This is a genomic window from Ascidiaceihabitans sp. (assembly GCF_039986515.1).
Taxonomy (GTDB): domain Bacteria; phylum Pseudomonadota; class Alphaproteobacteria; order Rhodobacterales; family Rhodobacteraceae; genus Ascidiaceihabitans.
Genome location: NZ_JBDWQO010000019.1, coordinates 56,292 through 111,045 on the forward strand (window position 1 = coordinate 56,292; position 54,754 = coordinate 111,045).

General features: G+C 55.6%; 59 protein-coding genes (1 of these 59 running past the window's edge). 26 read left to right on the plus strand and 33 right to left on the minus strand.

The window, feature by feature from the left end:
* A protein-coding gene (locus ABJL60_RS19125; protein ID WP_348374004.1) for a mannitol dehydrogenase family protein crosses the window boundary here: on the minus strand, positions 1 to 179 show its 5' end (the start). Its footprint begins 1,018 nt before the window's first position; the window shows 179 of its 1,197 coding nt (coding positions 1-179); the start codon lies at positions 177 to 179; the stop codon falls past the left edge of the window.
* On the minus strand, positions 180 to 1,532 hold the full coding sequence (gene uxaC, locus ABJL60_RS19130) for a glucuronate isomerase (protein ID WP_348374005.1): 1,353 nt from the start codon (positions 1,530 to 1,532) through the stop codon (positions 180 to 182).
* 151 nt (positions 1,533 to 1,683) lie between these two features.
* On the opposite strand from uxaC, the gene uxuA reads away from it, so the two are divergent.
* The 4 genes from uxuA to ABJL60_RS19150 all read left to right on the plus strand — a co-directional run bounded on the left by uxuA (position 1,684) and on the right by ABJL60_RS19150 (position 5,071).
* Complete coding sequence (gene uxuA / locus ABJL60_RS19135; protein ID WP_348374006.1) at positions 1,684 to 2,871, plus strand: mannonate dehydratase; 1,188 nt, start codon at positions 1,684 to 1,686, stop codon at positions 2,869 to 2,871.
* Positions 2,872 to 3,020: 149 nt separating this feature from the next.
* Complete coding sequence (locus ABJL60_RS19140) at positions 3,021 to 3,884, plus strand: MBL fold metallo-hydrolase (RefSeq protein WP_348374142.1); 864 nt, start codon at positions 3,021 to 3,023, stop codon at positions 3,882 to 3,884.
* A 149-nt stretch (positions 3,885 to 4,033) separates the two neighbouring features.
* Positions 4,034 to 4,468 (plus strand): homoprotocatechuate degradation operon regulator HpaR, encoded by a 435-nt coding sequence (gene hpaR, locus ABJL60_RS19145; protein WP_348374007.1) that lies wholly within the window; start codon positions 4,034 to 4,036, stop codon positions 4,466 to 4,468.
* 390 nt (positions 4,469 to 4,858) lie between these two features.
* Complete coding sequence (locus ABJL60_RS19150) at positions 4,859 to 5,071, plus strand: hypothetical protein (RefSeq protein WP_348287662.1); 213 nt, start codon at positions 4,859 to 4,861, stop codon at positions 5,069 to 5,071.
* 102 nt (positions 5,072 to 5,173) lie between these two features.
* Here the strand turns inward: ABJL60_RS19150 and ychF are convergent, their stop codons facing one another.
* Positions 5,174 to 6,271, minus strand: a complete 1,098-nt coding sequence (ychF, locus tag ABJL60_RS19155) for a redox-regulated ATPase YchF (RefSeq protein WP_348287664.1) — start codon at positions 6,269 to 6,271, stop codon at positions 5,174 to 5,176.
* 137 nt (positions 6,272 to 6,408) lie between these two features.
* Here ychF and trpA point away from each other — a divergent pair, with 137 nt between their 5' ends.
* Positions 6,409 to 7,200 carry a tryptophan synthase subunit alpha gene (gene trpA, locus ABJL60_RS19160; RefSeq protein ID WP_348287666.1) on the plus strand — a complete coding sequence of 264 codons (792 nt, stop codon included), beginning with the start codon at positions 6,409 to 6,411 and terminating at the stop codon, positions 7,198 to 7,200.
* Positions 7,201 to 7,253: 53 nt separating this feature from the next.
* On the opposite strand, the gene ABJL60_RS19165 is transcribed toward trpA, so the two are convergent.
* Together ABJL60_RS19165 and ABJL60_RS19170 are read right to left on the minus strand one after the other, a co-directional pair.
* Positions 7,254 to 7,718 (minus strand): MarR family transcriptional regulator, encoded by a 465-nt coding sequence (locus ABJL60_RS19165; protein ID WP_348374008.1) that lies wholly within the window; start codon positions 7,716 to 7,718, stop codon positions 7,254 to 7,256.
* Complete coding sequence (locus ABJL60_RS19170; protein WP_348374009.1) at positions 7,711 to 8,817, minus strand: twin-arginine translocation pathway signal protein; 1,107 nt, start codon at positions 8,815 to 8,817, stop codon at positions 7,711 to 7,713. Before ABJL60_RS19170 ends, ABJL60_RS19165 begins: the two co-directional genes overlap by 8 nt.
* A 142-nt stretch (positions 8,818 to 8,959) precedes the next feature.
* On the opposite strand from ABJL60_RS19170, the gene ABJL60_RS19175 reads away from it, so the two are divergent.
* Both ABJL60_RS19175 and ABJL60_RS19180 read left to right on the plus strand, forming a co-directional pair.
* Complete coding sequence (locus tag ABJL60_RS19175; RefSeq protein WP_348374010.1) at positions 8,960 to 10,126, plus strand: alpha-hydroxy acid oxidase; 1,167 nt, start codon at positions 8,960 to 8,962, stop codon at positions 10,124 to 10,126.
* Positions 10,127 to 10,218: 92 nt separating this feature from the next.
* Positions 10,219 to 10,767: a hypothetical protein gene (locus ABJL60_RS19180; protein WP_348374011.1), complete on the plus strand. Its 549-nt coding sequence runs from the start codon at positions 10,219 to 10,221 to the stop codon at positions 10,765 to 10,767.
* Here ABJL60_RS19180 and ABJL60_RS19185 read toward each other — a convergent pair.
* A complete protein-coding gene (locus ABJL60_RS19185; protein WP_348374012.1) occupies positions 10,754 to 11,926 on the minus strand; it encodes an MFS transporter in 1,173 nt (390 codons plus the stop codon). The genes ABJL60_RS19180 and ABJL60_RS19185 overlap by 14 nt on opposite strands.
* A 182-nt stretch (positions 11,927 to 12,108) precedes the next feature.
* Between ABJL60_RS19185 and ABJL60_RS19190 the strand changes: the two genes are divergently transcribed.
* From ABJL60_RS19190 to ABJL60_RS19205, 4 genes are all read left to right on the plus strand, one after another.
* Complete coding sequence (locus tag ABJL60_RS19190) at positions 12,109 to 12,747, plus strand: 50S ribosomal protein L25/general stress protein Ctc (RefSeq protein ID WP_348287676.1); 639 nt, start codon at positions 12,109 to 12,111, stop codon at positions 12,745 to 12,747.
* Between the two features lie 131 nt (positions 12,748 to 12,878).
* The gene (gene pth / locus ABJL60_RS19195; protein ID WP_348374013.1) at positions 12,879 to 13,604 is read left to right on the plus strand and encodes an aminoacyl-tRNA hydrolase; all 726 of its coding nucleotides are present in this window, start codon (positions 12,879 to 12,881) and stop codon (positions 13,602 to 13,604) included.
* On the plus strand, positions 13,601 to 14,773 hold the full coding sequence (locus tag ABJL60_RS19200) for a serine hydrolase (protein ID WP_348374014.1): 1,173 nt from the start codon (positions 13,601 to 13,603) through the stop codon (positions 14,771 to 14,773). Before pth ends, ABJL60_RS19200 begins: the two co-directional genes overlap by 4 nt.
* Entirely contained in the window at positions 14,763 to 15,134 is a 372-nt protein-coding gene (locus ABJL60_RS19205) for a DUF2237 domain-containing protein (protein ID WP_348287680.1), read from the plus strand. Before ABJL60_RS19200 ends, ABJL60_RS19205 begins: the two co-directional genes overlap by 11 nt.
* A gap of 4 nt (positions 15,135 to 15,138) precedes the next feature.
* Here ABJL60_RS19205 and ABJL60_RS19210 read toward each other — a convergent pair whose 3' ends face one another.
* From ABJL60_RS19210 to rpoH, 12 genes are all read right to left on the minus strand, one after another.
* A complete protein-coding gene (locus ABJL60_RS19210; protein WP_348374015.1) occupies positions 15,139 to 15,621 on the minus strand; it encodes a hypothetical protein in 483 nt (160 codons plus the stop codon).
* A 143-nt stretch (positions 15,622 to 15,764) separates the two neighbouring features.
* Positions 15,765 to 16,910, minus strand: coding sequence for a slipin family protein (locus ABJL60_RS19215; RefSeq protein WP_348374016.1), 1,146 nt, complete (start codon positions 16,908 to 16,910; stop codon positions 15,765 to 15,767).
* A 757-nt stretch (positions 16,911 to 17,667) separates the two neighbouring features.
* Entirely contained in the window at positions 17,668 to 18,900 is a 1,233-nt protein-coding gene (gene trpB / locus ABJL60_RS19220) for a tryptophan synthase subunit beta (RefSeq protein WP_348374017.1), read from the minus strand.
* A 97-nt stretch (positions 18,901 to 18,997) separates the two neighbouring features.
* Entirely contained in the window at positions 18,998 to 19,327 is a 330-nt protein-coding gene (locus ABJL60_RS19225; RefSeq protein WP_348374018.1) for a hypothetical protein, read from the minus strand.
* Positions 19,324 to 19,974 (minus strand): phosphoribosylanthranilate isomerase, encoded by a 651-nt coding sequence (locus ABJL60_RS19230; protein WP_348374019.1) that lies wholly within the window; start codon positions 19,972 to 19,974, stop codon positions 19,324 to 19,326. Before ABJL60_RS19230 ends, ABJL60_RS19225 begins: the two co-directional genes overlap by 4 nt.
* Before the next feature lie 7 nt (positions 19,975 to 19,981).
* Positions 19,982 to 20,332, minus strand: coding sequence for a LapA family protein (locus ABJL60_RS19235; protein ID WP_348374143.1), 351 nt, complete (start codon positions 20,330 to 20,332; stop codon positions 19,982 to 19,984).
* A complete protein-coding gene (ihfB, locus tag ABJL60_RS19240; protein WP_108829042.1) occupies positions 20,332 to 20,616 on the minus strand; it encodes an integration host factor subunit beta in 285 nt (94 codons plus the stop codon). The genes ABJL60_RS19235 and ihfB overlap by 1 nt, the downstream gene beginning before the upstream one ends.
* A gap of 350 nt (positions 20,617 to 20,966) precedes the next feature.
* Entirely contained in the window at positions 20,967 to 22,643 is a 1,677-nt protein-coding gene (gene rpsA / locus ABJL60_RS19245; RefSeq protein ID WP_108829043.1) for a 30S ribosomal protein S1, read from the minus strand.
* Between the two features lie 428 nt (positions 22,644 to 23,071).
* Positions 23,072 to 23,611: a hypothetical protein gene (locus ABJL60_RS19250; RefSeq protein ID WP_348374020.1), complete on the minus strand. Its 540-nt coding sequence runs from the start codon at positions 23,609 to 23,611 to the stop codon at positions 23,072 to 23,074.
* Positions 23,612 to 23,725: 114 nt separating this feature from the next.
* Positions 23,726 to 24,340 (minus strand): (d)CMP kinase, encoded by a 615-nt coding sequence (locus ABJL60_RS19255; RefSeq protein ID WP_348374021.1) that lies wholly within the window; start codon positions 24,338 to 24,340, stop codon positions 23,726 to 23,728.
* Positions 24,337 to 25,683 (minus strand): 3-phosphoshikimate 1-carboxyvinyltransferase, encoded by a 1,347-nt coding sequence (gene aroA, locus ABJL60_RS19260; protein ID WP_348287697.1) that lies wholly within the window; start codon positions 25,681 to 25,683, stop codon positions 24,337 to 24,339. The genes ABJL60_RS19255 and aroA overlap by 4 nt, the downstream gene beginning before the upstream one ends.
* Before the next feature lie 243 nt (positions 25,684 to 25,926).
* Entirely contained in the window at positions 25,927 to 26,823 is an 897-nt protein-coding gene (gene rpoH / locus ABJL60_RS19265) for an RNA polymerase sigma factor RpoH (protein WP_348374022.1), read from the minus strand.
* Positions 26,824 to 27,068: 245 nt separating this feature from the next.
* On the opposite strand from rpoH, the gene ABJL60_RS19270 reads away from it, so the two are divergent.
* Positions 27,069 to 27,881, plus strand: a complete 813-nt coding sequence (locus tag ABJL60_RS19270; RefSeq protein WP_348374023.1) for a M90 family metallopeptidase — start codon at positions 27,069 to 27,071, stop codon at positions 27,879 to 27,881.
* On the opposite strand, the gene ABJL60_RS19275 is transcribed toward ABJL60_RS19270, so the two are convergent.
* Complete coding sequence (locus ABJL60_RS19275; protein WP_348287703.1) at positions 27,878 to 28,900, minus strand: RluA family pseudouridine synthase; 1,023 nt, start codon at positions 28,898 to 28,900, stop codon at positions 27,878 to 27,880. The two genes, ABJL60_RS19270 and ABJL60_RS19275, sit on opposite strands and share 4 nt — an antisense overlap.
* Here ABJL60_RS19275 and ABJL60_RS19280 point away from each other — a divergent pair.
* Complete coding sequence (locus ABJL60_RS19280; RefSeq protein WP_348374024.1) at positions 28,899 to 29,198, plus strand: DUF6476 family protein; 300 nt, start codon at positions 28,899 to 28,901, stop codon at positions 29,196 to 29,198. The genes ABJL60_RS19275 and ABJL60_RS19280 overlap by 2 nt on opposite strands.
* 8 nt (positions 29,199 to 29,206) lie before the next feature.
* Here the strand turns inward: ABJL60_RS19280 and ABJL60_RS19285 are convergent, their stop codons facing one another.
* The 3 genes from ABJL60_RS19285 to ABJL60_RS19295 form a co-directional block, all read right to left on the minus strand.
* Positions 29,207 to 31,471, minus strand: a complete 2,265-nt coding sequence (locus ABJL60_RS19285) for an ATP-binding protein (protein ID WP_348374025.1) — start codon at positions 31,469 to 31,471, stop codon at positions 29,207 to 29,209.
* Positions 31,472 to 31,516: 45 nt separating this feature from the next.
* A complete protein-coding gene (locus tag ABJL60_RS19290; RefSeq protein ID WP_348374026.1) occupies positions 31,517 to 32,263 on the minus strand; it encodes a transporter substrate-binding domain-containing protein in 747 nt (248 codons plus the stop codon).
* 69 nt (positions 32,264 to 32,332) lie between these two features.
* Positions 32,333 to 32,743, minus strand: a complete 411-nt coding sequence (locus ABJL60_RS19295) for a response regulator (RefSeq protein ID WP_348287710.1) — start codon at positions 32,741 to 32,743, stop codon at positions 32,333 to 32,335.
* A gap of 194 nt (positions 32,744 to 32,937) precedes the next feature.
* On the opposite strand from ABJL60_RS19295, the gene ABJL60_RS19300 reads away from it, so the two are divergent.
* The 4 genes from ABJL60_RS19300 to ABJL60_RS19315 all read left to right on the plus strand — a co-directional run bounded on the left by ABJL60_RS19300 (position 32,938) and on the right by ABJL60_RS19315 (position 36,649).
* A complete protein-coding gene (locus ABJL60_RS19300) occupies positions 32,938 to 34,053 on the plus strand; it encodes a DNA polymerase III subunit delta' (protein ID WP_348374027.1) in 1,116 nt (371 codons plus the stop codon).
* An 11-nt stretch (positions 34,054 to 34,064) separates the two neighbouring features.
* Complete coding sequence (locus ABJL60_RS19305; RefSeq protein ID WP_348374028.1) at positions 34,065 to 34,853, plus strand: TatD family hydrolase; 789 nt, start codon at positions 34,065 to 34,067, stop codon at positions 34,851 to 34,853.
* Entirely contained in the window at positions 34,853 to 35,653 is an 801-nt protein-coding gene (locus ABJL60_RS19310) for an MBL fold metallo-hydrolase (RefSeq protein WP_348374029.1), read from the plus strand. The genes ABJL60_RS19305 and ABJL60_RS19310 overlap by 1 nt, the downstream gene beginning before the upstream one ends.
* 66 nt (positions 35,654 to 35,719) lie before the next feature.
* Positions 35,720 to 36,649, plus strand: a complete 930-nt coding sequence (locus tag ABJL60_RS19315; protein ID WP_348374030.1) for an AEC family transporter — start codon at positions 35,720 to 35,722, stop codon at positions 36,647 to 36,649.
* Here ABJL60_RS19315 and ABJL60_RS19320 read toward each other — a convergent pair.
* The 6 genes from ABJL60_RS19320 to ABJL60_RS19345 form a co-directional block, all read right to left on the minus strand.
* On the minus strand, positions 36,614 to 37,474 hold the full coding sequence (locus ABJL60_RS19320) for a YihY/virulence factor BrkB family protein (protein ID WP_348374031.1): 861 nt from the start codon (positions 37,472 to 37,474) through the stop codon (positions 36,614 to 36,616). The two genes, ABJL60_RS19315 and ABJL60_RS19320, sit on opposite strands and share 36 nt — an antisense overlap.
* Positions 37,475 to 37,508: 34 nt before the next feature.
* Positions 37,509 to 39,746: a phosphoenolpyruvate--protein phosphotransferase gene (gene ptsP, locus ABJL60_RS19325; protein ID WP_348287721.1), complete on the minus strand. Its 2,238-nt coding sequence runs from the start codon at positions 39,744 to 39,746 to the stop codon at positions 37,509 to 37,511.
* An 83-nt stretch (positions 39,747 to 39,829) separates the two neighbouring features.
* Positions 39,830 to 41,068 carry an aspartate kinase gene (locus ABJL60_RS19330; protein WP_348287723.1) on the minus strand — a complete coding sequence of 413 codons (1,239 nt, stop codon included), beginning with the start codon at positions 41,066 to 41,068 and terminating at the stop codon, positions 39,830 to 39,832.
* 202 nt (positions 41,069 to 41,270) lie between these two features.
* Entirely contained in the window at positions 41,271 to 41,915 is a 645-nt protein-coding gene (locus tag ABJL60_RS19335; RefSeq protein WP_348287725.1) for an SDR family NAD(P)-dependent oxidoreductase, read from the minus strand.
* Positions 41,916 to 41,953: 38 nt separating this feature from the next.
* The gene (locus ABJL60_RS19340; protein WP_348287727.1) at positions 41,954 to 42,415 is read right to left on the minus strand and encodes a DUF1178 family protein; all 462 of its coding nucleotides are present in this window, start codon (positions 42,413 to 42,415) and stop codon (positions 41,954 to 41,956) included.
* A gap of 91 nt (positions 42,416 to 42,506) precedes the next feature.
* Positions 42,507 to 42,974 (minus strand): NUDIX hydrolase, encoded by a 468-nt coding sequence (locus tag ABJL60_RS19345; protein WP_348374032.1) that lies wholly within the window; start codon positions 42,972 to 42,974, stop codon positions 42,507 to 42,509.
* Positions 42,975 to 43,179: 205 nt separating this feature from the next.
* Here ABJL60_RS19345 and modA point away from each other — a divergent pair, with 205 nt between their 5' ends.
* The 3 genes from modA to modC are packed head-to-tail and all read left to right on the plus strand — an operon-like array spanning position 43,180 to position 45,732.
* Positions 43,180 to 43,941 (plus strand): molybdate ABC transporter substrate-binding protein, encoded by a 762-nt coding sequence (gene modA / locus ABJL60_RS19350; RefSeq protein ID WP_348374033.1) that lies wholly within the window; start codon positions 43,180 to 43,182, stop codon positions 43,939 to 43,941.
* Positions 43,941 to 44,642, plus strand: coding sequence for a molybdate ABC transporter permease subunit (gene modB / locus ABJL60_RS19355; protein ID WP_348374144.1), 702 nt, complete (start codon positions 43,941 to 43,943; stop codon positions 44,640 to 44,642). Before modA ends, modB begins: the two co-directional genes overlap by 1 nt.
* A 7-nt stretch (positions 44,643 to 44,649) precedes the next feature.
* Complete coding sequence (modC, locus tag ABJL60_RS19360; RefSeq protein ID WP_348374034.1) at positions 44,650 to 45,732, plus strand: molybdenum ABC transporter ATP-binding protein; 1,083 nt, start codon at positions 44,650 to 44,652, stop codon at positions 45,730 to 45,732.
* Between the two features lie 24 nt (positions 45,733 to 45,756).
* Here the strand turns inward: modC and ABJL60_RS19365 are convergent, their stop codons facing one another.
* Positions 45,757 to 46,536 carry an EcsC family protein gene (locus ABJL60_RS19365; protein WP_348374035.1) on the minus strand — a complete coding sequence of 260 codons (780 nt, stop codon included), beginning with the start codon at positions 46,534 to 46,536 and terminating at the stop codon, positions 45,757 to 45,759.
* A 46-nt stretch (positions 46,537 to 46,582) separates the two neighbouring features.
* Positions 46,583 to 47,071: an N-acetyltransferase gene (locus tag ABJL60_RS19370; RefSeq protein WP_348288147.1), complete on the minus strand. Its 489-nt coding sequence runs from the start codon at positions 47,069 to 47,071 to the stop codon at positions 46,583 to 46,585.
* A gap of 100 nt (positions 47,072 to 47,171) precedes the next feature.
* Between ABJL60_RS19370 and ABJL60_RS19375 the strand changes: the two genes are divergently transcribed.
* Positions 47,172 to 47,777, plus strand: coding sequence for a flavin reductase family protein (locus tag ABJL60_RS19375; protein ID WP_348374036.1), 606 nt, complete (start codon positions 47,172 to 47,174; stop codon positions 47,775 to 47,777).
* A gap of 128 nt (positions 47,778 to 47,905) precedes the next feature.
* The gene (locus tag ABJL60_RS19380; protein WP_348374037.1) at positions 47,906 to 48,358 is read left to right on the plus strand and encodes a GFA family protein; all 453 of its coding nucleotides are present in this window, start codon (positions 47,906 to 47,908) and stop codon (positions 48,356 to 48,358) included.
* Between the two features lie 60 nt (positions 48,359 to 48,418).
* Here the strand turns inward: ABJL60_RS19380 and ABJL60_RS19385 are convergent, their stop codons facing one another.
* The gene (locus tag ABJL60_RS19385) at positions 48,419 to 48,820 is read right to left on the minus strand and encodes a DM13 domain-containing protein (RefSeq protein WP_348288070.1); all 402 of its coding nucleotides are present in this window, start codon (positions 48,818 to 48,820) and stop codon (positions 48,419 to 48,421) included.
* A 178-nt stretch (positions 48,821 to 48,998) separates the two neighbouring features.
* On the opposite strand from ABJL60_RS19385, the gene ABJL60_RS19390 reads away from it, so the two are divergent.
* Positions 48,999 to 49,562: a TetR/AcrR family transcriptional regulator gene (locus ABJL60_RS19390; RefSeq protein ID WP_348374038.1), complete on the plus strand. Its 564-nt coding sequence runs from the start codon at positions 48,999 to 49,001 to the stop codon at positions 49,560 to 49,562.
* A 3-nt stretch (positions 49,563 to 49,565) separates the two neighbouring features.
* Here the strand turns inward: ABJL60_RS19390 and ABJL60_RS19395 are convergent, their stop codons facing one another.
* Entirely contained in the window at positions 49,566 to 50,156 is a 591-nt protein-coding gene (locus ABJL60_RS19395; RefSeq protein ID WP_348374039.1) for a class I SAM-dependent methyltransferase, read from the minus strand.
* A gap of 183 nt (positions 50,157 to 50,339) precedes the next feature.
* Between ABJL60_RS19395 and ABJL60_RS19400 the strand changes: the two genes are divergently transcribed.
* The 3 genes from ABJL60_RS19400 to ABJL60_RS19410 all read left to right on the plus strand — a co-directional run bounded on the left by ABJL60_RS19400 (position 50,340) and on the right by ABJL60_RS19410 (position 53,731).
* Positions 50,340 to 50,756: a hypothetical protein gene (locus ABJL60_RS19400; RefSeq protein ID WP_348374040.1), complete on the plus strand. Its 417-nt coding sequence runs from the start codon at positions 50,340 to 50,342 to the stop codon at positions 50,754 to 50,756.
* Between the two features lie 66 nt (positions 50,757 to 50,822).
* Positions 50,823 to 52,784, plus strand: coding sequence for a DNA topoisomerase IV subunit B (locus ABJL60_RS19405; RefSeq protein WP_348288077.1), 1,962 nt, complete (start codon positions 50,823 to 50,825; stop codon positions 52,782 to 52,784).
* Between the two features lie 20 nt (positions 52,785 to 52,804).
* Positions 52,805 to 53,731: a restriction endonuclease gene (locus tag ABJL60_RS19410; protein WP_348374041.1), complete on the plus strand. Its 927-nt coding sequence runs from the start codon at positions 52,805 to 52,807 to the stop codon at positions 53,729 to 53,731.
* A 237-nt stretch (positions 53,732 to 53,968) separates the two neighbouring features.
* Here the strand turns inward: ABJL60_RS19410 and ABJL60_RS19415 are convergent, their stop codons facing one another.
* Complete coding sequence (locus tag ABJL60_RS19415; protein WP_348374042.1) at positions 53,969 to 54,502, minus strand: hypothetical protein; 534 nt, start codon at positions 54,500 to 54,502, stop codon at positions 53,969 to 53,971.
* Positions 54,503 to 54,754: the final 252 nt, after the last annotated feature.

Sequence of the window (54,754 nt, forward strand, 5' to 3'; positions counted from 1 at the left end):
TTTGTCCCCTGCCCTTGTACCGCCAGATCGTAACAGTAGTTTTGCGCGGCCATCCCGTCGCGGATCGCCGCCGACCTTAAGCTGACGCCAGTGATTGCCCATCCGCCTGCGTCTTGTGTGTAATCAGCCAAATGGGCACGTGCGAAACTGCCCAATCCAAAATGCAAAATACGTCCCATTCAGCGCCCCAACCGATAGGCATCCTGCGCCAGCCCCACAGCCAATTCCTGTGCCAGATGCATGGCATCGCTGACATCAAACGCCCCCTCGGACACCTGTTGGGCCAAATGCAAAGCGACCGCGCGGCGCCATAAATCGTGACGCGCCGGAATAGAGAGAAACGCACGCGTATCGTCGTTAAAACCCGCCAGATTGTAATACCCCGCAGTCTCGACCACCTGATCAAAATACCGCGCGATACCGGCCGGGCTGTCATGAAACCACCACGGCGGCCCAATCCGAAGACAGGGCCAATGCCCCGCCATAGGGGCCAATGTGCGGGCATAGGTTGCCTCGTCCAACGTGAACAAAATCAAAGTAAAATCCGCACGGTTGCCGACACGGTTCAACAATGCCTCAAGTCCACGCACCCAATCGGTTTGTACTGGAATATCAGCACCTTTGTCCCGACCGAACCGGACCATCACATGGGCATTTGTGTTTCTCTTGCTGCCTGCGTGTATTTGCATGACCAGCCCGTCATCCAAGGACATCTGTGCCATCTCGATCAACATATGCCCGTAAAATCTGATGCGATCCTGCGCGGATGCGGCACCGCTTTGCACGCGTTGCCAAAGTGTATCCGGGTCTTCCAGCCACTCGGTCCAGATCACTTCAATGGCGTGATCCGTGGCCGTGGCCCCCATGTCGCGGAAGGCCGCGCGACGCTGGCGCAAAGCTGTGAGGTAGCCGTTAAAATCCGAGACATCGGTTTGGGTTAGCTTCGCCAAAGCAAGAATGTTTTCAGCAAATTCGGGGTCATCAGGATCAAGCACCCCGTCAGGGCGAAAGGTTGGGATCACACGCCCGGACCAAGCGCTGTCTTTGACCCTTTGGTGATGTTCCAAACTGTCCAAAGCACTGTCCGTCGTCGCCAAGGCCGCAATGTTGAACCGATCAAAAAGCGCCCGCGGTCTATGATCGTCGCGCGCAAGCTTTTCGCCAATCTGGTCGTAGATCATATCGGCCGTACCCGCCCCAAGCGGCGTCATAATTTCCAATGTCTCTTGCAACACATGACTGATCCACATGCGGGACGGAGTTCCCAGGAATAAATGCCAATGCTTCGCAAAGATCCGAAAAACCTCGCGCGGGTCTGCGGCGTGCCCGATGCCAAGGTCCTCCAACGACAAGCCTTGGGAATACAGCATCCGAAACACATAATGATCTGGAATGACCAGCAGTTCTGCTGCGTTCGAGAATGCGTTGTTCTGTGCGAACCATTCAGGATCGCAATGCCCATGAGGCGACACAATCGACAAGTGCCTTATGCCCTCGTACAGTGTTTGTGCGCCGCCTGTCAGTCGTTGCATTAGATCCTCCGATTTTGGACAGAGTGTGGCGAAACATTCGCCATTTGGGAAGGTTTTCCCTTGGCGCGGCAGCGGTTTCATCGCACATTTTGAATGTAGCCACGACACCTTGGCACGGGTCAGGGTCAAAGATGCGGAAGGAACATAAACAATGAAGCAAACTTGGCGCTGGTTCGGGCCACAAGACCCGATCGCACTTGCCGATCTGCATCAGGTTGGGGTGCAGGGCATCGTCACAGCCCTACACCAATTTCCCCCCGGATGTGCATGGCCTGAAGACGCGATAGACGCGCGATGTGCGCTGTTGAAGGATGCAGGATTTCAATGGGATGTGGTCGAAAGCTTGCCTGTCTCGGAGGCGATCAAAACCAAGGGGGGGGATCGCGCCGACCATATCGCGGCTTACAAAACCAGTCTTGAGCGGCTGGCGTCGCGCGGCATTCAGACCATTTGTTACAACTTCATGCCTGTTCTGGACTGGACGCGCACGGATTTGGCGGCTGTGCAACCTCATGGTGGCACCGCTATGGCCTTTGATTTGGTGGATTTTGCGGCCTTTGATCTTTGCATTCTCAAACGCCCGACCGCAACCAATGACTATGACGACGCCCTTTCAGACATGGCCCATGCACGATTTGCCGCAATGACAGACAGCGCCAAACAGAAGTTGCAGCACAACATCACTGCAGGCTTGCCCGGCGCGAACGACACTTGGAGCGTTCAGGATGTGGCACGTCATCTCAGCACATATGACGGAATTTCGCCCCAAGACCTGCGTCAAAATCTGATCGATTTTTTAAGTGATGTGGTGCCTGTTGCCGAACGTCTTGGCATGCGCCTGTGTTGCCATCCCGACGATCCGCCTTTTCCGCTGCTTGGCTTACCGCGTGTGATGTCATCGACAGACGACTACGCGGCAGTGCTGGATGCAGTCAACAGCCCGGCCAACGGCGCCACCTTGTGCACCGGATCCCTTGGTGTGGATGCTGGATTTGATCCTGCGGACTTTGTCAGACGGTTGGGTGCACGTATCCATTTTGTGCACCTGCGCAACACCAAACGCGAGGAATCCGCCGACAAACACCGCCCCAGCTTTTACGAAGCGCCCCATCTGGAAGGCGACACAGACATGGTCGCAACCGTACACGCGCTTATGGCTGAACAAGACCGTCGCAGATCGCAAGGCCGCGCAGACTGGAACATCCCGATGCGCCCGGATCATGGGCAAGCATTGCTTGGCGACTTGCACATGGAAAGCACACCGGGTTACCCCCTGATCGGCAGAATGCGCGGATTGGCCGAGCTTCGCGGCATCATGGCCGGATGGCGCAGTGCTTAGACCCATTTTCCAAAATTGACCTAAGTTTCGAAACCTGCTCCCCCAAAGTGACATCTTGACGGGACAATCTTCTGATCCCACTTTAAGGGCAGCCACATAAACTGGAGTTTTCCGTGCCCTCAGCCCCCCTTTGCGATGCCTCTGTCGACATGACGCAAAAGCCAGACGTCAAAGCCTTTTTCGATCCACAGTCCAACACCATCGGATATGTCGTGAAAGATCCCGCAAGCACGGCCTGCGCGGTGATCGACGCCGTTATGCAGTTCGACTATGCAGCGGGGCGGCTAAGCTATGATTGTGCAGATGAAATGATCGCATTTATCGAAAGCAACGGCCTGTCTCTTGAATGGATCATCGAAACCCATGTCCACGCGGACCACTTGTCAGGTGCGCCCTACATCCAGCAGCGCCTTGGGGGTAAGATCGGCATTGGCGCCGGCATTATGCAGGTTCAGGACACCTTTGGAAAAATCTTCAACGAAGGCACAGAATTTCAACGTGACGGGTCACAGTTTGACCAGCTGTTCCAAGACAATGACACCTATCAGGTCGGGGAAATGAACTGTTTTGCGATGCACACGCCCGGACACACCCCTGCGTGTATGGTGCATGTTATGGGCGATGCGGCGTTTGCGGGGGACACGTTGTTTATGCCCGATGGCGGATCAGCGCGCGCAGACTTTCCGGGGGGCGATGCAGGGCAACTTTACGACAGCATCACGCGCGTGCTCAGCCTGCCCCAAGACATGCGGCTTTTTGTATGCCACGACTATGGCCCCGGTGGCCGCGCGATTGCGTGGGAAACGACAATTGGGGCGCAACAACAGGCAAACATTCACGTAGGCGCCAACGCCACCCGCGAAGATTTTGTGCACATGCGCGAGACACGCGATGCGCAACTTGCGATGCCCAAGCTTATTATCCCTTCGCTTCAGGTAAATATGCGCGCAGGTGAAATCCCGCGTGATCCGTCTGGTGCAATGATGATGAAGCTGCCGGTCAACAAGCTTTAACATTTTCTGATTGCCAACCGTGTCCCGCTGGCAGGGCTGGATCAACATCCATCCAAGTTTGGCGACATAGCGACGCAAGCATCCTATGGTCGGGTTTTGGGCCTGCGCAAAACTTGTCAACTTATCCGCGGCCCCCTAAGAGTTCGAATATGAGTTTCCCAAATCGCCCAACCCAACGGTCTTTGCCCATTTCCCTTTTGCGTGCACGTGAAACGGTGATGGGGCCGGTACGTGATATGCTGCAAAGCTCTGGCATTTCTGAACAGAAATGGCGCGTTTTGCGGGTGGTGGAAGAATCCGGTCCAATGGAACAAACCGCCATCGCCAAAGCCGCCAGCCTGTTGCTGCCCAGTCTGACACGGCTGAACAAGTCCATGGTGGACGACGGGCTTTTGCACCGCACCGAAGATCCAAACGACAAACGCAAAGCCATCATCACAATAACCGACAAAGGCCGGGCGCTGATCCAGTCGCATATGGCGGAAAGCGACGCGATTTTCTCTAACATCACAGAGCAGTTCGGCGCCGAGCGTTTGGACGACTTGTTGGACCTTTTAGAAGACTTGCAACGGCTGAAACTGTAAACATCTGCGTGCTTTTGGTAGAAATGATGTTTCCCGACCTCACGGTTTACCTGTCTCGGCATCCTGTTTTTATATCGTTGCGAACAAGATCGGGACATCTGGCGAAGTCTTGTTGCACGCGGAACGCTCACGCGTCTGTGACACGTCACGAACAGCTTGTGCACTTGCTTCCCAAGAAGTCATTAAGCACATGTATTAAAACACTAAAAATCTCACGTTCCCGTGTTTTGACGCGATCAAAATAAGGGCATCGCCAAGCCGCGCAAACGTTACATCACAGACACACCCCAGTGATCAGACGTGTTTTGCAAACCCGCTCAAACCACCCCACTTTGGATGACAGAAGACAACGAAACGGCCCTGTGTCGCATCCTTGGAAAGGACAAACAGATGAAACTGATTATCTCTACCGCTGCCGCCGCTTTGATCGCCACGACGGCCATTGCCGGTCAATCAGACCGCTACCACGACAACAAACTTGATACGTCGGCGCACGCGCAGGCGGCCAATAGCGTGACCCCGGTGGTCAGTACCCGAAACAAAGAAAAAATGGATAAGGTCGCTGACAATACATACGTCAGCAAGAATAACGACAGTCGCTGATGTTTGACGTCAGACCACTCCGGTTTCCCTCACTGGCGTGATCTGACAGTACCAGCGCTTAGAACGGTTTCCTTTCCCCTAAAGGAGACCGTTTTTTTGGCATCAGGTGTTGAACAAAAAGTGCAGCACGTCACCGTCTTTGACAGTATATGCTTTGCCTTCTGCGCGCATTTTTCCCGCCTCTTTGGCGGGTTGTTCCCCGCCCAAAGTCACAAAATCATCGTATGCGATGGTTTCGGCGCGGATAAAGCCCTTTTCAAAATCACCGTGAATGACACCCGCAGCCTTTGGCGCGGAAGTGCCTGCCGGAATGGTCCAAGCGCGTGCTTCTTTGGGGCCGACGGTGAAATAGGTTTCAAGATGCAGCAATTCGTAACCTGCACGGATCAAGCGATCCAAGCCTGCTTCCTCAAGGCCCATTTCCTCTAGGAACATCACGGCTTCGTCCGGTTCAAGCTGGCTGATTTCTTCTTCGATCTGGGCCGAGATAACGACATGGCTGTTGCCCTGTGCCGCGGCCATATCGGCCACAGCCTGCGCATGGGCATTGCCCTCAGCCGCTTCGGCTTCGCCCACGTTGCACACATACAAGACAGGTTTGGACGTCAAAAGTTGCAACATGGTCCATTGCTTTTTGTCATCCTCGTCGATGTCGACGACGCGGGCCGGTTTGCCGTCTTCCAATGCCGCAAGCGCCATCTTCATCAAACGTTCTTGTTCCACTGCCTCTTTGTCACCACCGCGCACCTTGCGCACAAGGTTCTGCAACCGCTTTTCGATGCTTTCGATATCGGCCAGCATCAATTCGGTCTCAATCGTTTCGGCGTCAGCCACCGGATCAACGCGGCCTTCAACATGGGTCACATCGCCATCTTCAAAGCAGCGCAACACATGGGCAATCGCGTCAACTTCGCGGATGTTGGCCAGAAACTGGTTGCCAAGACCTTCGCCTTTGGATGCGCCTTTGACCAGGCCTGCGATGTCCACAAAGGTCATGCGCGTCGGAATGATGGATTTGGAGCTGGCAATCGCTGCCAATTTGTCCAACCGCGCGTCAGGCACAGCCACCTCACCCACATTTGGCTCGATCGTGCAGAACGGAAAATTCGCAGCCTGCGCCGCAGCCGTTTTGGTCAGCGCATTAAACAGCGTGGACTTGCCGACATTTGGCAATCCGACGATACCCATTTTAAAACCCATGGCGCGTTCTCCTGATAACAGTTTGGCGCCTGATACGCTTATTCCCAAAACATGAAAAGGCCCAAGATGAACAGGTGTCTTGCGTTTCTTGCGCCGAGTTGGCAAAGCGGTGCGACAGATATGAAGGGATACGCGCCATGACACGGATCGATGCAAAATTCGCAGAGCTGAAAGCCGCCAACAAAAAGGCGTTCGTGTCTTACGTGATGGCGGGCGACCCGGACTTTGAAACATCCCTCGACGTTGTCAAAGGATTGCCAGCAGCTGGCGTGGACATCATCGAGTTGGGCCTGCCCTTCACAGACCCGATGGCAGACGGCCCGACCATTCAATTGGCGGGGCAACGCGCTTTGGAAGGCGGCATGACGCTGAACAAGACGTTGGAACTGGCGCGACGGTTTCGGGAAGACGACGACACCACCCCGATCGTGCTGATGGGCTACTACAATCCCATCTATTCGCGCGGCGTTGACCGCTTTCTGGAAGACGCAAAAGCGGCTGGCATCGACGGGTTGATCGTGGTGGATCTGCCACCGGAAGAAGACAGTGAACTGTGTATTCCGGCGCAAAACGCCGGTTTGAACTTTATCCGGCTGGCCACCCCCACAACCGATGAAAAACGCTTGCCGCGTGTTTTGCAAAACACATCCGGATTTGTCTATTACGTGTCGATCAACGGCATCACCGGTTCCGCCGAGGCCGAAGCCACAAACGTGGGTCCCGAAGTTTCCCGCATCAAAAGCTCAACGGATTTGCCTGTGATTGTTGGGTTCGGAATCAATACGCCGGAAAAGGCCGAAAACATCGCCTCCGTTGCGGATGGTGCAGTCGTAGGCTCCGCTATCGTGTCAAAACTGGCGTCTGGCGCACCGGTATCAGAGGTTCTGGATTTCGTGAAATCCTTGTCAGATGGCGCACATCGCGCCTGAAGCCAGAGCCCAGAAAACTTGAGTAACATCAAGGTCGTTTCGTAAGGTGGACTTCAGTCCACCCCGTCGGTCTTGTTGCGGCGCTCGTCCAGAAAGACACGCAGTTCTGTCAGAACGGGTTTGATAGCTGCCAATCGGTTCAAGTCAAAGGCTTTGATCAAGTCCATAGAATCGCCCGCCAGATCCGTGATCGTTTGCGCACGCAGATCTTTTCCAGCCTGCGTGAGCCAAACCTGCTTGGACCGCCCATCGTTAGGATTGGCACGGATTTCAACCAGATCGCGGGCCAAAAGCCCCTTCAATGTGTGCGTCATCGAGGTTTTTGGAACCTGAAACGCCCGCGCCATCGTCAATGGTGTCTGCCCGTCTTTGACACGGGTCAGATGGTTCAAAACCGTAAAGTGAGGCGCGATTAACCCGTCCGGCAAACGCGCCTCCAATGACGCCCGCGTCAATTGTTCAATGATCCCGATTTCGTTGAAAATCTCGAAAATCAGGGTCGGTTCGTAATCAGGCATGCTTCAATTTGTGCTCCAACGCCCATCGCGGCGTGCGCGGGATTGTTGGACCGTAGCCCAAGCGGCCCAGCATTTGAACCGTTTCTCCGGGACCGGCAAAAATCTCGTGGGCCGCCGCATAGTGATCGTGCATCTCCGGATACTCCTGCAAACACTGACTGACAGGGTGCAACGCCAAACCTGCTTGCGTCGTTGCAAGGTTCAAACGCAGCCACCGCGCCCCGGCGTCAAGTTGGTCGGCCCTTGTGTTTGTTTTACTGGTCAAAACCGCATAGGCAGGCGTCGCCTCTAACATGGTTTTGTACATGCGCACCCCTTCCTCAAATGAATAGGTGCCCGGCGTTGCAAGGTCTTCACGCGACACCATCCCCAAGGCCATCGCACTTTCCAGAAAACCGCCCCCAATGTCCAATCCATCAGGTGACGCATTGATCTCGGACTTGCCCATCCGCATCAAATCAATACTTTCTTGCAACGTGCGCGGCGTTTCATATTCAACTTGCCACGCGTCAAATGTCAGCTTGCGCACAGTCTCAACTACAGCAGGGTCCGTATAAATGTCTGCAAATGTAGCCAGTTTTTCGGCCAAGCTTTCTGGCACAGGCTTGTCTTCAAACGGCTCTTTACATGATCTGCGGTTCATTATTCCGGCCACCATCGGATCTGCATTGCCCTCGCTTGCGAATGTCAGGGTCGCAACAGGACCGTTCGCGCCATCGGGAAACGGCTGCATGTCAACACTGTATCCCATGGACGACGCCGCAATGCGCGTCTGCTCCAACACGCATCCCATTCCGATCATGATTTGACGGTCAAAGGGGTCGGTTTCAGGTAGGCGCTTGGATGTGTCGTGATGCAACAGCAGCCCATCGTCCCCCACCAATTCAATCATCCATGGTTGTAGGTTGTGCGGATTGGGTGCCAGCAAACCAAAGGACACAGCATTCAGGCGCGGGTCATCGTATCCCCCCGCCATATCCCACGGCGCAAGTGCCGCATGCGGGGTACGCGTCCCCCAAAAGGTTGCGACTGAAGCGTTTGCGGCCAGAACGGCGCCGCCCCCGATCAGGGCGATGGCTTTGCGGCGGGATACAGGCATGAAAATCTCCATTTGGTACGATATCGAACTATATAGTAAGCCAGCACCTTCGAAACAAGTACGATATCGTACTTTATTTCAATCTTGCCACCAATGCCTCGAATTGGTAACAAAACCTGACCAATATGCGGAGTTCGCAACCATGCCTGTCATCACCAACATCGCCGACTTGAAACGCCTGCACGCGTCACGTGTGCCGCGCATGTTTTATGATTACGCTGAATCAGGCAGCTGGACAGAACAGACCTTTCGCGAAAATACATCCGACTTCGACCAAATCCGCCTACGTCAGCGCGTCGCCGTGGATATGACGGGTCGGTCCACCGCCACACAAATGATCGGACAGGACGTGGCCATGCCAGTCGCCTTGGCCCCCGTTGGTCTGACAGGCATGCAACACGCAGATGGCGAAATCAAAGCAGCCCGCGCCGCTGAGGCGTTTGGCGTGCCGTATACCCTATCCACAATGTCCATAAACTCGATCGAGGATGTGGCCGAAGCCACAACAAAGCCTTTCTGGTTCCAGCTTTACACCATGAAAGACACCGATTACGTCAGCCGTCTGATCCAGCGGGCCAAAGATGCGAAATGCTCTGCTTTGGTCATCACACTGGATCTGCAAATTTTGGGCCAACGTCACAAAGATCTCAAAAACGGCCTATCTGCCCCGCCAAAGCTTACCGCAAAAACGCTGGCCAACCTGGCGACAAAATGGACATGGGGTCTGGGGATGTTACGTGCCCAGCGGCGCGAATTTGGCAATATCGTAGGCCACGTCGACGGCATCAGCGACGCCTCAAGCCTTGGCGCATGGACTGCCGAACAATTCGATCCAAGTCTGGATTGGGACAAGATCGCCAAGTTGAAAGAAGAATGGGGCGGCAAGGTCATTCTGAAAGGTATTCTGGACGCCGAAGACGCAAAAATGGCGCTTAAAGTCGGCGCTGACGCCATCATCGTATCCAACCACGGCGGGCGACAACTGGATGGTGCCTTGTCTTCCATTCGCGCATTGCCGTCCATTCTGGAAGCTGTTGGTGATCAGGTCGAAGTGCATATGGACAGCGGTATTCGCAGCGGGCAGGACGTGTTGAAAGCTGTCGCCATGGGGGCCAAGGGCACTTATATCGGACGCGCCTACATCTATGGGTTGGGTGCAATGGGCCAAGCAGGCGTCACCGAAGCGCTGAATGTTATCCACAAGGAACTCGACACCACGATGGCGCTCTGCGGCGAAGTGAATGTTGCCGATTTGGGACGCCAAAACCTACTTGTGCCGCAAGATTTCGAAGGACGCTGGCAAGACTGAAGTCTCTGGACTACCGTGACATTATGTTGGTGTTTTCTGATCAAAATCTCGCGTTTCTCGCTGTGCCAAAAACTGGAACCACGGCCATTGAGATGGCCCTGAAGCCGCGTGCAGATGTTGTTTTCAGCAAACATCGCAAACACATGCCAGCCGCAAAGTACCGCAACAAGATCCTGCCCTTTCTGGACGGGACACTTGGGGTCCGGCCTGCGGCGTTTGCGGTGATGCGCGACCCCATTGAACAAATCCGCAGTTGGTTTCGGTATCGCAGTGCGCCCCGATTGAATGGCAGCGCCAAAAGCACAAACGGGTGCAGTTTTGATGATTTCGTGCTGGAAGTGATCAAAAAAGATCACGCGCCATTTGCGGGAATTGGAAGTCAGTTTTCGTTTTTATGCTCGGGTGCGGGCACTCCGCTGGTTGATCATATCTTTGCCTATGAAAAGCAGCCCAAGCTGATTGCCTTTCTAGAGGACGCCTTCAACGCCCCCATGAACTTGCAGCAACGCAATGTGTCACCGCCCGTCAAAGCCCCGCTATCCCCCGAGGTAGAGGAAAAATTACGCGCAGCACGGGCGCAAGAATTCGCCCTGTATGACCGTATCGTTGCAGCAGACGGACATTTGATCACGCCCCAGTAGGGGCTTTTGAGACCTCTTGTGCCAACCGACCGTACAACGGCACCAACACCACCCCCACCAGCGCCAATAGCGCCGCGACCACGACAAACGCGGTCCGCAATCCAAACCCTTCTGCGACAAATCCCATCAGCGGCGGCCCCAGAAAGAACGCGCCATACCCGATAGCAGAGGCGCGGCTTATGGCAGTCAAACGCACTTCCCCACGCACACTACGCCCCAGCAGGCCAAGTGCCAAAGGCGCCACCACGGACACCCCCAAACCGCCAAGGCCAAAACCCAGATAGGCCACTGCCAGATTGGGCGCGATCCCTGCCAAAAACATCCCGAACGCTGATATCAAAAGCGCTATGATCATCGCGTGAATGTCCCGCCCCGTATAATTGATAAAGTGCCATCCCAAGCGACCGATCCCCATGGTCAGCCCCAATATTGCAGGCCCCATAGCCCCTTGTGCCGCCCCACCTTGTAAGGTGCGTTCAATATGCAGCGCGGACCATCCTTCGCTGGACGCTTCCGCCAGAAAGGCAACCAGCACCACAGCGCCGGCCGTCAAGACAAACCCCAACGGGACACGCGCAGGCAGCGCATCTATGCCCGTCTCAAGTCCGTGCCTTTTGGGAATACGCATCACAAGGCACAGACAAACAATGCCCACGCCGAAAACAATGAAGATCGACAACGTGGCCCATCCCGCCTCGCGCATCCAACCAGTGGCAAGCGCCGCCCCTGCGTAGGAGAACGAATAAAGCCCATGGTTCAGGTTCATCAAAGCCACCCTGGTGTCGGCTTCGACTTCGGCGATTTCGGCATTGGCCAACACATCAACGATTCCCGCCCCTGCTGCCATCACCCCCAACGCGAGACCGAAGAAAACGATCTGTGACGACATACCAACAAAAATGAACCCCGTTCCAACCAAAAAGCTGCCCACCATCAAACTGTAAGCCCCCACCCACTTATGGGCCAATGGGGCCAACCACATGGCCAGCAAAGCACCGACAGATGCCAGCAACATTACCAGTCCGTAAACACTATCTGATGCTTCGATTTCAGATTTTAAAACAGGGGCTTGCGCAGAAAACGACGCCCATGCCAGACCAATCACCAAAAAGCTGGCCAACGGGGCGCGGGTGCGCGATATGTCCTGGAGAATGCTCATCACGGTCTCTGGTGACAGCCTTTGATTGCAGGGACAAGACAAAGACGCCGTCGCTTTGGTTTTTGCCTCTTCCCCTGCCCGATAATCCGGTCTATACGCGCGACTTCACGCGGGACGACAGCCTTGGAGGCGTCCCGATGACTTACATGGGCCCTGCGCCCAAGAAAATATTGGAGAATACTATGGCTGGAGAGATTCCTGATCTCGAAGCTTTGGAACGGACGGGGACAGGCAAGGGCGCCGCTCGTCAGGCACGCCGCGATGGCATGGTTCCGGGCATTGTTTTTGGTGGTGACGTAGATCCTTTGCCGATCAACGTCCCCTTCAACAAGCTGTTCAAAATGTTGAAAGCGGGCCGCTTTAAGTCGACCCTGTTCAACATGAAGGTTGAAGGCCACGACGACGTGCGTGTGATCTGCCGCGACGTACAGCGCCACGTTGTCAAAGACTTGCCAACGCACGTTGATTTCATGCGCTTGAAGCGCACCACAAAAATCAACCTGTTCATCAACGTTGAAGCATCCGGCGAAGACGTATCGCCCGGCATCAAGAAGGGCGGCGTTCTGACGCTGGTCCGTTCCGAAGTCGAACTGGTTGTGACAGCTGCGGACATTCCTGAATTCATCACAGTTGACGTGTCCGAACTGGACATCGGCGACAACGCGACAATTTCGAACGTGAAGCTGCCTGCAGGCTGCAAACCAACGATTGACCGCGACTTTGTGATCGCTCAGGTATCTGCGCCATCCGGTCTGCGGTCTTCCGAAAGCGAAGATGACGCCGCTGACGAAGCTGGTGAAGACGCCGCAGCAGAAGAATAAGCCAATCCCGCAAGGGTTTGCTGTGAACGGGGTGCCTATCGGGTGCCCCGTTTTTTTGTGTGCCGCGGCCTCTTGGCTGGAGCATTCACAAGCGGCTGTGTAATGTCGCACCAACCAAATGGGGAAGAAACATGAAACTGATCGTGGGTTTGGGCAATCCAGGGGCCAAATATGCGGGACACCGCCATAACATCGGCTTCATGGCCTTGGATATGATCGCCGCCGATCACGGCTTTGGCCCGTGGAAAGGCAAACACAACGGGGCCGTGTCCGAAGGCCGCTTCGGGTCGGACCGTGCCGCTTTGCTAAAGCCAGAAACCTTCATGAACAATTCTGGCCAATCAGTGCAGGCCGCAATGCGGTTTTACAAGCTGACCCCGGAGGATGTCATTGTTTTGCATGATGAAATTGATCTGGCCCCCGGCAAAGTCAAATACAAGATGGGCGGTGGGCACGCAGGCCACAACGGGTTGCGATCCATCCACCAACACATCGGCCCCGAATACGGGCGCGTGCGCTTGGGCGTGGGCCATCCCGGCCACAAAGACCGCGTGCCGGGGTATGTGTTGCATGATTTTGCACGCGCTGATCAGGACTGGCTGGACGATGTGCTGCGGGGCTGTGCCGATGGTGCGCCACATCTGGCCACAGGTGACAGCGCAAAGTTTATGAACGCTGTCGGGATGCGTGTGTCGCCACAACGGCCAAGTTCCGGCACCAAAGCCCCCAACAAGACTTCGGCGAAAACGGCGAGCAAAACGGCGGCTAAACCTTCGGGCGAAGCCCCAAAAACCGCCCCCGAGGCCACACCCGACACTCGAAACGCAATGCAAAAGCTGATGGACAAGTTCAAATGATATCCATGCTGGTCATATTGGTTGCCCTGATTGGTATCATAGGCATTGGCCTGATCTGGAAGGGCGCAGAGCTAAAGCGGCTCATGGCGGTGAACACCCTGTTTCGTGAAGACCGCATCGTGCAGAATTTCTCCAATATGCGCGGTGCTTTTCTGAACCGTGATCTTGATATCGGCACTGGTGCGGTGTCCCCCCTGCCCGAAGGCACGCCCCTTGAAATGCCAGCCGTTTTTGCGCCTTGGGCCGCCGCGCGTCACGTCACATCGACGCTGGTGTTAAAGAACGGCGCAATCGTACATCAAAGCTATCACCACGGCACCACCGAAACCGATCTGCGCATCAGCTGGTCGATGGCGAAAAGCTATCTGTCTGTTTTGTTTGGTGTTTTGGTGGATGAGGGCGCGATCCCGTCATTGGACACGAAGGTCGTCGACCTTGTGCCGGTCCTGAAAGGCGGGGCATACAACTCGGCCCGCATCATCGATGTGTTGCGCATGTCGTCGGGGATCACCTTCAACGAGGACTATTTGGACAAGGCCTCAGACATCAACCGCATGGGGCGCGTGTTGGCCTTGGGCAAGCGCATGGATGACTTCGCAGCAGGCTTAACCGACACATTCGCCAAACCCGGTGATGTGATGCAATATACGTCGATCGACACGCATGTTCTGGGCATGGTGGCGCGGGCCGCCACCGGGCGCGACATTGTGGATCTTATGAGCGAAAAGGTAATTTCCAGATTGGGCCTAGAAGCCACGCCTTATTACCTGACCGATGGCGCCGGCACCGCCTTTGTCTTGGGCGGCTTGAACATGACCACCCGCGATTACGCGCGGTTCGGGCAAATGATCTTGCAACGCGGCACATGTCACGGGCAGCGCATCGTGTCCGCCGAATGGGTGCGTGCCTCTGTCACCCCGTCGGCCAACACGGGCCCCGGCGAATTCCAATACGGCTACCAGTGGTGGATTCCCGAAGATGCCACCCCCGGAAAAGAAGTAATGGCCCGTGGCATTTATGGGCAATACATCTACATCAACTATGAACAAAGCGTGGTTGTGGTGATCACCTCTGCCGATCGGGGGTTTCGCGATGATGGCGTCATAGAAAGCGCCGTCGACACCTGCCGCGCCATCGCAAAAGCAACAGGAGATGAGAATGGAACCTGAAGACAGCATAAACGTGCTTGGCACTGCTTTGGACCTGTGCGGCACCGATCCGGTGACAGGGTTTTTTCGCGACGGCTATTGCAACACATGCGCCGCAGATCAGGGCAGCCATACGGTGGCGGCAGTGATGACGGCAGAGTTCTTGGCGTTCTCCAAATACGTGGGCAACGACCTGAGCACCCCGCGCCCCGAGTTCGGGTTTGCAGGGTTAAAGCCGGGGGATGCGTGGTGTTTATGTGCCGGACGGTTCTTGCAGGCGCATGATGAGGGCTGCGCGCCGCAGGTGAAGCTGGAGGCCACGCACAAGCGGGCATTGGAGATTGTGCCGTTGGAGGTTTTACAGGGGTATGGGGTGGTTTGAGTACCTACGATTCGGAAATAGATACAACGGTTTCACCTGCACCTAAGGTATAGCCCTGTAATTTGTAGACCAAACCACCTTTCGCAAAGGCTTTTCCATCTGTCGTCTCGAATCCTAGCCGCTCTAATTCGTTCGCTGTAGCGTTTCTCATCGTTTTGCCGTCCGAACGAAAATTCGTCGTCATAGAGCAACCATATTGCGAAAACGAACTACTGCTAAAACGGATCACCGTTGGTGCCTCCGGAGCTGGCTTAAAAACACGTAGAACCCCCTGTTGATAGCCTGAAGTTAAAAGTTTGGCTTTAACGGTTGGAATATGTAACTTAGCAGCGACGCATTCTCTCGTGATCTTCACAGCTTCACGCGAAAAAAAGTCCACTCGGGCGTTATTCAACTTGGCAGCCGCTTCTTGTTCGGCAGATGATTTGGGCGCAGGTGCGCAAGCGGAAAGAAACAACGTTATCCCAACGATGACTTTGAAATTCATATTTTTTACTCTCCGTTCAAAGGAAGCAATACATCACTCCATTACAGGTCGTTAGCAGCTTCGAAACATATGTTCAATTTGGGTAGTTAGTGTTGTTCCCCAAACCAAACCAACCCGAGGTTTCCCCCGGATCGGTCCATCTCTTAATCACGCAACCGGACCACGTCGGACATCAGCCCTTCGGTCCCGTTGTGCACTGTCAAACGCTCGACTTTGCCGGCGATGACCTCCAACGCTTCCAGCTCTTTCAGCCGCAGCATGACGGGGTTTTCCGCCATGACCTTGGCTGTGTTCAGCAAGGACCGCGTCGCGTTGGTTTCTTCGCGACGCCGGATCACGTTGGCTTCAGCCTCTTTTTGCGCCGCGACCACTTGGTTCAGGATTTCGCGCATCTCACCGGGCAGGATCACGTCTTTCAACGCAATCTCGCCCACTTCGACACCCAAACCGGCCATCTCGGTGCGCACCAATTCGGCCGCTTCCGCGTTGACTGTGACCTTGTCGGCCAGCAATTGGTCCAGCGTCACGCCACCCAGCGTTTTGCGGAACGCCAGTTGCAGGGCCAAATGCAACGCCTCGACGAAGTCTTTGACCGCTCCAACAGCGACCATGGCATCAGTGATGCGGTAGGTCGCCGTGACGTTCACACGCAGGGTCACGCGGTCGCGGGTCAGGATGTCCTGCCCCACGACTTCGCGCGATTGCCAACGCATATCGACCAGTTTGGCCTCATGTTTACGCCCGAGGTTCCAAAAGGTGTAGGTCCCGGCATCAAGCAGTTTGGGGTCAGCCCCGTCCACTGTCAAAACCGCAACTTTTCCCGCAGGCACCTCCACCCGCGTCAACGCGGTGCTCAGCCCCGAGCGCATCAAACGTTGCGCCAAGGACATCTCAAGTTGCGTGTCCTCAGCAACGTTCAAAAGCGTCGATGTCCAAGGACCAGCTTCGGTCCAGAACAAGCGCCGTTGGTCAGGTGTCACCACCGCAAACGCACGCCCGTCACGGTAGACAATCGCCACCTCATCGCGCCCGGTCGCCACTTCGGTGAAGTGGGTTGCGACCAGATCAGGCCGGTTGCGCATCAACGCCAACGCGTAGTCCGACACAAATTCAGGGTGCTTCAGATCATGCCACTGCGTGCTCAACCCACGCCGTTTCACAGCGTGACGGCCAGCCGCCAGAATGTCAGCAAGTTTACCGTCCCGCAGAACGATCACGCGCTCTTTTTCGGTGGCTGTGAGGCGGGTGCGCCCCAGGACCATATCGGTCATAAGATCTATCAATTGCATGTCATGCACTCCTTTTTGTCTCGATCTTTATCGTCGTCGCAAAATGCGAACTCCTTTTGGTTTCGTTTGGTTGCCGCATGTGCGGTCAGGTGTTGCCCTTTTTGAAAAGGGAATTGGTGTGGTCGGGAACTGCCCCCTGCCATGGCGCCAGACGGGGAAACCCAAGAGCGGGCAGGCAAGGCCAAAAGCGGGGTGGAACGGATCGAAATCCAAGCCACCCGAACCTAGGGCGATACGTGCCATCAAGTGTCGTCCCGGCCCAAAGCCAGAGCGTGGAAACGGGTGGTTTTCAGCGCCCCGAAAGGTGCAAAATTCCAAGCCGTTCCCACGCAGAAACAGCCCCCGACCGATGTTATGCTTGCGTGAAGGCAAGTGGGGAGTCGAACCCCTGCGTCTCCGCAGTACCGTGGCGAAAAAGGCAGGACTCGAACCTGCTACAGTCAGATTAAGGTCTGATGCTCTATCCAAATGAGCTACATTTCAGCCGATGATATGCAGCAGCCTTGGCATACGAAAGTGGCAGAGCCGCCCCGCACCGGTTGGGTGATCACCCCATCCCGCTAAGGTCTGATGCGCTTGCATCGGTGGGCGGTGTTTAGGCGGGAACAGCGATTCTGCTCAACAGGGAAAATTCCACCGCGCAACAATATGTGGCAAGTGCGCAACATAATTACCCACCAGCGCAATAAATGAAAAAGGGGCCGCAGTTGCGACCCCTCTTTTACCCTGTTTCTCGGGCCTTTTCTTTAGGAAAGTTTCAAACGAACTCGCCCATGTCGAAATCAAGTGCGCGCGCCACGGTGAAGATGTCTTTGTCACCGCGTCCACACATGTTCATGCAGATGATGTGATCGGCGGGTAAATCGCCTGCAATCTTCATCACATGGGCCAAGGCATGGCTGGGTTCCAACGCCGGAATGATCCCTTCCAACGTGCAGCACAGTTGGAACGCCTCAAGCGCTTCAACATCTGTGATCGACACATATTGCGCGCGCCCAATGTCGTGCAGCCAAGCGTGTTCAGGACCAATGCCGGGGTAATCGAGACCCGCAGAGATTGAGAAACCTTCGAGGATCTGACCATCGTCATCCTGCAACAGGTACGTGCGGTTGCCATGCAGAACGCCGGGACGTCCCCCTGTCAAAGATGCGCAGTGTTCCATCTTTTCGTTGACGCCTTTGCCGCCAGCTTCAACACCGATGATGCCGACGTCTTTCTCATCCAGGAACGGAAAGAACAGACCCATCGCGTTTGACCCACCGCCAATCGCGGCGATCAATGTGTCGGGAAAACGGCCTTCTGCGGCAACCATCTGGTCGCGCACTTCCTTGCCGATGATGCTTTGGAAATCGCGCACCATCGCCGGATAAGGGTGCGGGCCAGCAACTGTGCCGATGCAGTAGAAGGTGTCGTCGACGTTTGTGACCCAGTCACGCAACGCGTCGTTCATGGCATCTTTCAGCGTGCCACGCCCGGATGTGACGGGCACAACTTCGGCCCCCAACAGACGCATACGGAAGACGTTTGGCGCTTGGCGTTCGACATCGTGTGCGCCCATGTAAACCACACATTTCAGCCCGAATTTTGCGCAAACAGTCGCGGTTGCAACACCGTGTTGCCCTGCCCCAGTTTCGGCAATGATACGCGTTTTTCCCATACGGCGTGCCAGAATGATCTGACCCAGCACGTTATTGATTTTATGCGCGCCTGTGTGGTTCAGCTCGTCTCGCTTCATGTAGATTTTTGCGCCACCCAGATGGTCGGTCAGACGTTCCGCGAAGTACAAAGGCGACGGGCGGCCCACGTAGTTAGTCCAAAGATCGTTCATCTCGGCCCAGAAGGTTTCGTCTGTCTTTGCCTTTTCGTATTCTTCCTCAAGGCTCAGGATCAAAGGCATCAGTGTCTCGGATACAAAACGTCCGCCAAAGTCACCAAAGCGCCCGTTTTCGTCCGGGCCAGTCATGAAAGAATTGAAAAGGTCATTTGCCATGGCGAAAGCTCCCTATCGCATTGAAATGAATGGGTAGCGTGAACGGCAATCGGGGTAAAGCGATTGGGTGCAAAATTCGTTACAAAGGCTGTCAGAATTAACGACAAACCACCTTTGAGAATACGCCAATGCAGCTTTGTGCATGATCACGTCCAAAACGGATATCGATCGTTGAATAAAACCAGCGATCGTCCATTTGCACATCCATCAAAGATCGTATGAACCCGGCACAGGCAGAGCGCCCCAGCTGGCAAGCCCCGGCGATCAATTGCAAAACGGGTTCGTCTTGTGTGCCTGGATCAAACGCATCAATTTCCGCCAAAAGACGTGCTTCTATCTGCGCCTCGACCTCGTTCTGCGACGGATTCGTTAACAAAGCTGCCAATCCCAAAACGATCACAACCACAGCCATAAGCTTGAACTTCATGGGATCTGCGCCTGTTTCACAAAATCATGGATGGTATCCGCATCCTTCACACCCGGCGTGCTTTCAACGCCAGATGCGACATCAACTTGCCGCGCACCTGTGCGCAATACCGCTTGCCGCACATTGTCGGGTGTCAACCCGCCAGCCAGCATCCATGGCTTGCGCCAGTACTTGCGTGCCGCCAGCAGCCCCCAGTCAAATGCCAAACCGTTTCCACCGGGCAAAACCGCATCTTTGGGCGCTTTCGCATCGACCAAAATCTGGTCCGCGACCGCTTCAAAACTGTCAATGCGGTTCACGTCGGAGGCATTGGCCACACCCACCACCTTTATAATGGGAAGACCAAACCGCGACCGAATTTCCGCAACGCGTTCAGGGGTTTCAGACCCGTGAAGCTGCAAAAAATCCAGCGGAACCTTATCGGTCAAATCTTGCAACATCGCGTCATCCGCGTTGACGACAAGCCCAACTTTCGCCACCCCGACCGGGGTATCGACGGACAAATCACGTGCCGTTTCAAAAGACACAAAGCGCGGTGATTTCGGAAAGAAATTGAAGCCAAGATACCGTGCGCCAGCCGCGGCCACGGCGTCCACGTCGGCAGGCCGCGTCACGCCGCAGATTTTTACTGCAATTTGATTAGACATCTGTGTGTCAGCCAGCTTTATCAAGCAAAGCCAGTACGTCGTCTTTGCCTTCGTGCTTTTCGCCCTTCAGGCGATCAACTTCACGTTCAAGACGGCGCACCTGACGCGCTGACTTGGCAGCTTCAGACCGTACAGTAAACTCGCGCAGCCATTCCCAGATAAAGCCCACCAAAAGGCCCACAAGAATACCGCCAAAAATGACAACAAACAAAGGCATCTCTATGGACGGGTTGACGGCAAACAGGCCGGCGACCTCATTTGGCAGCACTTTCAAAGTCACCGCCGCGCGATTGGCCAAAGCCACAGCAACCAGAGCAAGCGCAAACAGTGCAATGCAGGCGTAGCGAATGTAACGCATCATGCTTTTCCGTTCAGACGGTCCCGCAACAGCTTACCGGTCTTGAAAAACGGGACATGTTTTTCTTCAACATTCACTGTTTCACCGGTGCGTGGGTTGCGTCCCACACGGGCATCGCGCTGTTTGACGGAAAATGCACCGAAGCCACGCAATTCAACACGGTCCCCACGCGCCATGGCGGCGGTCACCTCGTCAAAAATGGTGTTCACAATACGCTCCACGTCGCGCTGATACAGATGTGGGTTTTCGTCCGCGATTTTCTGGATCAATTCAGACCGGATCATATTGGTGTTCCCCCCGGAGCAGTGATGTTTTGTGTGTAATCCACTCGACTATAAGCAGATTTTCTGAAATCGGGAATAGAGTCAAAGCAGGTCCAGCGTGTTTTTGCCGGATAATTTTTGGGTTTCGCGGCCACTTGCGTTCATTTTCAGCAATTTTTGTGACGAAGCGATAGCTTCGCAGCCATACCATCTGTTTGATTCGGACAATCAGAGACAGTCACCCTTTGATGTGTCCGTGTTCCCAACTGCACACAAACCCAGGCGGGCGTTCGCCCCTCAGGACCACGCGGTTTGCACAAAAAAGGCCCCGCACGTTTCCGTGCGAGGCCCAACATTAAAAAGTGAAAAGCTTACTCGTCGCCGGTTTTCAAAGCCGCGCCCAAGATGTCGCCCAAGGACGCACCGGAGTCGGAGGAACCATACTGTTCCACAGCTTCTTTTTCTTCCGCGATTTCGCGTGCTTTGATCGACACACCCAAACGACGGGATTTTGCATCCACGTTTGTGATGCGCACGTCGACCTTGTCACCAACCGAGAAACGCTCTGGGCGCTGTTCGGCACGGTCACGGGACAGATCGGAGCGACGGATGAAGGATTTCATGCCTTCATATTCGCATTCGATGCCGCCTTCTTCGATCGCAGTCACAGTCACAGTCACGATGGATCCGCGTTTCACGCCGCCCACTGCTTCTGCGAACTTGTCGCCGCCGACGCCTTTGATGGAAAGGCTGATGCGCTCTTTCTCAACGTCGACTTCGGACACAACCGCGCCGACCATGTCGCCCTTGCGGTAGTTCTGGATCGCATCTTCGCCGCGTTCGTCCCATGACAGGTCGGACAAGTGCACCATGCCGTCGATGTCGCCGGGAAGACCAACAAACAGACCGAATTCGGTGATGTTTTTGACTTCGCCTTCGACTTCTGTGCCCTCGGGGTGTGTTTCAGCAAACACTTCCCATGGGTTGCGCATAGTCTGCTTGAGGCCCAAAGAAACGCGACGCTTGGCGCCATCGATTTCCAGAACCATGACTTCGACTTCTTGAGACGTAGACACAATTTTGCCCGGGTGTACGTTTTTCTTGGTCCAAGACATCTCGGACACGTGCACCAAACCTTCAACGCCCGCTTCCAGTTCAACAAAGGCGCCGTAATCGGTGATGTTGGTCACGCGGCCAGTGTGTGTGGATTCCAGTGGGTATTTCGCCGCAACCAGATCCCATGGATCTTCTTGCAATTGCTTCATGCCCAAGGAGATGCGGTGTGTCTCTTTGTTGATCTTGATGACCTGAACAGCGATTGTTTCACCGATTGTCAGGATCTCGGATGGGTGGTTCACACGGCGCCATGCCATGTCCGTGACGTGCAGCAAGCCGTCAACGCCGCCCAGATCCACAAACGCACCGTATTCGGTGATGTTCTTGACCACACCGTCAACGTTTTGACCTTCGGCCAAGTTGCCGATGACCTCAGCGCGCTGTTCGGCACGTGATTCTTCAAGGATGGCACGACGGGACACAACGATGTTGCCACGACGACGGTCCATTTTCAGGATTTGGAACGGCTGCTTGAGACCCATCAATGGGCCGGCATCACGCACAGGGCGCACATCCACTTGGGAACCGGGCAAAAACGCAACCGCGCCGCCAAGGTCCACAGTGAAACCACCTTTGACACGACCAAAGATCGCGCCCTCGACGCGGGCTTCGCCAGCGTAAGCTGTTTCCAGACGGTCCCATGCCTCTTCACGGCGCGCCATCTCACGAGAGATAACCGCTTCGCCGCGGGCGTTTTCAACTTGGCGCAAGAAGACTTCGACTTCGTCGCCAACTTCGATTTTTGGGGCTTCGCCAGGATCGGCAAATTCTTTCAACTCAACGCGGCCTTCCATCTTGTAGCCGACGTCGATAATGGCTTGGCCCGCTTCAATCGCGATAACCTTGCCTTTGACAACAGAACCCTCATCGGGTGTGTCCATTTCGAAGCTTTCTTCTAAGAGCGCTTCAAACTCATCCATCATATTTGCCATGTGGCGTGTTTTTCCTAATCTACGTTTTGTTTTTCGGGCCGTGCGGTTGTCTCCGCCGGTCTTTGGATTGCGAATTGGTCAATGAACGCATTTTGGACGAAAAACAAAGAGGGCCGGAAGACTCCGACCCCTGTATGCTGTAACGCCCGCGGTGTGTTCACCTTACTGACGCTCGCGCGTATAAGGGATGAAACCGCCTAAAGCAAGGGGGCCATGCGCCCAACTTCACCTGCCAAACCCCTGCCCCAAAGCAAATGGCGCGTCGACGCTTCGCCTGACAGAAATCCGCTCCGGCCCCACAAAGCGATAACGGCGGACAAGGGAACAGCACCCTCTTTTCATCTTGGAAAATATACCTCGGGGGAGTCCGCAGGACGGGGGCAGCGCCCCCTAAATCAAAAAAACTGCGCAGCTCATTCGAAGACCGCTCACAACGCTTCACCACGCTTGCGCAACTCATCAAACAGCTCTTGATAAATTCCGTTGCTGTCTCCACCGCCAAAAGTCAAAGCGCCCCCCGAATACGACTGCCCGTAGGTTCGGGCGACGTTGACAGTTTGAATAAGCGCAGAAATCAATTGATCTTTTTCCAAGGACGACAATGGATGAATGAAAGTGCCCCATAAACGACCTCGGGCTACGGCATATCGCGCATCCAAAGCGGAATCAAAATTTGCCTGCATCAAACGCATCAATTCTTCCGGCTCCAAACCCTGCGCCGACCGGATAGGCACCATGGCACGCATGCGGTTGGCCGTGGGATCAGCGATGACAATGACCGGAATATCTTCGATCACCAGGTCAATCCCGTTGCCAATGAAATTTGCTTCAGGGTCCAGCGCCAAAATGATCTGACCCAGACGGTCCATCGTCATGGCAGGTTCCGTGGCCGCAGGTGCAGGTGTTTCCTGTGCTACCGCCCAACTTGTTCCCAAGACCATCACACAGACTGACAAAAATCCACGCATCGCTTATCCCTCCGGTTGTGTAAAACAAGACTAGGCTGTGCGACCCATCTTAGCGATGCAAACTTTAGTGAAAGATATGTCAGACGGGCGATGTGGCTGTCTGTGTCGATGTGATCAACCGCGCACAGTCTCAACGACTGCAATCGCTTCTGCAACGGCTGCAGCGATCGAAAGATCCGAAGTATCGACCAAAATTGCATCGTCTGCAGCCACCATCGGCGCATGTGCGCGGTCGGCATCACGGGCATCACGGGCCCGCACATCCGCCAACACAGTTTCAAAGCTGTCCACGCCACCTTTGGTCTTTAGCTCTTCGTAGCGGCGCGCGGCGCGGACCTCTGCGCGGGCAGAAACAAACAACTTCACTTCCGCCTGAGGGCAAATGACCGTGCCGATATCACGACCGTCCAGAACAGCGCCCCCTGCCCGCCGCGCAAAACTGCGTTGAAAATCAACCAAAGCGGCGCGCACTTGGGGGATTGTCGCCACTTTGCTGGCCGCTTGGGCAACTGCGGCAGTGCGCAAAATGTCACCTCCCAAATCTTCAGCGCACAACGCAGCCGCGGCTTCTTCAGCGCGCGCGCCGTCCAGAACTCGTGCGCCTACAGCGCGGTAAAGAAGGCCGGTATCAAGATGCGCAAAACTAAAATGCGCGGCAACCGCTTTGGAAATCGTGCCTTTGCCTGCGGCTGCAGGACCATCAATGGCCACTGTAAAAGGTTGGATCATGTGCGCGACACGTCCGCGCCCAAGCCCCCCATAAGGTCTTCAAAAATTGGGAAAGACGTCGCAATCGGGCCACCGTCGTCCACACTCACGGGGGCATTGGCCGCCATCCCGAGAATTAGAAATGACATGGCGATACGGTGATCAAGGTGGCTGGCACATGTGGCACCGCCCGGCACATTGCCATGCCCCAACCCGGTCACAGTCCACCAGTCGGGGCCATCTTCAACCACGATCCCATTGGCCCGCAGACCCACGGCCATTGCATCGATGCGGTCGCTTTCCTTGACGCGCAATTCTTTAACGCCAGCCATATGGGTTTTGCCCTTTGCAAAACTCGCCACCACAGACAGGATGGGGTATTCGTCAATCATACTGGCCGCACGCGCAGGCGGGACATCAATCCCTTTCATGTCGGGCGAAAAACGGGCGCGTAAATCTGCAACAGGCTCGCCGCCCTCAAGACGTTCGTTTTCATAGGTCAGGTCAGCGCCCATGTCGCGCAGCGTGGTGAACAATCCAGCGCGCGTCGGGTTCAGGCCAATCCCCGGCACCAACACATCAGAACCAGGCGTGATGACGGCCGCGCACACAGGGAAAGCCGCACTGGACGGATCACGCGGCACGTCGATTTTCTGCGCTTGCAGCTCTGGTTGCCCTTTCAAGGTGATCACACGGCCTGCGTCTGTCACTTCGGTGCTGATCTCGGCACCAAATCCCGCCAACATCCGTTCCGTGTGGTCGCGTGTGGCTTCTTGTTCGATGACAACTGTTTCGCCGGGCGCATTCAGCCCCGCCAGCAGCACCGCAGATTTCACTTGGGCCGAAGGCACTGGCACGGTGTAGCGCACAGGGATCGGTTCCGCGGCCCCCACCAACGTCATGGGCAAACGACCGCCTTCGCGTCCGACAGACTGGCATCCAAACAAGGCCAAAGGATCTGTGACCCGCGCCATAGGACGACCGTTCAGGCTGGCGTCGCCTGTGAATGTCACTGTGATCGGACAGGTGGCCATAGCGCCCATGATCAGGCGCACCCCCGTGCCCGAGTTGCCGCAATCAATCACGTTTTCAGGTTCTGCAAAACCGCCGACCCCGACACCGTGCACAGACCAGTTGCCACCGCCATGATTTGTCACGTCTGCCCCGAAGGCTTGCATCGCTTTGGCCGTGTCCAGCACGTCCTGCCCTTCCAAAAGGCCCGAGATGGTGGTTTCACCGACGCTCATCGCTCCAAGGATCAAAGAACGGTGCGAGATTGATTTGTCGCCGGGCACCTCTGCTGTGCCAGTCAACGGCCCACAAGGTTTGGAAATCATAGGAATGGGGGCGCCGTGGCTGGACATAGCAAGTCTCGTTTTTTGGGTCACTGTTAGCGCAACACGTAGCCTGTGTGGCGCGGCGGGTCTAGGGGCTGCGGTCCGGTACATCGTTGGACGGTCAAACCCAAAAGCGCCTGCGACAAGCAATAGGCCCTTCGCGTGATGCAAAAACGGTCTTTCGGGATTGGTCCCCACAAAGCCCACACATGAAAAAGCCCCGACCAGTTACGGTCGAGGCTTTTGCGGTTTTCATTTGGGTTCGAAGGCTTACGCGTTGACAGCCAAACCTTTTTCTTTCGCCAAGCTGCGCATGCGTTCTTGCAGCTTTTCAAAAGCACGCACTTCAATCTGACGGATACGTTCACGGCTCACGTCGTACTGGCCGCTCAAATCCTCAAGCGTGACCGTTTCGTCGCTGAGACGGCGCTGTTGCAGAATGTCACGTTCGCGTTCGTTCAGCACGTCCATTGCTTCCGCCAGCATTTCGCGGCGCACCGTTAGCTCGTCATTGGCCTCGTAATCGCCCGCTTGGTCGGCACTTTCGTCCTCCAACCAGTCTTGCCATTGCATCGTGCCTTCACCTTCGGACCCGACAGTCGCGTTCAGCGATGCGTCCCCGCCGCTGAGGCGACGATTCATGCTGATCACTTCGGCTTCGGTCACGCCCAGATCTGTAGCGATGCGTTTCACGTTTTCAGGGCGCATGTCCCCGTCTTCCAACGCGCCGATCTTGGATTTGGCTTTGCGCAAGTTAAAGAACAACTTTTTCTGCGCGGACGTTGTGCCAAGCTTTACCAAGGACCACGAACGCAGGATATATTCCTGAATGCTCGCGCGGATCCACCACATTGCATAGGTGCTCAGGCGGAAGCCTTTTTCGGGGTCAAAGCGTTTCACCGCTTGCATCAGACCCACGTTCGCTTCGGAAATCACCTCGGCTTGCGGCAAACCATATCCACGGTAGCCCATAGCGATTTTCGCCGCCAATCGCAGGTGGGACGTCACCATCTTATGGGCTGCCGCTGTGTCTTCTTTTTCGACCCAAGCCTTGGCGGCCATGTATTCTTCTTCCGGTTCCAGCAGCGGAAACTTGCGGATTTCCTGCATATAGCGGTTCAGACCGCCTTCTGGTGTAGGTGCCGGTAGGTTTGCGTAATTCGCCATGTTCTGTTCCCTCCTTGTTTTTGGAGACCCATGTTTATGGGCTTAACATCGATATGGGTGGCCCATTGACCTGTTTCAAGTGGGCCGATGACATCTTGTACTGATATTACCCTTGCACCTCAAATGTACCAGAGCTGTGACACTGCGCTCACGCCCATGTGCTGTTCGTGACAAAACGCCGGGAACTGACCATAGGGGTCTAAACAGTTCCTTAAACCCACGTTCACAGACCCAAGAAAGCCACCATGACCCTGTTTTTAGCCCTTGCGATCTGCACCTTTGCCGCGATTTTCTTTTGGCGACGCCATACGGCGCAAAAACAGCGCGATTTGTTACAAAGCCGGCTTAGCGACGCCCAGCGCACGCTTATTTCACGGCATGTGCCGATGATCGACAAGTTGCCGCCAGAAACGCGGGCAAAACTTGACGGCAAAATCGCATTGTTTCTGGATCAGGTCGATTTTGGCGGCTGCAATGGGTTGGACGTCACGGATGAAATGCGCCTGTCCATCGCCGCGCAAGCCTGCCTTTTGGTGGTGAACACAGACCTTTGGTACGGCAATCTCACCACCATTCTTATTTATCCCAGCGCCTTTAAGTCCAAAAACATCACCCATGATGGACGCGTTGTGCGTGAAGCAGAAACCGTGCGTTTGGGCGAAAGCTGGTCAGGTGGCCCAGTGATCCTGTCATGGGCCGACAGTGCGCAAGGCGCGTTGAACAATGACGACGGGCACAACGTGGTTCTGCACGAGTTTGCCCATCAGATTGACGATATGACTGGCAAAACCAACGGCATTCCGGTGCTGCCCGACGGCCAAAGCCTTGCCGAATGGGGTCGCGTCATGGCTGCGGCGTTTGAGCGGCACTCAAGCGACACCCAAGCGGGGCGCAAAACCGTGATCGACCCTTACGGCGCAACGGGGTACGAGGAATTCTTTGCCACATCGGTCGAGGTTTTCTTTGAAAAGCCCGAGCCGTTGAGGCGTGACGAGCCGCAGGTTTACGCGCAGCTTGCCGCGTTGTTTAACCTGGATCCCGCGACATGGGACGCTTAGCCCAGCGCCGCCAGCAAATCTGCCATATCACCCGGCAAAGGCGCTTCAAAGCGCATGGCCTCGCCCGAAACCGGATGCACAAAACCCAACACGGCCGCATGTAAGGCTTGGCGATCAAAGGCTGCAAGCGCTGCCAACCCTGCCTCCGATATCGCGCCTTTGGGCAGTTTGCGTTTGCCGCCGTAGGTCGGATCGCCCACAAGCCCGTGGCCCGCGTGGGTCATATGCACACGGATCTGGTGTGTCCGTCCGGTTTCAAGCCAACATTCCATCAGCGCCAAGACACCGGGCGTTCCAAACTGTTGCACTGTACGGGCGCGTGTGACGGCATGGCGGCCACCTTGGAACAGGACCGCTTGGCGTTGACGGTCCGTTTTGTGACGCGCCAGCATTGTGGTGATTTTCAGGATGTTGCCGGATTCGAAATTTGCACCTTTGACCCCGCGCAACCGGGGATCATTGGCGTCGGGCACGCCAAACACCAGCGCCTTGTAATAGCGTTCACACGAGTGGTCGGCAAATTGGGCCGCCAGCCCGTGGTGGGCTGCATCGGATTTGGCGACCACCAGCAAGCCCGATGTTTCCTTGTCGATACGGTGCACAATGCCCGGGCGCTTCATGCCGCCAACGCCCGAAAGATCGTCGCCGCAATGATGTAGCAATGCATTCACCAAAGTGCCCGACGGGGTGCCCGGCGCAGGATGAACGACCATGCCTGCGGGTTTGTTCACCACGATCAGGTCGGCGTCCTCGTAGATCACCTCAAGCGGAATATCTTCCGGCAGGATGTGGCTTTCGGCCGCTTCCTCGACGGTGATCTGAACGTCTGCCCCTTCGGTCACGCGCGCCCGTGGGTCTGTGACCACCACGCCATTCACCGAAACGGCACCTTGCGCGATCAATTTGGACAAACGCGACCGCGACAAAGACGCGTCCACTGGTACATCCCGCGCAACCGCCTTATCAAGACGTGCCGGGGGCTCTTCGGCGATGCGAAACCGCACGGATGTTTCAGACATGGATGACAACCTTCCAGAAAACCTGCCAGAACCGGCCAACCTGCGTTTTTTGCGCAGACTTGTAACCGCTCTGACCGCCACAATGCTTTTGGGCGTTGTAGTGGTGGTCGGCCTGCTTGTCACGCGGCTGTCTGGATCAAATCCGGAGTTGCCTGCCAGCGTGACGCTGCCCATCGGGGCATCTGCCGTGGCCTTCACCCAAGGTGACGATTGGTATGCGGTTGTCACCGACCAAAACCAGATCTTGATCTTCGGGCGTTTGGACGGGCAGTTGCGTCAGACCATCAACGTCGAATAACCAACCCTTTATAGCAACGGAGGCTTCGGCACCGGGGCAAGCGCCGCGTTTAATGCCGCGGACAATTCGACGGGTGGTGTCGGTTTTTGCAACAGCATGGCTTGTACTTCGCCCATTTCCTGCGACGTGAAGCCAGTATAGCCAGACATGTAAATAACCGGCTTTTCCGGATGGCGCGCCCGCACCATTCGCGCCAGTTCAAAGCCGCCGATTTTGCCGGGCATCACAACGTCTGTTAAAAGAACATCGAACTTCTGCCCTGCATCAATCATGTCAATTGCGACGTTGCCCGAGGGCGCTGACACAACCAAGAACCCCAGATCCTTGATCACTTCGACCATCACATTCAACAAGTCTGCTTCATCTTCGACCAACATCACCGTCTGGCCTGTGCCTGCCATAGGCACATCCAAAGGCATCGGGGCTTCACGCGGGCCCGCTTCTGTGCCGCGCGGCAGAACCAGATTTACCGTCGTGCCCGCGCCCTCTTCGGAATAAATGCGCAGATCGCCATCTGCCTGTCTCACAAAGCCGTAAACAATAGACAATCCAAGACCGGTGCCTGAGTTGGTTTCTTTTGTGGTGAAAAACGGATCAGCTGCACGGGCACGGGTTTCTTCATCCATTCCGGGGCCGTTGTCGGTCACGGAAATCTCGGTGTAGCGGTAGGCTGATGCAGCCGCTTCGGTGACCTCTAGGGGTTCGGTCAGATTTCCCGTCGGCAGCAGTGCAGGCTGCGGCAATGACCCAGAGCGCGCGTGCACCTTGATGGAATGTCCCACACCACTGCGCAAAATCGCATCCCGACTGTTCAGCACCAAGTTCATCAGCGCCGTTTCAAGTTGCGCATGGTCGCAGTAAACCTGCAAATCGGGCGCATCGACCACGAATGTGATGGACAGGTTTTGTTCGATCATCGGACCGACAAGCTTTTCAAATTCTTCGAACATCGGGCCAATGCTGCGGGAAGTGGCCAATCCGGGTTGCTTTTTCGCAAATGCCAAAAGCCGTGACGTCAATTCACGGCCCCTGTTGATAGATGAACTGGCAATATCCAGAAGCTCGCCTTGCCGTTCTTTGTCTTCTTGACGACGCGCCAGATCAACGGCGTACAGCATGGATGCCAGAAGATTATTGAAGTCATGGGCGATGCCACCTGTCAGCTGTCCCAAGGCATCCAACCGGCTTTTGCGTTCCACAACCTGACGGTTGCGTTCGCCCACAGACACGTCATCCACGACCAGAACCGTGCTGATATCATCGCGGGCATGTTCCAGCTTGCCGGATTGGACACGCACGTAACGGCCCACTTCGTCAGAATTGATCCGGCTCAGCAAATGGGTTTCAGTACGCAAGTTATGACCTGTCAAAGCCCGCCGGATCGGATCGGCACTGGCGTCCAATTGTGTCATGCTTTCCACATCCAGAAACTGGATCGATTCAGGCCACGCAAAAGGTACGTCCCGCGATATGCCACCCAACAGATGTCGTGCCGTGGGGTTGACCATCACAACCTCCGCATCGGCATTTAGCGCAATTATTCCCGACGTTGCGGTGTTCAGAACGGTCTCAAGCCGGTTACGCAGTAAAAGGGTTTCGGCATTGGCGGATTGTTCCGTGGCGCGGCTGGTGTTGATAACGTCAACGATTAGATCCAATTCATCGTTGTAGACTTTGGGGCGAGCCAACACGATTTTCTTTTCAGCGTCAAAACCGCCCTTTTCTTGCAATCTGCGCGTGATCGACAGCAGGTGGCGTGACACCATCCAGTCGAATATCCAGAACATGATCAGCGATGCGACCAAGGTTTTGATGAAATTGGTCAGGAGCAAAATCATAACTTGCGACCACAATTCACCATACACATTTTCCAAGCTCGCGGTGACGCGCAGCATCCCTACAGGCACCACATCCCCTGCACTGCGTTCAAAAGACAGTGGAAATTCTTCAACCAGAACTTGGCCCGACCCAATAGCGCCTCGATCAAACCGCTGGCCTGTCTCAGCCACGAGGGTCACCGCGATTACATCAGGTTGGACGTAAATGCCGTCCACCAACACATCAACATGAGAGAAATTGAATTCCCACAACGCACTTTCCAATCCGGCCTGAAAGCTGCCTTCGACTTCTCTAAACTCATCACGCACACGGTCCAAACCGTTTCCATAAATCTGCAAAAGCTGAAATCCCGCAGCAAAGATCGAAAAAATAGCCGATGCCAAAATCATATAGGCTACGATCCGGCGCCCCAGCTTGTGCTTGATAAATTTCATCGTCTGTTTTGCTTTCTGTGACACAGACGGCGAGGGTGCAGGTCGTTACTCTTGAAGTGTTACATGCTTGCTCAACAACGCATCAAGACTGCCGTCGCGATGCATTTCGGCGAGGGCCGCGTTAAAATCCGCAACGATACCTGCAGCCCCCGGGAAATCCCGACGCACCGCCATATGAATGTTATGAGACGCCAAAATATGCGGTAGAATATCAACTTTGTCCGTGATGTCTGTTTCAGACTCCCGGATCGCAAATGACAGCACCTCTTCGCTGTCCAATGTTAAATCTGCCCGCTCAAATGCTACCATTTGCACGGCTTGTCGGGTTGTTGTGACAACTATCTTGTTCAGGTCTTCGGAGCGATCGAATTCGGGTTCATACAAAAAACCATCCCCGACGGCGATAGAATAGGGCAACAAAGCCTTCAGCGACGTCACATCATGCGTCTGGCCCTTGGCCTGCATAAACTTCACGCGCGTTTCATAGAACGGATCACTGTACAGCATGAATTTGGCAATTTCTTCATCGTAAAACAGGCTTCCGACCACATCATAGGTCCCGTCCCGCGCCCCTTTCATAATTCGGGCCCACGGGACGACATCAGAGCGCACATCGTGGCCCGCCCGTTCCAAAACCGTGGATATAACATCAAGGGACATGCCCTTACCCGGCAGATTGGCCCCGGAAAAGGGCGCCCACTCATCTGCAACGACCAGCAGTTCAGACGCCGACACGGAACCAGCCCCAACTACAAAGCATGCGGCAAACACAGCTTTCTTCAAAATTTTCATAATTAATCCTGCGTCGCACACTGTTGGCAATGACCAAAGCCTAGCACGTTAAGTGCGATCCGCATACATTTAGTCAGGTGCAGCCGCCAGCAGGGTCTCGATCTGTGCGATCAGCTGGTGTGGCGCAAATGGTTTGGCCATTGCCACGTCAGCACCCAGTCCCTTAGCCGAGACCAAAAGATACTGCATGCCTTCATTGTGCACCGATCCTGAAATCGCGATGATCGGAATATATCGGCGCTGCGTTTCCTTGATGCTTCTGATGTTGGAGATCAGCGAATACCCCCCATCGGCCACCAGCACCCCGTCTTTTCGGATAATGATATCGGCGATCACCAGATCAAAACGTTCCGACTTGAAGGCAGCCAATGCAGAACTTGCGTCAACACAGGCTTTGGTTTCATGGCCGTGTTCCGCCAATGAGGCGCAGATCAGATTGGAAAAAACCCAATTGTCTTCAAGAACCAATATACGAGCCATCAGGCATCCCGTTGCTTTTAAAGTTTACCCTACAATCCAATAAAACGCCTTGCCCATGTTTGGATGTAGGGCGTGACAACTATGAACGTCACTGCGCGCAGATGTGGCCCAACTTCGCAAAACCACCGACCTCTCGCAACCCAATTGTGTGTGCCCCGTTTCCTCCGGCAGCGCGGGGTGCTACACCCGCGATCATGGCAGATGAAGCACCAGACCCCACCCGCGTTCCCGGCGCACCGCACCCGCGCGAAACACAGCTGTTGATCGGTCAAGAACAGGCCGAAGCCGCGTTTCTGGACGCATTTACATCAGGCAGGTTGCACCATGCGTGGATGTTGACCGGTCCTCGCGGGGTTGGCAAAGCTACTCTGGCGTGGAAAATGGCGCAGTTTTTGTTGGCCACCCCTGATCCTGCTGGCGATGACGACATGTTTGGTGGTCCGCCCGCGCCCACATCGCTAGATATTTCACCGGATCACCCTGTGGCCCACCGCATTGCGGCCGGTGCCGAACCTGGATTGGTGTCTGTCACCCGTACTCCGAACGAAAAAACTGGACGCATGCGCGACAAAATCGGTGTTGATGATATTCGCAAGCTGGCGGGATTTTTCCAAATGTCGTCTGCCGATGGCGGACGCCGTGTTGTCATTGTGGACGCGGCGGACGACATGAACGTCCAAGCCGCAAACGCATTGCTGAAAATGCTGGAAGAGCCACCGGAACGCGCAACCTTGATTTTGATCACGCATCAACCGTCTGGATTGTTGCCCACCATCCGCTCTAGATGCCGGACGTTGCGCCTGAACACCCTGAACGGGCCACAAATGGAACAGGCGATGCAAAATGCTGGCGTTGATCCCGGCCCTGGCGGGTCCGCGTTGTCGGAATTGTCTGGTGGCTCGGTCGGGGAAGCTTTGCGCCTTTCGCTTTTGGGTGGGTTAGAAATTTACAACGAAATCATCGGATTGTTGGGCACCTTGCCTCAAATGGACCGGGCGCGCACCCTGCGTCTGGCCGAAGCCGCAGCCCAACGAGGCGCCGAAGAAAAGTTAGATCTTTTGTTCACCCTTTTGGAAATCGCCTTGTCGCGACTGGCACGCACCGGAGCCACCGGCGCGCCCCCCCAAACCGAAGCAGCACGCGGTGAAGCCGAAGTTTTATCGCGGCTGTCCGGATCTGCGCATCAAGGTCGCGCTTGGGCTGACATCAGCCACTCTGCGTTGGCACGTGCACGCCATGGTCGGGCCGTGAACCTTGACCCCGCTGCTTTGGTTCTAGATACGATGTTCAAGATACAAAGCACTGCATAGGCCACGCCTGAATGAGCACCCCCCAAATTACAGACAGTCATTGCCATCTCGATTTCCCCGACTTTGAAGGGCAATTGCCGCAAATCATAACGGATGCCGCCGCCGCAGGTGTCACCCGCATGGTGACGATCTGCACAAAATTGCGTCTTGAACCGCAGGTGCGCGCCATTGCCGAGGCCCACGCGCCTGTCTTCTACGCCGCAGGCACCCACCCGATGAGCGCGGCCTCGGAACCCTTGGTGACCGTGGATGAACTGGTTTCGTTGGCACAGCACCCCAAGTTTGTGGGCATCGGCGAAACCGGGTTGGATTATCACTACACCGCCGACAGCGCGGACATCCAACAACAGTCTTTGCGCGTCCACATCGAAGCGGCCCGCGAAACCGGGCTGCCACTTATCATCCACGCGCGCGCCGCCGATGACGATATGGCCCAAATTCTGGCGCAAGAACACGCAAAAGGCCCCTACGGCTGTGTGATGCATTGCTTTTCATCGTCCAAAGAACTGGCGATGGCTGCCCTTGATTTGGGGTTCTATTTGTCCATGTCCGGCATTGCGACATTTCCCAAAAGCCAAGAGGTGCGCGATATATTCGCAGCCGCGCCTGTCGATCGCATTCTTGTGGAAACCGACGCGCCTTACCTTGCGCCACCACCGTTTCGGGGCAAACGCAACGAACCCGCCTACACAGCGCACACGGCACGGGTCGGTGCCGAAGTCTTCGGTATGGACTATGCGGATTTCGCGGCTCAAACCCAAAAGAACTTCAATACGCTGTTCACGAAGGCGGCTTTGTAATGGCAACTCTCAAGATCACCATACTGGGGTGCGGGTCCTCGGGGGGTGTTCCGCGCCTTGGGGGAAATTGGGGGGATTGCGACCCCGCAAACCCGAAAAACCACCGTCAACGATGTTCTATCCTTGTTGAACGCACGGCAAACGGCGCGACCACCACTGTGCTGATCGACACGTCGCCCGACATGCGCACCCAGCTTTTGAACGCAGGCACCAGCCGTATTGATGCGGTGCTATACACACACAGCCATGCCGATCACGTTCACGGCCTAGACGATTTGCGTATGATCGCCATCAACATGCGTGCGCGGCTCAAGGTCTGGGCTGATGCCCCCACAAAAGAGGCGCTGCTGGAACGGTTCGGCTACGCCTTTATCACACCGGAAGGGTCGCCTTATCCGCCCATTTTGGACATGTACGACATCACCGGCGACGTGGTTATCGATGGGCCGGGGGGACAGATCACATTCACCCCCTTCTCGGTGAAACACGGATCCATCGACAGCCTCGGGTTCCGCATCGGCGACATCGCCTATTTGCCAGATGTCGAGACAATCCCGCAGGATCAATGGCACCATGTGGAAAATCTGGACTGCTGGATTGTGGACGCTTTGCGCCGCGCACCACATCCAAGCCATTCGCATCTGGCGCAAACACTGGACTGGATCGCCAAAGCCCAACCAAAACACGCGGTGCTGACCAACATGCACAACGATCTTGATTATGCGACGGTCGCCGCCGAAACGCCTGAACACATCGACCCCGCATACGACGGTATGACCCTGACATTCGACATCCCGTAGTTCATCTCGCCAAATAAACCTCCGCCGGAGGCATCCCACGCCCGCCCAAACGAAACGGCCGCTGTCATGCAAGTGCTTCTCGAAGTCATTCTGCCCGTCTTTCTGGTCATCGCCATGGGCTATGTCGCAGTGTGGAAAAACATTTTCCCCGCATCGGGCGTCGACGGGTTGATGAAGTTCACCCAAGGCTTTGCTATTCCTTGCCTGTTGTTTCAGGCCATCGCAAAAATCGACCTGCAAAGCTCGTTTCAACCGGGGTTGCTGATCAGCTTTTACAGTGGCGCCGCCATCTGTTTTGCCCTTGGAATGGCGGGGGCACGGGTCTTTTTTAAACGCGACTGGGAAGATTGCGTGGTGATCGGATTTTGTTGCCTCTTTTCAAATTCGCTCCTGATGGGGCTTCCGATCACAGAACGGGCTTACGGCACCGACGCACTGACCGGAAACTATGCCATCATCGCCATGCATGCGCCTTTTTGCTACGGGCTTGGGATCACCGTGATGGAGATCACACGCAATCGAGGTGCGGGGATCATGCGCACAGCCCGCGCCGTGGGGCGGGCCATGTTCCACAACGCTTTGGTGATCGCGATTGGTGCAGGGTTCGTGGTGAACTTGCTAGATTTCAGCATCCCTTCCGTCGCTGACGATGCGCTCAGTTTGGTGGTGCGTGCGGCTTTGCCAACGGCGTTGTTTTCGCTGGGGGGCGTGTTGCTTCAATACAAACCCGAAGGCGACAAACTGGCGATTGCCATGGTCTGCGTCATTGCGCTGTGCATTCATCCCGCATTGGTGTTTGGCTTCGGGACTGCTTTGGACGTGCCGCAAGATCTCTTTAAATCGGGCGTATTGACCGCGGCAATGGCCCCGGGCGTCAATGCCTATATCTTCGCCAATATGTACGGGCGTGCGAAACGTGTGGTGGCGTCCAGCGTGTTGATCGCCACGCTGGCATCCGTTCTAAGCATCTGGTTGTGGTTGACGGTTCTGGGCTAGACGTGACCGATACTCCAATTCGGCGTTCAGTCCCCCCCCCAACAACACCAGCCACGCACTGATATACAACCACATCAACATCGCAATAACCGCACCGATAGACCCGTATACCTCGTTGTAGGCCCCGAAATTGGACAAGTAGTACGAAAACCCAGCAGAGGCCGCAGCCCAGCAGAAGGTAGATACAACAGCCCCGGGGGTGACCCAGCGATTCATTTTGTGCACACGGTTCGGCCCAAACCGGTAAATCAGCGAAAACCCCGCCAACAAAACGCCCAATGCGATGATCCAGCGCGCCGCTTCAATGCCCCATGCCGTCAAAGGACCCAATGGGACAAACTGCAAGGCAATGGGCGCAAAAACCACACATGCGATGGCGATCACGGCCACAACGACAAGTGCGACCGTCAGCGTCAGTGCACGCGTGTAATGGGCCAGCCCATCACGATTGGGCACATTGTAGATTGCATTCAGGCCCCGCATCAAAGCGGCCACACCGGCGCGCGCGGACCAAATCGCCAACGCCAACGACACGCCGGACGCCCACCCCAATGTCAGCCCGTCTGCCTGCGCCAAGGCATTCAACTGCTGATCCAGCAGTGCATAGACATCTGCGGGCAGCATGGCTTGAAATTCAGCCATCTCCAGCGCCACCGCTCCGGGATCCCCAATCACCCCCCAAAGAGCAATGACCGTAGCCAGCCCCGGAAACACAGCCAAAATCCCATAAAAAGCCACACCGGCCGCAATCAGTCCTAGATTGCGTTCGTCCATAATACGAAAAACCCGGTTCAGCGCCGTCCAGCTTGCTTTTAATCGGTGCATTCCAGTGCCTCACTTATGTCTGTGACCGCGCGGCCTACCCTTGTTCCGCCAACCATTTCATAATGGCAGGGCGCACCGACATCTCACCGCGGTGGCGCGCATCCATGATCACCTTACGCACCTCTTCCAGGTTTGACCGCCGCAAAAGGCTTTTCACCGGACCAATAGATGCAGGGCGCATGGACAAGCTGCGCAACCCAATGGCGGCAAGACACAAAGCTTCGACAGGGCGCCCCGCATCCTCGCCACAAAAAGACAAAGGCGTGCCGGTGTCTGTGCAACGTTCCACGATCTGTTCCAGAAAGCTCAGGAAGCTGACGTTCAGGGAATCATACCGCTTGCGCACCCGTTCGTTTTCACGGTCAGCGGCAAAGAAAAACTGCTTTAAGTCGTTGCCCCCAATGGACAAAAACCCAACATCTTCAAAGAATTGCCTTGGTGCGAATCCCAAAGACGGGGTCTCAAGCATAGCCCCCACTTCGATATCGTCAGGAATGACATGGCCCAGGCGCGTCTCGCGGGCGATGGCCTTATCCAAGGCTGCCCGGGCTTGGCGGTATTCTTCGTATTGCGCAACAAAGGGAAACATCAACGTCAAAGGACGCCCTTGCGCCGCGCGGATCAACGCCTGCAGCTGCATTTGCATCACACCGGGCTTATCAAGGCCCACACGAATTGCCCGCCACCCCAAAGCCGGGTTGGGTTCGTCCGTGGGCTTCATGTAAGGCAACACTTTGTCTGAGCCGATGTCCAGCGTGCGAAACACAACGCGCTTGCCCTGAGCTGCATCCAGAACCCGCGTGTAAAGCGCGCTTAACTCGGACCGTCGCGGCATCTGATTGCGCACCAAAAACTGCAATTCGGTGCGAAACAGACCTACGCCCTCGGCGCCGGAGCTTTCCAACGACGGCAAATCCGCCATCAGGCCGGCGTTCATGTGCAATTCAACAGTTTGCCCACATTCTGTCAGCGCAGGCTTGTCCTGAATAGAGGCGTAACGTTTCAACGCTTCGGTCTGCATCGCCATTTTGTCGCGGAATGCCGTCACGACAGTATCGTCGGGGCGCAAATGTACGATGCCCTGTTCGCCGTCCACCATCACATGGTCGCCATTCAGCGCCTCATTGGTGACGCGCGCAGTCTGCACGATCAAGGGAATGGCCAACGCACGGGCGACGATGGCCGCATGCGATCCCACAGAGCCACCTTCAAGGATAATTCCCTTCAAGTTGCGCCCGTATTCCAACAATTCAGCCGGACCAATATTGCGTGCAACAAGGATCGGGTCAGTTGGCATTTCTGCGCCTGTATCGGCCCCCTGCCCTGTCAGAATGCGCAGCATCCGGTTGGACAGGTCATCAAGATCGCTTAGACGTTCGCGCAGGTAATTGTCCGCCACGCTTTCCATCCGCGCACGCGCAATAGATTGTTCTTTTTCAACGGCTGCCTCGGCACTCAGACCGTTGCTGATGGCCTCTTGCATGCGCCGCATCCAGCCCTTGGAATTGGCAAACATCCGATACGCTTCAAGGACTTGGCGTTGTTCGGCATCGCGCGACATCTGCAGCATTTTATCGACGCCCACGCGAACCTCTTCCACGGCTTCTTCCAGCCGCTCAAATTCTCGGTGGGGATCGTCGGCGATGGGATTTGATACAACCACACGCGGCTCATGAAGCCAGATGTGCCCTTCCGCCACGCCTTCCTGCGCCACGGTGCCGCGCAACATCGAGGGTTGGGAATGACGCGCCGACATCGCGGCACCTTCGCCAACAAACGCGCCAAGTTCCGTCATCTCTGCCAGAACCATTGCGACAACTTCCAATGCGTAAACCGCATCGGTCGAAAACTCGCGGGCCTCTTTGGACTGCACCACCAAAACACCCATGGATTCGCCAAGACGCTGGATCGGCACCCCCAGAAACGATGAAAACACCTCTTCTCCGGTTTCCGGCATAAAACGGAAGCCTTTGGCATTGGGGGCGTCAGCGGTGTTGATCACATGACGGCGCTTGGCCACACGGCCGACAAGGCCTTCGCCCATCTTCATGCGGGTTTGGTGCACCGCCTCTGCGTTCAGGCCTTCGGTCGCGCAAAGTTCAAGGGTGTCTTCGTCGCGAAACAGATAGATGGAACACACTTCAGTGCGAATACTGTCAGCAATCAGATGGGTAATTTTGTCCAAACGGGCTTGGCCTGGGTCATCCCCGGCCATCACATCGCGCAAGCGGCCAAGCAGCTTGCGGCTTTCGGTTTCAAAACGCTCGGCCATACTGGCGCGGCTCCCCCTGATATACCTTCGTGATTAGATCACGAATGCAACGGAAACAAAACGCGTTAAAGACAAACTTAGGGTTATGCGGCTTTGTCCAATTCAAAGGCATCATGCAAAGCTTGAACCGCAAGCTCCATGTATTTGCGATCTATCAAAACGCTGATCTTGATTTCGGATGTGGTGATCACCTTGATGTTGATGCCCTCGGCAGACAGCACTTGGAACATCTTCGCGGCCACACCAGTGTGGGACCGCATGCCAATGCCAACCACAGAGACTTTGGCGACATCAACATCAGCAATAAGTTCCGCGAAGTTGATGGTACCAGCACCTTTGGCCTCGTCCATCGCGGCCTCGGCGCGTTTCACCTGATCGGTGGGGCAGCTAAAGGTCATATCGGTGCGACCTTCCTCGGATATGTTCTGAACGATCATATCGACGTTAACGCCTGCATCTGACAATGCCGTGAAAATCAAAGCGGCGATACCGGGACGATCTGCCACCGACACCAAGGTCATTTTTGCCTCATCGCGGCTAAACGCGATCCCTGCCACAACATTGCTTTCCATGATTTCCTCCTCATCGCAGACCAGCGTTCCAGCTTCGTCCAATTGTTCTTCAAAGCTGCTGAGTACACGCAGCTTCACCTTATACCGCATCGCCAGTTCAACAGAACGGGTTTGCAAAACCTTTGCGCCCAAAGACGCAAGTTCCAACATCTCTTCAAAAGCGATGCGGTCCAGTTTGCGGGCTTTGCTCTCGACGCGGGGGTCTGTGGTGTAGACACCATCGACGTCTGTATAAATGTCACACCGTTCGGCCTCAAAAGCCGCGGCAAAGGCCACAGCTGTGGTGTCCGATCCGCCCCGACCCAATGTGGTGATGCGTCCCTCAGGCGAGACACCCTGAAAGCCTGCGACCACGGCAACCTTCATACCGGCACCAAAGCTGGCCATGATATTGTCGGACGGGATGGCTTCAATGCGGGCGGACGCATGGGCAGAGGTGGTTTGCACAGGCACTTGCCAGCCCTGCCAGGACCGCGCTGGCACTTGCATTTCTTGCAAGGTCAGCGCCATCAAACCTGCAGTGACATTTTCACCGGATGATACAACCGCATCATATTCGCGTGCATCATACATCGGCGAGGTTTCATTGACCCAGCCAACCAGTTCATTGGTTTTGCCGGACATGGCCGATACGATGACAATAACGTCGTACCCTTTGGACACTTCAACGCCCACGCGCTTAGCCGCGCGGCGAATTCGGTCCAACGTGGCGACGGATGTGCCACCAAATTTCATCACAAGAACAGGCATAGATCCCCCGCGTCGCTTTCCGCACAGGGCTTTACGCACAGATGGGCGAAATCGCAAGGCAGACCGAAGCTATCTTGACCAAAAACACGCGCAGATAACGGACAAAAGCGCAAATGCCGCAGGGGTTTGCAAAACATCACGCGCAGGCGCATGCCTGCACAATGGCTTTACGACGCGGTTGTGGGCCTCATGGATTTCGGAGCTAATAGGCGTGGGCGCGGCCGTCCCAGGTCTCAAAGCACCCTGTTGTGGCCATGCCCAGCGCATCAAACCGCAAGGCAAGGCCCTGCACAGAGGCATCAACCGTAATATCGCCTTCTGCCCCACCCATGTCAGTTTGAACCCAACCGGGATGATAGATGCCGACGGCAATACCTTCAGAGGCCAAATCAGTTGATAGATTGCGCCCCAAGTTCAACACCGCAGCTTTAGACGCGCGGTAGATATAGGACCCACCGGGGGCACGTGTGTGGGATGCCATCTGCGACGAAATGATCGCGATCTTGGGCGCATCCGCCAAACGCAGCATCGGCAACATATGCTGCACACTTAGAAAGACACCGGTGACGTTGGCCGCAAAGCTTGCGGCCCACATATCTGCACTGTACCCGCCGTCCAGTGTCTCTGTTTTGTCCAGATAAACACCTGCATTGCACACCAGCATATCAATCGGTTCGCCAGCCAAAGCATCTGCCATAGCCACGTGATCCGATGGGCGGGTGACATCCAGTTGCACATCAGACGCAACAGACCGGCCTGTTCCCGTCACTTTATGTCCCGCATCCGCATAAAGCGCCGCCAGTCCTGCACCAATTCCACGGGATGCCCCGGTTATCACAACATGCATCTGGTCTTCCAATTCTGTCAGGTTTTTTGTTTGAACGCTCAGTTCGCTTTTGCTTTGGGCATAAACGGCAATGGTACAACCGGCACACCGTCCTCGATCAACGCTTTGGCTTCCTCGGCGTTGGCAGACCCGTAAATGGACCGCTCTGGCGCATCACCAAGATGCATTTCGCGGGCTTCTTTTGTGAAATTCGCCCCCACATAGTCAGAGTTTTCCTCGACATGTTGGCGCATCTTGGCCAGCGCCGCTTCTGCCTCGGACTGTGGCGCATTCAATGCAAGGCTCGTGCCGGGGTCCTTGGGCTGGCCCTGCGTGTCTGCGCTTGCGGCAGAGCGGGCCGGACGCACACGCGGCGCCATTATGGCTTTTGAAACTGCGCTGCTGCCACATTGCTCACACCCGATGTGCCCCGCCCCCGCCAGCTTGTCAAAAGCGACCGCGGACTGGAACCAGCTTTCGAAGGCATGGCCGTTGTCGCATTTCAAAGTGTATTTTATCATGGCGGTGGTGTTGTCCTGTATCTATCCACCAGACATAAGCCAGCCAAAGCCAAAGACCAAGCGTACCGTTGAAAAACCCGATCCAAGCAGATCACCCCACCGGTGCAAAATCGCGGATGATGCGCGCAAGTTCAGGTTCAGCCACCATTTTGGCCGCGCGCTTGCGACTGACCCATTTGCGTTTGCGCTGTCCCGCTTCAGGGTAGGTTTTGGTGTGTTTTTTGACGCGCAGCGGATAGACCACTGCAAGGCACGGCAAATCGCCCAGGCCGTCTTTCATCTTTTTGTAGGAATACAGGCCCAAGGGGGTCTGCCCGACCTTTCCTTCGACACCAGCTTCTTCCCAAGCTTCTTGAGCTGCCGCTTGCGCCGGCGTTTTTCCGTTCATGGGCCAGCCTTTTGGAATAATCCAACGCTTGGACCGCCGCGATGTAATCACCATGATCTGCACTTTGCCGTTCACAATCCGGTAACACAAAGCTGCAAACTGCGTCCGCATTTCGCCTTTGGTGCTTTTGTCCACCGATATTGGCAGCTGTTTGATCATGGGTACAGACATCGCAAGTCATCATTCTTTACAGGTCTAAGGGTGATTTACGCCCATCATCAGGGGCGCACGGCGTGAGGTTTCGTGCCGCAAAATAGAGTAAATGCCAATGGCTTGCCAGTGCATGGTTAAAATAATGTTATTTTCCAGACAGTTGAGGCAACACACAACACAGAAGGCCTTGCAGCTTTCGTAGGGCTCATGAATAGTCTGCGCCATGACATGGCCCTTTAAAACCAAAGGCTTGCCCGCAGGATCAAGGGCGGGCGGTTTATGCGCAATCTGGCTTGTGCTTGCCAATGCAGCATCAATTGCGCAGGCCGAGACACTTGTGTTTGCGGCGGCCTCTTTGCGGGATGTTCTGCAAGACGTGGCACAATTAAGCGACACCAAAGTGACAGTCTCAGCCGCCGGATCAGGCACAATCGCGCGGCAGGTGGCGCAAGGGGCGCCCGCCGACGTGATTGTTCTGGCCCATGACCAGTGGATGGATTGGCTTGAAACCGAAGGTGTTGTGGACCCGTCGCATAGGCACATCGTTGCACGAAACTCACTTGTGGTCATCGGCCCCGCGGAAAGTGCCGCACTGCAAGCCCCAAACGATATGCGCGACCGTCTGGGCCCTGATCGGCTGGCAATGGGGCAACGCGATGCTGTGCCTGCGGGGCTTTACGCAAAGGCTTGGCTTCAACGGGAAGGGCTGTGGGATAAAACGAAAAACCAACTGGCGGAAACTGACAGTGTGCGCGGTGCTTTGGCTTTTGTCGCACGCGGCGAAGCGCCCCTTGGCATCGTCTACGCCACCGACGCCCAAGCCGACATAAACGTGAGCGTGGTGTATGACATCCCCGTGCAGGATCATCCCCCCATCACCTATCCTGGCGCAGCACTGACACCCGCCGGCGCTGAATTTTTAACCCTTTTAAAAAGCGAACCCGCACAACTTGTCTTTGAACAGCACGGGTTCAAAAGCCCATGATGACCCTGGACGCCGCCAGTTGGGACGCTTTGGGGCTGTCGCTGTTGGTGGCAAGTACTGCCACGTTGTGTGCCTTGCCGCTGGCCCTTTGGGTGGCGTGGCTTTTGGCGCGGGGCACCTTCAAAGGCAAAGCGCTGCTGAATGCGATTGTACATCTGCCGCTGGTGCTGCCCCCTGTGGTGACGGGTTATATCCTGCTGATTGTATTTGGTCGAAATGGTCCCGTCGGGCATCTGCTGGACAGCGTGTTAGGTATAACACTTGCGTTCAAATGGACGGGTGCCGTTTTGGCTGCGGTCATCATGGGCTTTCCTTTGATGGTGCGTGCCATGCGCCTTGCCATTGAAGCAGTAGACCCGAAGCTGGAGGTCGCCGCGCGCACTTTGGGTGCCCCCCCTTTGGCCGTCTTTTCAACCGTGACCTTACCCCTGATCTTACCCGGTGTTCTGGCGGGGGCCGTCATGGGGTTTGCCAAGGCTTTGGGCGAATTCGGCGCCACGATTACATTTGTGGCCAATATTCCGGGGCAAACACAGACACTGCCCTCTGCGATCTACGCGTTTTTGCAAGTTCCGGGCGGCGAAGACCGCGCGATCGCCTTGGTTTTATGGGCTTGTCTGATTGCATTTGCTGCTGTGGCGCTTTCCGAATGGCTGGCCCACAAAGTGGCCCAGCGCATACAGGGGCAAACACAGGCATGAGGCACACATGACCCTGCGCATAGACATCACACACAGCCTCGGCGGTTTCACCTTGGACACCTGCTTTGAGGCCGGCCCGGGTGTGACAGCGATTTTCGGCCGTTCTGGCGCGGGAAAAACAACGCTTATCAATGCGGTTGCGGGGGTTATTGCACCGGACAGCGGGCGGATTACATTTGGCAGCGATACGCTGTTTGATGTGCGCACAAACGTCCCCCCCCACAAACGTCAAATGGGGTATGTCTTTCAAGACGCACGGCTTTTTCCCCATATGAGCGTTGCGAAGAACCTTGACTATGCCGTGCGCTTTGCTGCGCAAAGGCCACAAGGGGCACAGCGCAATGACGTGATCGAATTGTTGGGTCTTGGACCTTTGCTGTCTCGTGCCCCGCATGATCTGTCAGGCGGCGAAAAGCAGCGCGTTGCATTGGGACGGGCTTTGCTGAGCCGTCCCCGCGCTTTGCTCATGGACGAACCCCTTGCTGCTTTGGACGCTGCGCGCAAAGATGCGATCCTGCCATATCTGGAGCGGCTGAAATCCACAGCGCCTGCCCTGCCCATTCTGTATGTTAGCCATGCATTGGATGAGGTGGCCCGCCTTGCCGACAACATTGTAGTGTTGTCGCAAGGCAAAGTGGCCGCACAGGGGCCCATTTTCGATGTGCTGTCAGACCCGAACGCGGTCCCCCTGCTGGGCGTGCGCCAAGCGGGCGCTGTTGTGTGTGCAACAGTCGTGGATCATGGAACAGAGGGCTTAAGCACATTGCGCACAAGCGCAGGCACGATGACGCTGCCCGGTGTACAGGCCGCGATCGGCAGCACCGTCAGGTTGCGGATACTGGCCCAAGACGTCATTTTATCGCCCCGCAAGCCGGAAGGTCTTTCAACAGCCAACGTCCTGCCTGTGACAGTGACCACCATCAAAACGGGGATCGGACCGGGGGCCGCTGTTGGCCTGCTGGCGGGCACCGACAGGTTGTTGGCCCGTATCCCTGCCCCTGCGATCAAAGATCTGAACATCAAACCCGGCACATCCTGTTACGCTTTGATCAATGCAACATCTGTGGCCCCAAGCTCGATCGGGCGCTAAATCACGCCGACACCGCATTTGACGTTAGGCCCGTTTCACAGGCAGCGCTTGCATTCTGGCCCGCAGTTTCTCGACCAGCTCCTCGTGCGTGCAGTCCGCTTCAATGGCCAGTTTGCGCAACCCAAAGTGCACATGGGCAATGTCGGTGTAGTAACTGGTATAGGCGTAGTTGGTCGCGGCGCCTGCAACAGCCCCCAAAACCGGAACCGCCTGCGCGGCCAGTTTTTGCCCCAAAACGACAGCCAAACGTGGGGCCACGCGCGAGATCACGGCCTGAACGGCTGCTCCCGACAGGGCCGCACGGGCAGACAAAAACGCCAAATCCGCGCTATCGTCATGTTCTAACGGTCCCGCGGCCGCAAAGACCTGCACACAGTCAAAGCGCACGCTATCAGCGGCCGGATCAAAGCCATGTTCCGCCGCCACGCCTTCAATGACGCGCAACAGTAAGGTTGTGGTGACAGGCAGTTCCGCAAGCGCTGTGGGAAGACCGCCAAAACCACCCGCAGCCCCCATTGCGGTGCTTACGGCCGAATTCAGCCAGCCCGGCTGGTCGGCAACCACCCCCCTTGACGTATGGGCCACCTTCATGGCCTGCCCCAGAGCCGTAACAGTGGCGTCCTGCAATCCATCGCGTACTTTGGCTGGCAGCTTTGACAAAAGCCCCCCCGCCTGTGCGCCCAACATGTTCAACAGATCAATGCCGACGCCGCCTGCGCCTTTGTAACGTGTCGCCAAAGCGTCCAATGCGGCCTCGACATCAACCGCTTGTTCTGACGCGGGCAGCAAGATCAAATCGTTCATAAATGGCGCTCCTTTCCCTATAAGATTGGGGGGCTTGCACCATTTTTCAATGTGTAAAGCGGCGCACGGCACCGATCACACCGTCCCAAGCACCTGAACGCAGCGCCCGCCCCAACACCCGCGCGGGGTTTGTCGGCGGCGGCATAACGACCCCTTCAAGGCGCTCAAATCCGAAGCGTTTGTAATAGGGCGCATCCCCGACAAGCATCACACGGTCCCATGCCGCGGCTTCCGGCACGTTCAGGCTGGCCTCAATCAATTGCCCCCCCAATCCTTCACCTTGGCGGGTCGGGTGAACCGCGACAGGTCCCAGCAGCAGGCTTGGCACATCGCCGACACGTACCGGCCAAAACCGGATCGCGCCCGCCAAAATGCCATCACTGTCGCGTGCCACCATGCTAAGGCCTGATACCGCTGGCACATCATCGCGCAAACGGTACGATGACAAGGCCTCGCGGCCCGGCGCAAAACACAGATCATATAGCGCCTCGACCTCCCACCAATCATCTATCGTTTCAGGACAAAGGGCATACATTGGTGCGAGTTCAATTGTTGTTACGTTGAGGGAACGGTCTGGCATCCGCCCTAGCATGGCGTTACCCCTTTGCCAAACCATCAAACTCAAGGCGCATGCAATGTTCTATGAACCCAAAAATGGCCACCCCTTGCCACACAACCCATTCAACGCAATTGTCACACCCCGCCCCATCGGCTGGATATCGACCCGCGACCCGCAGGGACGCAACAATTTGGCCCCCTATTCCTTCTTCAACGCAGTCGCTTATGTGCCGCCGCAAGTGATGTTTGCCTCAACAGGCGTGAAAGAAGACCAAGACAACACAAAAGACAGCGTCGCCAACATCCGGGACACCGGTGTGTTTTGCGTGAACATTGTAGAAAGCGCTGCGCGCGACGCCATGAACACGACCTCGGCCGCGTTTGACAAAGCGGAGGACGAATTTGCGAAAGCGGGCCTTACACCTGTTGATTGTGAAACCATCAATTGTGCGCGGATCAACGGCGTGCCTGCATCACTGGAATGTCGGATGACCCAGATCGTGCAAATCGAAGGCGCGTCCAATTTCGTGGTGTTTGGTGAAGTGACCGGTGTGCATATGCGCGATGACACCATTGTGGACGGGCGATTCGATGTGACGACATTCCAACCGTTGTCGCGCCTTGGGTATCGGGACTATGCAGTTGTCGACACCATCTTTGAACTGAACCGCCCAGACGACTAGGCTGGTGATCTTTGCGCAAAGGCTTGGGGCGTTGTGCGCCCCGGTCTTTGACAGTTTTGACGATGTGTTGGCTTTTTTCGTGAAATGCCTGCTATAAAAGATGGCATATCCCCAAAGAAAGAAATCCAATGGCGCGTCCCAAGCCCCCCCTGACGGGGGCATGTCTGTGTGGTGCGGTCCAAGTCACCGTAACAGCACCCCCTTTGTTGACCCTTGCCTGCCACTGCGGCGGCTGCAAAAAACTAGCCGCCAGCGCATTTTCCTTAACCACAATGGTCCCAAAAGACGGGTTTGCCTGCACAGGCGACGTGATCAAAGGCGGGCTTCAGCAAGGCGGTCGTCACCACTATTTTTGCAAATCATGCCTCAACTTTGTGTTCTCTGAAATCGAAGGGGCCGAGTTCCGTGTCAATTTGCGTACATCAGTTTTAGATGATGCGGCATCGTTCCCGCCATTTGTCGAAGTGATGGTGGATCAGAAATTGTCATGGGTCGATGTGCAGGCCCAGCACAGCTTTGATGCGCTCCCGGAATCCCTTGAGGTTCTGCAAATCCTCATGGACGCATATTCCAAACAATAGTGCCACAAACAGGATCAGCCGCCCCCGAAAGGACGGCTTTCACCCAATGTCACCGTTTACTTATTGCAGTGCTGCAACCCCCAAAGGTACGCCAAACTTCAAGCACCAGATGTAGACTTCGTTGAAATCATCGACGTTCACGGATGCTGGTACCTTGTAGACCTGTTTGCCGTTCAAATTTTCCAGTTTCCCCAGGTCCGTCGCGGCCACAAAGGCCCCGTCTTTGCCAAAGCCCACGCGCGGGTCAGGCGCACCGTCCAAGCTGAAATCATCGCCCAATACGACCAAGGCGCTGCCATCGTCTTGTTTGATCACTTGCACAACGCCGGTTGTGATGTGTTCGCTGGCCCCTGTGAAGGTGCCCGAAGCTGCAACAGTTTCTGCAACGGCGGATGTTGTCAGGCTGGTGAATGCTGTGGCGCTCAGAGACAGGGCAAGTGCTGCGGAAAGAATAAGTTTCATGATTTGGTCCTTCGCGATGTGCCCGTACCGCTGCCGATCAGCGCTTGGGGCATTGGGTTGTTTGTGTTCCGTAAAGCTTAGATAGGATAAGGAACTAAATAGTTCCAAACACGTTTTCGTGAATTATTGACCGATTAGTTCCCAACACTATATTGCCAAGGAAAGGAGACCTGACTTTATGGCCAGACCCAGAGAGTTCGACATTGAAGACGCCCTTGAAAAAGCAATGAATGTCTTTTGGGAACGCGGATATGAGGAAGCATCAATGCCCGACCTGCTGGACGGCATGGGCTTGTCCCGTGGCAGCTTGTACAAAGCATTCACCGACAAAAAGACGCTGTTTCTGAAATCTTTGGAAAACTACGATCAACACATCGTTTGTGATGCAGCAGCCAGCCTAAGTGCCCCCCCCACAAGCACAGGGCCAAACGGATGGGACCGTATCATTGGTCTGTTTGAAAATGTCGCAGACGCGTGGGACGCAGGTGACAGACGCGGATGTCTGTTGTGCTCTGCGGCTGTAGGCCCTGCGTCTTATGACGCGGAAATTGCGGATGCAGTATCGCAAGGATTGATGAAATTGCGCCATGCCTTTGCGGCAGCCCTTGGGGAACACGGCGAAAAACATGCTGATATGCTGGTCATGCAATACATCGGATTGCGCGTTCTTTGCCGGTCACATGTGGCCCCGAACGTTGTCCACAACGGCGTAAAATCGTTGTACGTGTTGCGCGATCTGTAGGTCTCAGTCGCGTCGTTTCAGCACAATCCATGTCCAACGCACACCGGCTGACCGATTTTTCGACTGTGCCGACGCCGTACCCTGTTCATGCGCACACTCGAAACCATGGTGATCAGCCTGCGACTTTAGGTGGTCCAAATCGATGTCGAACACCGGACGATCTGGATGCCCCGAACCATGCCGCAAAGACAAAACAACGATCCCCCGTGGCGCCAACAGCGCATACAAACGCGGCAAGCTGGCCTGCCTTTGCATTTCCGACAGGTGCTGCCATACCCCCAAAACCATGATGCAATCGAAGGAACCTGTCACAGCATTTAAATGCGGCAGACGATCTTCTATCCATGTCACACATGGGTGCCCGCGGTTCTGGCACGACAACGCTGGCACAGGATCAACGGCATGAACGAGATACCCCTGCTGCGCAAACCAAACTGCGTCACGACCAGAACCTGCCCCCACATCCAGAACACGGGCAGGCGACGCAGGAAGCAGGTCTTGGACAGGGGCCAGCAGTGTTCTGGAACACACCGCATCATACGCCTTGCGGAGCTTTGGGGCTGCCGCTTCGTACCCTGCAATAACATCACACATGCGCCGCGCCCCCTTGGATGTCTTTGGTGATTTCGAACCTCACCCTCATACCACTCGAACTTTTGCCAACATACCCATAGCTTGACCACTATGGCAGCCAACGAATTACACATCCGCGTCCAGGCAGACCCCGTAGCCTAATGGTTTATCATCGGCTGCCTTACGTTTTTTGGCATTATGTGCATGGCCAGTTTTGTAAACCGGATAAATTACGCAGGCGCAGACGAATATTTCATGGGCACGATGGGCATCTTTTGCCTGTGGGCTGCGGTCCGTTCCTATGGCTACTTCACGCATCCAAACCTCAGCGTGACAAAAAACAGCTTAACATATCGCCCGTTCCGGTCGCCCAAACGTCATCTTGCGTTTCATGGGATAGATCACTTCGTGTATCGCTGCGAAGACATCGAACCGCGCAGCTATCTTTTTCGGCGCAACCGCACACCGACGGGCCGTCTTTTGACAATCCACAGGCCTACGGCCTGTCCAATGTCAGGCAAACCCACCACCATCAATCTACCCAGTTTTCAAAATCATCAAATTCAGGCGGTCCTGTCAGCCATCAACTTCAACAGCACCCGCGAAATCAGACACGCGTGATGTCTTCCCCCGCCCCCTTTGCTCTGGCATACTAGGGATCAACCAATAAAAAATCCGAGCACACCCATGTCCGATGATCTGCTAAAGCCCAACACAAAAAGCGCCGATGACTACGACGCCTCCTCGATTCAGGTGCTTGAGGATATGGAGCACGTCCGCCTGCGCCCCGGCATGTATATCGGCGGCAAAGACGACCGTGCACTGCACCACATGGTGGCGGAAATCGTCGACAACTCCATGGACGAAGCGGTCGCAGGCCACGCCACCTGGATCGAGGTCGAGTTGCATGAAAACGGCCATGTGTCGGTGCGCGACAACGGGCGGGGCATCCCCACAGGACCGCACCCCAAGGACCCGTCCAAAACCGCGCTGGAGATCATCTTTTGTACGCTCAACGCAGGCGGCAAGTTCAGCGGCGACAGCTATGAAACCTCAGGCGGCCTGCACGGCGTTGGGTCATCCGTCGTCAACGCGCTCTCTGACCATTTGCGGGTCGAAGTCGCCCGCAACAAAGAACTGTTTGCGATGGAATTTTCCCGTGGCGTTCCCCAAGGCAAACTGGAAAAAATCGGCGCGGCCCCCAACCGGCGCGGCACGGCCGTCACCTTCCATCCTGACGCGGACATTTTCGGCGCACTGAAACTGAAACCCGCCCGCCTGTTCAAAATGGCACGGTCCAAAGCCTACCTGTTTTCAGGCGTCGAAATCCGCTGGAAAACGGGCATCGATGATGGCGAGACACCCAAAGAGGCGAAATTCCACTTCCCCGGCGGCCTCGCTGATTACCTTTCGGAAACCTTCCAAGGGGCCACGACCTACTCGGAAACCCCTTTCGCTGGTTCCGTGTCGTTCGAAAAATTCAAAGTGCCCGGCAAAGTCGAATGGGCCATCAACTGGACACCGGCCCGCGACGGCTTCATCCAAAGCTACTGCAACACGGTCCCAACCCCCGAAGGCGGCACACACGAGGCAGGCTTTTGGGCCGCGATCCTCAAAGGCATCAAAGCCTACGGCGAATTGGTGAACAACAAAAAAGCCAGCACAATCACACGTGAAGACCTGATCACAGGGGCGGGCGCCTTGGTGTCCTGCTTCATCCGCGAACCGGAATTCGTTGGCCAAACCAAAGACCGGTTGGCGACGGTCGAAGCCCAACGCATGGTCGAAAACTCTGTGCGCGACCACTTCGACAACTGGTTGGCGGCAGACACAAAATCCGCAGGGGCTATTTTGGATTTCTTGGTGCTACGCGCCGAAGAGCGTCTGCGCCGCCGCCAAGAAAAAGAAACAGCGCGCAAAACGGCCACGAAGAAACTGCGCCTGCCCGGCAAGCTGACAGATTGTTCCTCCAAAGACCGCGAAGGCACAGAGCTGTTCATCGTGGAAGGCGATTCTGCGGGTGGCTCTGGCAAAGGCGCGCGCAACCGCAAAACCCAAGCGTTGTTGCCGCTCAAAGGTAAAATCCTGAACGTTCTGGGCGCGGCATCTTCAAAACTTGGCTCCAACGCCGAAATCTCGGACCTGTGCGAAAGCCTTGGCTGCGGCATGGGCACGAAATTCAACCTCGACGATTTGCGCTACGAAAAAATCATCATCATGACCGACGCTGACGTCGACGGCGCCCATATCGCGGCCCTTTTGATGACCTTCTTCTTCACCCAAATGCGGCCCATGATCGACGCGGGCCATTTGTACCTTGCTTGCCCCCCTTTGTACCGTCTCACGCAGGGCGCCAACCGCGTCTATGTGACCAGCGACGCCGAAAAAGACGAAGTCATGGCCAAAGGCCTCGGCGGCAAAGGCAAAATCGACCTACAGCGGTTCAAAGGCTTGGGCGAGATGGACGCGAAAGACCTGAAAGAAACGACGATGGACCCTGCAACGCGGAAACTGATCCGCGTTACGATTGACGAGGACGAACCAGGTGAGACCGGAGACCTGGTCGAGCGTTTGATGGGGAAGAAGCCAGAGCTGCGGTATGAGTATATTCAGGAGAACGCACGGTTTGTGGAGGAGTTGGATGTTTGAGGTTAAAAGAGGTCGTAAAATTGCCCGTTCCTGACTATCAAACTCTAATGCTCCCCGTTCTCAAATTGTTTGCCGAAGGCAAGCAAAGCATTCCGGAATGCATAGAAGACCTCAAGCAGCAATTTAACATTTCCGACGAAGAAGCCGAGGAGTTGTTACCCAGTGGCAAGATGACTTATCTTTTTAACAGAGCTCATTGGGCACGCACGTATTTAGGTAAAGCCGGACTGCTGGAATCTCCAAAACGAGGGCAACACCAGATTACTCAATTAGGGTTGGACATACTAGCAAAGAACCCAACTGCAATAAATAACAAGATGCTTGCAGCGTTCTCGGATTTTTCTGAATGGCGTTCCCGTGATACCGTTGGCTCTAAAGATGAATTAGAAGTTCATAACAACGCGTCTACCATAGAATTTGATCAAACCCCAGAAGATCAGATTCAATCTGCAAGTAAAATTTTAGATGCGGCATTGCGAGACGACCTCTTAACTGCGCTTCTTCAAGTCAGTCCAACTAGGTTCGAAAGACTTATTCTTGATCTGCTCAAAAGCATGGGGTTTGGCCGCAGCAAGCATGGTCAAAGTATTTTGACACCTGTATCTGGTGATGGTGGTATCGACGGAATTATAAATGAGGATGCTTTGGGACTAGATGCGGTCTATATTCAGGCCAAACGATACGCGCCCGAAAATAGAGTCAGCCGTCCAGATATCCAACGGTTTGTTGGATCACTTACTGGCGAAAGCGCAACGAAAGGCGTCTTTGTAACCACCTCGGATTTTAGCAAGGAAGCCAAGCAATATGTCGAAAGAGTACAGCAAAGGGTTATCCTGATTAATGGAAGGCTCCTTGCCGACTTGATGATTGAGCACGATGTTGGAGTCAGAACACGAACGACTTACTTAGTAAAAAGCATAGACGACGACTATTTTACCGATATCTGAATGAACATTTCTGTTCCAGCCCAAGGCCCCGCCTTGGGCCGCGCCTGTACAGGGCTTCACCCGTTCTCAGCTGAAACTGTCCACTGGACAGTTTCCAAGACGCTGATCACCCTCCCCAATGGGGAGGGTGCATTTCATGCCCCCTCGATGCTCCCGCATCCCTACAGGCTCAAAAGGTCCACTGGACCTTTTGCAAGACGCCTTCCGGCCCGAGGTCAGGCACGTCTCTGACATCTGCTAGTTTTGAATGCCTTCCAAATACACCATCAACGCCGCCAGCGCCCTTGGCACCGGCGTCAAAACCCCGTCCACCTCAATCGGCACCAGATCGTCGTTGAACAACAGCCCGAATTCCGGCATCTCGTGGCTTTCAAACGGTGCTCTTGGGCTTCTCGCGCACCGCTGCGCGGTACTCTGACAGCCCTCCGGCAATGACTGCGTCGTTGCCTCTGCAAATCCATCGATCGTAGACAACATCTGCGCCCGATCAAGCCCACGGGCATACAGCGTTGTCAGGTTGGCAGGCAGCGGTCCATCGTAGCCTTCCCACGCCTCGCCGCCCATCGCGTCTTGCCCGTGACATTGGGCGCAGTAATCCAGAAACAGTGTCCGCCCTTCTGCCTGATCCGGCATGGATGCTTCCTTGGGCGCGAACAGACCACCGAAGGGCCGTGCATTTGTTCTGTTGGGGTTAGATCCCCCCTGCTGCGCGGACGTGGCACATGCAGCCACCCCCACACACAAAGCTGTCGTCACAATCCAATTTCGCATCGAAGTCTCCCTTGTTTCAGGTAGTTTGAAACAACATCGTGCGATGCGCTCTGACTTAGATCAAAACGCAAAAGAAGGCGGTGCAGGGGCACCACCTTCTCGCGACAAAACCAGTCCACTCTTTATCCATCACCATCACTACATATCAGCGATGAATATTCGGTTTATGACTTGCGTGTTTTAGACCACTGTCACAGTGACGGCCCACAGGCTCATCAGGGCTGCAAATCCGAAAACGGTGGGGATGATAAC

What these genes read in the sequence shown, in the direction of transcription:
- ABJL60_RS19210 (WP_348374015.1), bottom strand. Translation starts at nt 15,621, where the DNA reads ATGAATTTCAAAGTCATCGTTGGGATAACGTTGTTTCTTTCCGCTTGC.
- modA (WP_348374033.1), top strand. Translation starts at nt 43,180, where the DNA reads ATGACATGGCCCTTTAAAACCAAAGGCTTGCCCGCAGGATCAAGGGCG.
- ABJL60_RS19270 (WP_348374023.1), top strand. Translation starts at nt 27,069, where the DNA reads ATGACCCTGTTTTTAGCCCTTGCGATCTGCACCTTTGCCGCGATTTTC.
- trpB (WP_348374017.1), bottom strand. Translation starts at nt 18,900, where the DNA reads ATGGCAAATGACCTTTTCAATTCTTTCATGACTGGCCCGGACGAAAAC.
- trpA (WP_348287666.1), top strand. Translation starts at nt 6,409, where the DNA reads ATGACACGGATCGATGCAAAATTCGCAGAGCTGAAAGCCGCCAACAAA.
- ABJL60_RS19385 (WP_348288070.1), bottom strand. Translation starts at nt 48,820, where the DNA reads ATGAAACTTATTCTTTCCGCAGCACTTGCCCTGTCTCTGAGCGCCACA.
- ABJL60_RS19400 (WP_348374040.1), top strand. Translation starts at nt 50,340, where the DNA reads ATGGCCAGTTTTGTAAACCGGATAAATTACGCAGGCGCAGACGAATAT.
- ABJL60_RS19320 (WP_348374031.1), bottom strand. Translation starts at nt 37,474, where the DNA reads ATGCACCGATTAAAAGCAAGCTGGACGGCGCTGAACCGGGTTTTTCGT.
- pth (WP_348374013.1), top strand. Translation starts at nt 12,879, where the DNA reads ATGAAACTGATCGTGGGTTTGGGCAATCCAGGGGCCAAATATGCGGGA.
- ABJL60_RS19275 (WP_348287703.1), bottom strand. Translation starts at nt 28,900, where the DNA reads ATGTCTGAAACATCCGTGCGGTTTCGCATCGCCGAAGAGCCCCCGGCA.
- ABJL60_RS19205 (WP_348287680.1), top strand. Translation starts at nt 14,763, where the DNA reads ATGGAACCTGAAGACAGCATAAACGTGCTTGGCACTGCTTTGGACCTG.
- ABJL60_RS19250 (WP_348374020.1), bottom strand. Translation starts at nt 23,611, where the DNA reads ATGCGTGGATTTTTGTCAGTCTGTGTGATGGTCTTGGGAACAAGTTGG.
- ABJL60_RS19315 (WP_348374030.1), top strand. Translation starts at nt 35,720, where the DNA reads ATGCAAGTGCTTCTCGAAGTCATTCTGCCCGTCTTTCTGGTCATCGCC.
- ABJL60_RS19215 (WP_348374016.1), bottom strand. Translation starts at nt 16,910, where the DNA reads ATGCAATTGATAGATCTTATGACCGATATGGTCCTGGGGCGCACCCGC.
- rpsA (WP_108829043.1), bottom strand. Translation starts at nt 22,643, where the DNA reads ATGGCAAATATGATGGATGAGTTTGAAGCGCTCTTAGAAGAAAGCTTC.
- ABJL60_RS19335 (WP_348287725.1), bottom strand. Translation starts at nt 41,915, where the DNA reads ATGCATGTTGTGATAACCGGGGCATCCCGTGGAATTGGTGCAGGACTG.
- ABJL60_RS19395 (WP_348374039.1), bottom strand. Translation starts at nt 50,156, where the DNA reads ATGTGTGATGTTATTGCAGGGTACGAAGCGGCAGCCCCAAAGCTCCGC.
- ABJL60_RS19310 (WP_348374029.1), top strand. Translation starts at nt 34,853, where the DNA reads ATGGCAACTCTCAAGATCACCATACTGGGGTGCGGGTCCTCGGGGGGT.
- ABJL60_RS19170 (WP_348374009.1), bottom strand. Translation starts at nt 8,817, where the DNA reads ATGCCTGTATCCCGCCGCAAAGCCATCGCCCTGATCGGGGGCGGCGCC.
- ABJL60_RS19365 (WP_348374035.1), bottom strand. Translation starts at nt 46,536, where the DNA reads ATGAACGATTTGATCTTGCTGCCCGCGTCAGAACAAGCGGTTGATGTC.
- ABJL60_RS19280 (WP_348374024.1), top strand. Translation starts at nt 28,899, where the DNA reads ATGGATGACAACCTTCCAGAAAACCTGCCAGAACCGGCCAACCTGCGT.
- aroA (WP_348287697.1), bottom strand. Translation starts at nt 25,683, where the DNA reads ATGTCCAGCCACGGCGCCCCCATTCCTATGATTTCCAAACCTTGTGGG.
- hpaR (WP_348374007.1), top strand. Translation starts at nt 4,034, where the DNA reads ATGAGTTTCCCAAATCGCCCAACCCAACGGTCTTTGCCCATTTCCCTT.
- ABJL60_RS19175 (WP_348374010.1), top strand. Translation starts at nt 8,960, where the DNA reads ATGCCTGTCATCACCAACATCGCCGACTTGAAACGCCTGCACGCGTCA.
- ABJL60_RS19285 (WP_348374025.1), bottom strand. Translation starts at nt 31,471, where the DNA reads ATGAAATTTATCAAGCACAAGCTGGGGCGCCGGATCGTAGCCTATATG.
- ABJL60_RS19230 (WP_348374019.1), bottom strand. Translation starts at nt 19,974, where the DNA reads ATGTCTAATCAAATTGCAGTAAAAATCTGCGGCGTGACGCGGCCTGCC.
- ABJL60_RS19190 (WP_348287676.1), top strand. Translation starts at nt 12,109, where the DNA reads ATGGCTGGAGAGATTCCTGATCTCGAAGCTTTGGAACGGACGGGGACA.
- ABJL60_RS19380 (WP_348374037.1), top strand. Translation starts at nt 47,906, where the DNA reads ATGGCGCGTCCCAAGCCCCCCCTGACGGGGGCATGTCTGTGTGGTGCG.
- ABJL60_RS19255 (WP_348374021.1), bottom strand. Translation starts at nt 24,340, where the DNA reads ATGATCCAACCTTTTACAGTGGCCATTGATGGTCCTGCAGCCGCAGGC.
- ABJL60_RS19340 (WP_348287727.1), bottom strand. Translation starts at nt 42,415, where the DNA reads ATGATAAAATACACTTTGAAATGCGACAACGGCCATGCCTTCGAAAGC.
- ihfB (WP_108829042.1), bottom strand. Translation starts at nt 20,616, where the DNA reads ATGATCCGGTCTGAATTGATCCAGAAAATCGCGGACGAAAACCCACAT.
- ABJL60_RS19345 (WP_348374032.1), bottom strand. Translation starts at nt 42,974, where the DNA reads ATGTCTGTACCCATGATCAAACAGCTGCCAATATCGGTGGACAAAAGC.
- ABJL60_RS19330 (WP_348287723.1), bottom strand. Translation starts at nt 41,068, where the DNA reads ATGCCTGTTCTTGTGATGAAATTTGGTGGCACATCCGTCGCCACGTTG.
- ABJL60_RS19390 (WP_348374038.1), top strand. Translation starts at nt 48,999, where the DNA reads ATGGCCAGACCCAGAGAGTTCGACATTGAAGACGCCCTTGAAAAAGCA.
- modC (WP_348374034.1), top strand. Translation starts at nt 44,650, where the DNA reads ATGACCCTGCGCATAGACATCACACACAGCCTCGGCGGTTTCACCTTG.
- ABJL60_RS19295 (WP_348287710.1), bottom strand. Translation starts at nt 32,743, where the DNA reads ATGGCTCGTATATTGGTTCTTGAAGACAATTGGGTTTTTTCCAATCTG.
- ABJL60_RS19370 (WP_348288147.1), bottom strand. Translation starts at nt 47,071, where the DNA reads ATGTATGCCCTTTGTCCTGAAACGATAGATGATTGGTGGGAGGTCGAG.
- ABJL60_RS19165 (WP_348374008.1), bottom strand. Translation starts at nt 7,718, where the DNA reads ATGCCTGATTACGAACCGACCCTGATTTTCGAGATTTTCAACGAAATC.
- ABJL60_RS19225 (WP_348374018.1), bottom strand. Translation starts at nt 19,327, where the DNA reads ATGAAGTTCAAGCTTATGGCTGTGGTTGTGATCGTTTTGGGATTGGCA.
- ABJL60_RS19200 (WP_348374014.1), top strand. Translation starts at nt 13,601, where the DNA reads ATGATATCCATGCTGGTCATATTGGTTGCCCTGATTGGTATCATAGGC.
- ABJL60_RS19415 (WP_348374042.1), bottom strand. Translation starts at nt 54,502, where the DNA reads ATGCGAAATTGGATTGTGACGACAGCTTTGTGTGTGGGGGTGGCTGCA.
- ABJL60_RS19300 (WP_348374027.1), top strand. Translation starts at nt 32,938, where the DNA reads ATGGCAGATGAAGCACCAGACCCCACCCGCGTTCCCGGCGCACCGCAC.
- rpoH (WP_348374022.1), bottom strand. Translation starts at nt 26,823, where the DNA reads ATGGCGAATTACGCAAACCTACCGGCACCTACACCAGAAGGCGGTCTG.
- ABJL60_RS19180 (WP_348374011.1), top strand. Translation starts at nt 10,219, where the DNA reads ATGGCCCTGAAGCCGCGTGCAGATGTTGTTTTCAGCAAACATCGCAAA.
- uxuA (WP_348374006.1), top strand. Translation starts at nt 1,684, where the DNA reads ATGAAGCAAACTTGGCGCTGGTTCGGGCCACAAGACCCGATCGCACTT.
- ABJL60_RS19140 (WP_348374142.1), top strand. Translation starts at nt 3,021, where the DNA reads ATGACGCAAAAGCCAGACGTCAAAGCCTTTTTCGATCCACAGTCCAAC.
- ychF (WP_348287664.1), bottom strand. Translation starts at nt 6,271, where the DNA reads ATGGGTTTTAAAATGGGTATCGTCGGATTGCCAAATGTCGGCAAGTCC.
- ABJL60_RS19305 (WP_348374028.1), top strand. Translation starts at nt 34,065, where the DNA reads ATGAGCACCCCCCAAATTACAGACAGTCATTGCCATCTCGATTTCCCC.
- modB (WP_348374144.1), top strand. Translation starts at nt 43,941, where the DNA reads ATGACCCTGGACGCCGCCAGTTGGGACGCTTTGGGGCTGTCGCTGTTG.
- ABJL60_RS19375 (WP_348374036.1), top strand. Translation starts at nt 47,172, where the DNA reads ATGTTCTATGAACCCAAAAATGGCCACCCCTTGCCACACAACCCATTC.
- uxaC (WP_348374005.1), bottom strand. Translation starts at nt 1,532, where the DNA reads ATGCAACGACTGACAGGCGGCGCACAAACACTGTACGAGGGCATAAGG.
- ABJL60_RS19290 (WP_348374026.1), bottom strand. Translation starts at nt 32,263, where the DNA reads ATGAAAATTTTGAAGAAAGCTGTGTTTGCCGCATGCTTTGTAGTTGGG.
- ABJL60_RS19405 (WP_348288077.1), top strand. Translation starts at nt 50,823, where the DNA reads ATGTCCGATGATCTGCTAAAGCCCAACACAAAAAGCGCCGATGACTAC.
- ABJL60_RS19235 (WP_348374143.1), bottom strand. Translation starts at nt 20,332, where the DNA reads ATGCGTTACATTCGCTACGCCTGCATTGCACTGTTTGCGCTTGCTCTG.
- ABJL60_RS19185 (WP_348374012.1), bottom strand. Translation starts at nt 11,926, where the DNA reads ATGAGCATTCTCCAGGACATATCGCGCACCCGCGCCCCGTTGGCCAGC.
- ptsP (WP_348287721.1), bottom strand. Translation starts at nt 39,746, where the DNA reads ATGGCCGAGCGTTTTGAAACCGAAAGCCGCAAGCTGCTTGGCCGCTTG.
- ABJL60_RS19150 (WP_348287662.1), top strand. Translation starts at nt 4,859, where the DNA reads ATGAAACTGATTATCTCTACCGCTGCCGCCGCTTTGATCGCCACGACG.